A 42034-nucleotide genomic window follows, 5' to 3' on the forward strand; every position below is an offset into this window, starting at 1 on the left:
GGGGATCCCGCCGGGGAAGGAGAACTGCTTGAACAGCTTGCGCATCCCTTCGCCGTCTTGCGAAATGTTCGGATAGATCTCCGAATAGCTGCCTTCGAGCCAGCTGTTGGCCACCAGGCCCGGACCGCCGTGGCCGGGGCCGGTGATGTAGATCATTTCCCGTTCGCGCTGGCTGATCACGCGGTTGAGGTGGACGTAGAGGAAGTTCAGCCCCGGCGTGGTGCCCCAGTGCCCGAGCAGGCGCGGTTTCACGTGTTCGCGCACGAGCGGTTCCCGCAGCAGCGGGTTCGCCATCAGATAGATCTGTCCGACGGACAGGTAGTTGGCCGCACGCCAGTAGGCGTGCATCGAATCCAGAAGTTCAGCAGACAGCATCACAACACCTCGGTAGCACGCGCCGCCCCGCGCCGGGGCGGCGCCATTCGTTACAGGAAAGACGTGAAGGGCAAATCGATTTCACCGTCGAAGCAGTCGTCGAAACCACGCGGATAGTGGTACTCGCGCTTGTCCTTGTCGGCCGGGAACACAAATTTGCCGCCCACCTGCCAGATATAAGGCTTGAATGCGTACTGCAAGCGATCCTTTTTCATCTCGAACAGCACATTGATTTCTTCCGGATCGGCCTGGAAGTTGGACCAGATATCGTGGTGGAAGGGAATCACCACCTGCGTCTTGAGCGACTCCGCCATGCGCAGGATATCGGCCGACGTCATCTTGTCGGTAATGCCGCGCGGATTCTCGCCGTAGGAGCCGAGCGCCACGTCGATCTGATGATCGTTGCCATGCCTGGCATAGTAGTTGGAGTAATGCGAGTCGCCGCTATGATAGAGATTGCCGCCCGTCGTCTTCAGCAGATAGTTGACCGCGCGCTCGTCCATATTGCCCGGCATCGCTCCGGCCAGCGTCACGCCGGCCGGTACCGTGATCAGTGCAGTACGGTCGAACGATTCCAGCGCCAGGATCTCGACATCCTTGATCTTCACCGCATCGCCGGGCTTGACCACGATGCAGCGCTCGCGCGGCACGCCCCACTTGACCCACATGTCGACGCAGGCTTGCGGCCCGATGAAAGGCACGCTCGCAGGGCCATTCTTCAGCACCGCCGCCGCCACATTGACGTCGATATGATCGTTATGATCATGGGTCGCCAGCACCGCATCGATTTCGCGGATAGAGAAGGGGTCGAGCACAAAGGGCGACACGCGCAGATTCGGCTGCAGCTTTTTGCCGCCGGACATGCGGGCCATCTGGTGGTGCGCGTCCATCAGCGGCTTCTTCTTGGTCCGCTTGCCGCTACCGCACCAGAAGTCGATGCAGATATTGGCCCCGCCCTCGCTTTTCAGCCAGATGCCGGTGCAGCCCAGCCACCACATGGCGAAACTGCCTGGCGCGACCCGTTCGGCCTCGATTTCTTCGTTCAGCCAGCTGCCCCATTGCGGGAACGTGCTCAGAACCCAGGATTCTTTGGTGATTTCATCGATTTTGGACATCCGTATTCCTTCCTTGCATATCGGGCATCAAACGATGCCGGCGGCTTTGAGTTTGTCTTCGATTTCCTGCTCGGAGAGCAGGTTTTTCAACCCGACCACACGCGTCTTGGCGGTCGCCCTGAAGTTGTTCATCAGCGATTCCGAGCAGAACACCACGTCATAGTTGCCGGCCTGGCTCTTCGCCTCGCCCACCGACATGTGAGCCACATCGGCCGGCACGCCCAGCCGTTTGAATACGTTTGAAATCTTCATCTTGATGATTTGCGATGTACCCATGCCGTTACCGCAGGCGGCGATGACTTTTAGCATTTCTATGCTCCTCAGTTACTGGCTTCGGCCGTGTCGGTGCTGGCGAAGTATTTGGGTTTGTTGAACAGATACTGCAGCTGCGGGATCAGAAGCATGAGCAGGATGACGGCGCCGATGGCCAGCGAACCGAAGTTCTGAATCATCCAGCCGATGCATGGCCACAAGGTGTCCCAGTCGAAATTGCCGTGCCAACCGCCGTACTGGGCCAGGCCGAAGGCGCCCGCTGCCAGCGCACCGCCCAGCACCTGGATCACACCGGACAAGAAGCACACGATCACGACGGCGCGAAAGCCGCCCTTATGGTTGGCGAACACGCCAACTGTCGCGTTATCGAAGAACATCGGTACAAAACCTGGAATGATCAGGACCGGGGAATGGAAAATGATCAGGCCCATCACGGCGGCGAACTGTCCGAAAGCGCCGAACAGGAAACCGAACAGAATGGAGTTGCCGTTGGCTGCGTCGAAACCGTAAATCGCCGCACAGTCGATCGCCGGCAGCGAACCCTTGAGGATCTTGTCCGAGATGCCCTTGAACGATTCGGTCATCTCGGCCACGAACATGCGCACGCCCGCGGACAGCACGTAGAGATAGACCGCAAACTGGATAGTGGTCTTGAACATATACTTGATGAACCACTCGCCGCCCTGCGGGTTGTAGAACTTGTGCGAGGCCAGATAGTCCGGTCCCAGCACCACCAGGATGGCACCGAAGAAGATCAGCATCAGCGTACTGGTCGCGACCACGTTGTCATTGAAGATCTGCAGAAAACCCGGCAGTTCGAGGTGTTCGACCGAGCGCTTCTTGTTGCCGATGCGCGCGCCGATCTTGTGAGTGATCCAGACACTGAGCATCTGTTGATGGCCGACGGCGAAGCCTGCGTTCTCGGTCAGATCCTGCGTCGCTTCGACGGTCAGGTTCGAGAACACGGCCCAGTAGGTGCCGACCAGGATGCCGCAGGTGATGACGCCCCAGATCGAGTTCTGCATCAGCGGCACGCCGATGAAGATCAGCCACAGTCCGGTCGTCGCCTGTTGCAGCATGACGTGGCCGGTAATGAACAGGGTGCGGACCTTGGTGATGCGGTGAAATGCCACCAGCAGAATGTTCCACAGAAAGGCGACCAGCAAGGCCAGCATGATCAGCGAAGTCGTCCAGCCCATTTTGGCAAAACCGGCGTTGACCGCGTTGAAACCGAAATACGGATCGAGAACCGCGGCCTGCAGATCGAAGCGATCCTTCAGGCCGACAAGAAATGGACGGAAGTTGCTGACCAGGCCACTCGAGCCGACTTGCATGATGAAGAAACCGACCGTCGCCTTGATGAAACCGCTGAAACACTCGTGCAGCGGCTTGTGCATCAGGATGTAGCCGACCAGAACGATCAGGCCGATGAAGATGGCCGGCTCGGCAAGGATGTTGGCAAACAGGCCTTTCCAGATGCCGATGACCACGTCTAAAGATGCATTCATAAAACTCTCCCCGTGATGCAGTGTTGTGGGACGATGGAGCCGCGTAGCCCCGTGCTCCCGTCCGATCGAAGCGAACACAAAAACAATCAAATCGAACACATAAATCGCATGCTACTCTCGGATTTTGTACAAATCAACGGGTTTAACGAGGAATAAGCGAGCCTTTTGTTTGATTTAAGCCAAGTTTTTGCTCGAAAAACGAACATCAATCAAAAAGGAAATAGAAACGATCGAACACGGCGTGGGCATGAGGCGCATGCGCCGTCAACGCGGAAGAGTGGTCAGGACAGAAAACGGAAGACACGGACTCCGCGCGGGCGGGGGCCCGCGCGGACACAAGGAAGAGGGCGGAACGGAAGAGAAGCGGTTTATTCGTAGTGCGGGCGCGCGGCTGGCAATGCCTCGCCATCCACCTGACACACGATGACGCGCAAGCCGGTGGCGCGCAGCGCGTTGAGTTCTTCTTCATCGGCCGTACTATCGGTGATCAGGACATTGACCTGATCCAGCGGCACGCCGGCAAAATTCGACGTCGCCCCGATTTTGGAACCATCGGCCACCACGATGACGTCGCCCTTGCAGCGCTCGACCATCATGCGGTTGATGGCGGTCTCGGCATAGACCGATGTCGTCAGTCCGGTGCGTGCGCTGACGCCGTTGGAGCCGAGGATGCACAGCGAAGCATGGACCTGCGACAGGGCCAGCAAGGCCAGATCGCCATACAGCGAACGCGACTTGTTGCGATATTGCCCGCCGAGCAGAATCAGCTCGGCCACCGACTCGCCCAACTCGGCCGGCGCGGCGGCATTATTGGTCACAATGCGGATGTTTCTATCCTTCAGATGCCGGAGAATCGCCAGCGACGTGGTCCCGCCATTGAGAAGCACCGTCTGGTCATCCTTGACGAAGTCGGCGGCGACGGCACCGATGACGTCCTTTTCCACCGCGTGCAGCCTGGGTTTGTCCTCGAACAGCGTTTCCTGCCCGAGACGCTCGACCAGGCGCGCCCCACCGTGAAAACGCTCGACCAGGCCTTCGCGCGCCAATTCGTCGAGATCGCGGCGCACGGTGATTTCCGAAACATTGAACGCCTGCGCCAGATCCACGACGCGCACCGTGCCCCGCTTTTCAAGCTGGGTCAGATACTTGAGGCGGCGTTGCGCCGTAATTTTTCCTGCGCCGTTCGAGCTATTCATGATCGATTCCGTCATATCAGGTTAACTATAGTGCCAAAAACGATCAAATAAATCAATATGACATGCTGGGCGAACGATCGGGCTCTCGACCGCCCGCCCCTCGCTCAGCGCTGCATCACGGCGTGCATGGCATCGCTGGCCAATGCCAGCGCCTCCTGTGCGGTCCGCGCATCGAGCACCCGGTGCGCCAGGGCGCGGGCTTCGTCCATGCGGCAGCGGCGGATCAGGCGCTTGATGCGCGGCAGAGACTGGGCACTCATGCTGAATTCATCCAGCCCCAGCCCCAGCAAGGGCAGCGCCGCCTCTTCGATGCCGGCCAGTTCGCCACACATGCCAACCGGAATACCATGTTGTTTGCCGGCCTCGATCACCATGGCAATCAAGCGCCAGACGGCGGGGTGAAAGGTCTGGTAGCACCGCGCGATGCGCTCGTTGCCGCGATCTGCCGCCAGGGTGTACTGCGTCAGATCATTGGAACCGATGCTGAAAAAATCGACCATCCCAGCCAGCTTGTCGGCTAGCAACGCCGCACCCGGCGTCTCTATCATGATGCCGGTCTTGATCGCCCCATGCCGGATACCGGCCGCGACCAGCCCCGCGCGAACCTCGTCGCGCAGCGCGAGAACCGCCTCGACTTCTTCGACATTGCTGATCATCGGGTACATGACCCAGATATCGCCATTCGCAGCGGCACGCAATGCCGCGCGCAGCTGTTGCCGCAAAATGTCCTGGTTGCCCTCTTCGCGATACAAGCACATGCGCACGCCGCGCCAGCCGAGAAAGGGATTCTCTTCCGGCGGAAATGGCACGGCGGCGATCGGCTTATCGCCGCCCACGTCCAGTGTGCGCAGAATGACCGGCTTGCCCTGCATCAGCGCGGCGACCCGGGAATACGCCTTGTACTGCTCATCCTCGTCCGGCAGGCCCGGGCGGTCCATGAACAGAAACTCGCTGCGATACAGACCGACGCCATCCGGGTTCCAGGGCAATGCGGCCTCGGCATCGGCCGGCGTCCCGATATTGACCGCCAGCATCACACCTTGGCCATCGAGCGTGACGGCGGGCAGCTTTGCCAGCTCCAGCATGGCGGCGCGTTCGTCGAGAAAAGCTTCGCGCAGCACCTTGAAATCAGTGAGGGTCTGTTCGTCCGGTGCGACGACCACGCTGCCGTCGCGCCCCTCCATGGCCAGCCAGTCGCCATCGCGCACGGTCTCGAGCAAGCCCGCGCAACCGACCACGGCCGGCAGTTCGAGCGTGCGCGCCATGATGGCGGTGTGACTGGTGCGACCGCCGCATTCCACCACAAAACCCGCGATGCGCGCAGGATCGAGCTGCGCCGTATCGGATGGCGCAAGATCGCGCGCCACCAACAACGCTCCGGCGGGAAGATCGGCCAGACTGCTGAAGTTCACCCCCGCGGTGGCATAGGACAGGCGGCGTCCTATGTCGGCCAGATCGTCGGCGCGAGCGCGCAGATAGTCGTCCTCCAGCGCCAGAAATTCCTGACGCTGCATTTCGACCGCTTGTCTGATCGCGGCCAAAGCGCTCAGATGCGAGCCACGGATCAAGGCCTCGATGGGGGCGATAAATTCCTCGTCGCCCAGAATTTCGAGATGCCCTTCGAATACTCCGGCCAGATCGGCCCCGCGTTCGACACGCACCCTCTCGGCCAGCTCGCTCAATCCGCTCGCGGCACGGGCAAGGCCGAGGCGCAGGCTTTCCAGCTGGGCGTCCAGTGCGCTGGCGGGCAGCCGGGCATCGGAAATCTCGAGCGGCGGCAAAGCATAGACAAAAGCGCGTCCGATGGCGACACCGGGCGAGGCGGCGATTCCGTTAAGTCTGTGCATGGCCTACTCCGTCAGCGTGGCGATCAGATGCGCCATCGCATCCGCGGCGGCGGCCTCGTCAGGCCCTTCCGCTTCAATCACGATTTTGTCGCCGAGCGAGATGCCGGCCTTCATCAGCGTCAACAGGCTTTTGCCATTGACCCGCTTATCGTTTTTGACGATGTGAATGTCGGAAGCAAAGCTCTTGGCGTGCTTGACGAACAGATTGCCCGGTCGGGTGTGCAAACCGGTCGGATTGACGATTTCAACGTGGCGGCATTCCATGATCATTCTCTCTGTAAGCGTTGCGGGGCGCATTCGGCGTGCTGGCGCCCCGTCCTGCAAGCGGCGCGCTCATGACGCCGTCTGTCCGTAATAAGCCCCTGCGCCGTTCTTGCGCAGGTAGTGCCGGTCCAGCAGCGGTTGTGAAATCGGCTGCACCGGCCCCGCGCTACGCGCCAGAATCGCGATGCGCGAGACTTCTTCGAGCACCACCGCGTTATGCACGGCGGCCTCGACGCTATCGCCCCAGGTAAAGGGGCCGTGACCATGCACGAGTACGGCTTCGACTTGCGCCGGGTTCAACTGACGCTGGCGAAACGTTTCGACGATCACGTTGCCGGTCTGTGCTTCGTAGGCGCCCCCGATTTCAGCCGGGCTCATCGGACGGGTACACGGCACCTCGCCATAGAAGTGATCGGCATGTGTCGTTCCTTCCGCCGGCAGGTCCAGCCCGGCTTGCGCCCAGGCCGTCGCATGCGCGGAATGGGTATGGACTACCCCGCCCAAGGACGGGAACGCGCGATACAGTGCAAGATGCGTCGCCAGATCGGACGAAGGGCGATAGCGGCCTTCGACGAGCTCCCCCTCCAGGGTGACGACCACCATGTCCTCGACTCGCATCGTCACGTAGTCGACCCCGGACGGCTTGATCACGACCCGTCCGCCGGCGCGGTCGATGGCCGAGGCATTCCCCCAGGTAAACAGGGCCAGGCCATGCGCTGGCAAGGCCAGATTGGCCGCCAGCACCTTCTGTTTCAATGTCTGCAATGTCATGCCAGCACCCCTCCTTCCCGCATGCGGGCCTCGACCCACTCGCGCGCCTTGCGGACTTCCGCGACCGGATCCGGCGCCTTGTCGGTCCACATTTCCACCAAAAAGCACCCCTGATAGCCGATGGCCGCCAGCGCCCGGAACGCCGCGACAAAGTCGACGCAGCCGCTGCCGAACGGCACATCGCGGAACTGGCCGGGAAAATCGTCGCGCACCGCCAGGCTATCCTTCACATGCACCGCCGCGATGCGCCCCTGTGCAAGAGCGAGTTCGACCGGCACGTTATTGCCCCAGGCCGAAAGATTCCCCAGGTCGGGATAGACCTGAAACCAGGGACTTTTGATTCTCTCGGCGTAAGGCAGCCATTTGCTGATCGATCCCATCAGCGGGGTATCCATGATTTCCATCGCCAGCGTCACCTGCGCATTCGCGGCCAGCGAACAGGCCCATGCGAGCCCTTCCTCGAAGCGTTGGCGACTGTCGGCAGTCGATGGTTCATAGAACACGTCGTACCCGGCCAACTGGATGGTGCGGATTCCCGTTTCCGCAGCCAGATCGATCGCACGCACCATCAGGTCCCGCGCGCGGCGCCGGATCTCCTGGTCGGCGCTGCCGAGTGGAAAGCGGCGATGGCCGGATAGACAGATCGAGCGCACCGGCAAGCCGCTCTCTGCCATCGCATGGCGGAAGTCGCTTTTTTCCCGTGCCGACCACTCGACACGCGCAAGCCTGGCATCCGATTCGTCGATCGACATTTCGACATAGTCATACCCCGCATCGCGGGCGACGGCGAGCAGGCGCGCCCACGCCAGCCCGGGCGGCAGGGCCTTTTCGTAAATCCCCAGCATGGGGCGCAGGCGCTCGTCCATGCCGCTTACCCCCAGATCTCGGCGATACGCGCCTTGAAGGCGCGAGCGGCGGCGGCCGGATCCTGCGCATCGCGAATGGCGCGCCCGGCGATGAAGACCTTGACCGGGATGCCTTTGAACAAGGGCAGGTCGTCGACGGTCAGCCCCCCCGTGATGGACAGCTGAAAGCCCATGCCGGCCAGCTTCCGGATTTTGGAGAGATCCTCGTCCGACCAGGACTGTCCCGCCGCCTGGGCATCGCGGCCACGGTGATACACCACCTGCCTGACGCCGGCTTCTTTCCACAGCGTCGCTTCTTCCCAGGTCCAGGTGCCGGTCAATTCGACTTGAACGTCGCGCTCGACGCCGCGCTTCTTCGCTTCGGCCAGCGCGGTCTGTATCGTGGCGATCGGCGCGCAGCAGATCGCCGTCATCCAGTCGGCGCCATTGTCGTAGCACATGGCCCCCAGGATGGAGCCGGCGTCGGCGGCCTTGATGTCGGCCAGCACGATATGATTCGGGTACAGCGACTTCAAACAGCGCACCGCCTGCATGCCTTCGGCGCAGACCAGGATGGTGCCGCACTCCAGTACATCGACCTCGGGGGCCAGAAGTCGGGTCGAGGCCAGCGCATCGGCCAGCGATTTGTTGTCCAGTGCGAGTTGCAGCATCGGTAGAGACATGGCGTTATCCTTGAATTTCGTTGAAGAGGGTCAGTAATTCGTCGCGGGTTCGCACCTGGCGCAGGCGTTCTACCCGTGCCTCGTCGTCCAGCAAGGTGACGACTTCGACAATGGATTGCTCGTTCATGGTTCTGGCATCGGTCGCCGCCAGCGTGATCAAAATGTCGACCGGGTCGTTGTCCGGATCACCGAACACGACCGGCGTTTCCAGCGTCACCAATGCAAACCCGTTTTTCAGCACCCCCTCCTCCGGGCGCGCATGCGGCATCGCCATCCCGGGGGCCAGCAGGTACCAGGGGCCGAGTTCGCCGGTCATGGCAATGATGCTGTCGTAATAGCGTTCCTCGACACAGCCCGCTTCCACCAGCAGGTCGACCCCCAGCCGTACCGCCTGCTGCCAGGTCCCGGCATGTCCTTGCAGCAGGATGGTGTCCCTGGCGAGCAATTGATCGATTAAGTTCATACCCGACTTCCTTGTTCGATATTCATGCTAGTTAATGTTCGAATAGATTGTATTGCGTTTTAACAGACAAATAATTTGCGGAATATCAAACAAAAAGCCGAGTATCAATCAAAATGATCATCAATAAATCGCACAAATCGTCATGGACAGATGCGGCGGGGCCAAACGGCAAGCCGCATGCGGAAAGAAAGAGGGGGAAGGGCGGGAAAACAGGAGGGGACCATCGCCGGGGCGCAGGCACGCCCCGGGCAAAACACGGACAGATCAGTCCTTGAGCGCGGCCTGGGCAGCCTCTTCCGGAGTCAGACCATCAAAAAACTGGTCGGTAAACCACTCCGCCTGTTCTTCGATATGCTGCTGCGCTTCGGCCAGGGTCGCGCCGGCGGCAACCAGAAAACCTTCTACTTCTGCGCACCAGTCCAGCAGTGCCTGGGTATCCGGGTCGAGTTCTTGTTTGGCCATAATGTGATTCCTGATAAAAACATTCGATACGGCGGATTGTACGGGGCTTTCGGAACACGCGAAACGGGGGCGGCAGAACACTCAATCGAGCACCGTCTCCGTCACGGCCAGCCGTACGCCCAGCGCGGCCATTTCAGCGAGAAAGTCCGCCGCCTCGGCCTCGAAGCCGGGCACCGGGCTCGAGGCGTCGCTCAGCAACACCAGCTTGGCCGCAAAATCGGGCCCCAGATGGCGGATCAGGGTACGCACCGAGGCCGCGACACAGTGCGACAGGGCCTCGCCCCCCACGATCACACGCTCGGCCGCCACCAGATGCGCAACCTGACGCGCATCGAATTGCGTATGCGCGTCGTGCAAATCGGGCACTTCGGCTTCAAAAGCCGAAAAATGCTCGGTGTCGGGATTCAAGCCCTTATGCAGCAATACCGGTACCCGGTGCTCGCGACGCTCCCAGGCGGCGAGCGCCGTATGCAAGGGCATATAGATGCCCTGCCCCCAACTGCCGACCAGGCAATGTTCCGGCCAGATAGTCAAAGCGGTCTCGCGCAGATACAGACGCGCATGCACGTGGCGACGCGCATCCACCGGCACCCAGCTTCCGCTTTCGAATGCCGTCAGATCGATCCGGGTGAAAGGGGCCGGCGGCAGGCCGGATGGATCGCGCCAGTAAGAAGGGTGGGCGATATCGTAGGCATGGTGCGAGTCCAGCGTCACGGTCACGCCGGCCAGGTGCTGGCCCCGGCGATCCAGCAAGGCGGCCAGGCGCTCCAGGTCGCGGCTCGCGCCCGCGACGGGGAGCGCAGCGGACGGTATATCGCAAAAATCGTTCTGCGGATCGATGATCAACAACTGGATAGCAGACATCAAGGCTCTCCTGCCATACGGCATGGCGTTCACAACGGTCATCCCCCTCTGCGCAGCAGGCGCGCCATGCGCTCGGCCGCTTCATCCAGGCGCTGCGGCGCCTGGGTATAGGCAAAACGGAGGAAAGACTCGCTCCGGCCACGCCCGAAGTCGAGTCCCGGCGTCACCGCAACGGCTTCTTCTGCCAGCAGACGTGAGGCGAAGCGGCTGGCGTCGGCATCCAGATGACGACAGTCCGCCCACAAGTAAAAGGCCCCCTGCGCGGCAGCCGGCAGCACGAAGCCCATCTGCGCGAGCAAGCCGGACAAATGTCGACGCCGCAGGTCCAGAATCTGCCGGCGCTCTTCCAGCACGGCCAGTGTCTCGGGGGCGAAAGCGGCCAGCGCGGCATGCTGCGCAGGCGTGGGCGCGGCCAGAAACAGATTCTGCGCAAGCTTCTCCAGATCGGGGACGCAGGAGGGCGGAGCGACCAACCACCCCAGCCGCCATCCCGTCATCTGGAAAAACTTGGAAAAGCTATTGACCACGAAGACCGAATCACACGCACTCAGCGCCGTCTCGTGCGGCCGATCATACACCAGCCCCTGATAGATTTCGTCGACAATGAGCGCACCACCGCGTGCTTCGACGGCAGCCGCCAACGCGGCGATCTCGGCCGCTTCCAGCACCGTGCCCGTCGGATTGGCCGGGCTGGCCACCAGCGCGGCGACCGTCCGTTCGTTCCAGTGCGCGGCGACGTGATCCCCGGTCAATTGAAAACGGGTCGCAGCATCGACGGCAACATTGACCGGGCGCCCTTCGAACAGGCTCACCAGATGCCGGTTGCACGGATAACCGGGATCGGTCAGCAAGACTTCGCTGTCACGCCCGACCAGCAGGGCCAGAATCAGCTGCAACGCCCCGGAGGCACCCGGCGTCACGATGATGCGCGCCGGATCGATATCGAGGCCGAACCGGCTCCGATAGAAGCCGGCAATCGCCTCGCGCAACGCAGGCAGGCCGGCTGCCGGCGTGTAGAAGGTCTTGCCGTTCGCCAGCGCGGCCATGCCGGCGGCGACGATGGCAGGAGGCGTCGGAAAGTCCGGCTCGCCGACCTCAAGGTGAATCACATCGCGGCCCATGGCCTCAAGCTCGCGCGCCTGTTCCAGAATGCGCATCACGTGAAAAGGCTCGATCGAGGCAAGGCGGGCGGCAATATGCGGGCTGGGTATCATGGCAGGCAGGGATGACGGGATGCGAACAGTCTATCCCCTGGCGGCGGGACAGGCAAAACCGCTTCCTGTTTACCGTGGCCGCTGCACTTGGACAAGCGGACGCGGCCACGGTTCAGACGCCCGGACAGAATCGAAGCGCATTACATTCGGCAACAACAATTAACGCCGTGCGGCATCCGCGCTCCCTGTCGTCCTGCTATGGTTACAACCGTTCACCGCGGGTAGGGACGCACCTGCCCACGCCATTGTCCGACTGCCGCGTCCGACGCGCGAGCCGGCCTCATCACGGAGAAACAACCATGCGCCGCATTCTTGCCACCCTCGTCATGTGCAGCCTCCTGGCCACCTTGAGCGCTTGCATCATCCTGCCTTTCGGCGACCACGATCATGGCGGCTTCGACCGCGGCGGCCCTCATTGGCACGACCGCTGATCGTTGCGCAGGCAACGCGGCGATCAACGCCGCGCCTGCCTTTTCATCCTCCGCTTGCCTGGGGCGGCACCAGAACGGGCAGGCGGCCCCAGGCAAACCGCGCGCACCAAACAGGAACTTAATCACCACAACGGTGCCGCCGCGCACCACAAACGTGACACATCCCTGCCTGCCGCCTCAAGATGGCGCGTCACGACCCCGATATTGGTGCAACACTTCCTTTCATAGTGCATCGCGCCCCGCTCTGGCACCCGACTTGCTTTACCTATGGCGATCGAAATCGACCACCACGGGAATTCCATGCCTAACGCATCATCGACAGACGTACTGTTCCTGCTCCTGGGCGCCATCATGATTCTGGCCATGCATGCCGGATTCGCCTTCCTCGAACTCGGTACGGTACGCGGCAAGAACCAGGTCAACGCCCTGGTCAAAATCCTTACCGACTTTGCCGTCTCCTCCATTGCCTATTTTTTCATCGGCTACAGCATCGCCTATGGGGTGAGTTTCTTCGGCAGCGCCGACCAGTTAAGTCAGCAGCATGGCTATCAACTGGTCAAATTCTTCTTTCTGCTGACCTTTGCCGCCGCCATTCCGGCCATCGTATCGGGCGGTATCGCCGAGCGCGCCAAATTTCACCCCCAGTCCGCCGCCACGTTTCTATTAGTCGGCCTGGTCTATCCCTTTTTCGAAGGCATGGCCTGGAACAATCATTTTGGAATCCAGAGCGCATTGACGCAGGCTTTCGGGCACCCCTTCCATGACTTCGCCGGATCCGTGGTCGTCCACGCGGTCGGCGGCTGGATCGGCCTGGCCGCCGTACTCAAGCTCGGCGCGCGCCGGGGACGCTACAGCAAGGAAGGGCGCATCGCCGCTCACCCGCCCTCTTCCATCCCCTTTCTCGCCCTGGGCGCCTGGATACTGATCGTCGGTTGGTTCGGCTTCAATGTCATGAGCGCGCAAAAAATCGAAGGCATCTCCGGCCTGGTTGCCATCAATTCCTTGATGGCGATGGCCGGCGGCATCCTGAGCGCCATGTGGCTGGGAAAAAACGACCCCGGCTTTATTCACAACGGGCCACTGGCCGGGCTGGTCGCCGTGTGTGCGGGTTCGGACATCATGCATCCGGTCGGCGCACTGGTGGTGGGGCTGATGGCAGGCGCGCTGTTTGTGTGGATGTTCACGTTGACGCAAAACCGCTGGAAAATAGACGATGTACTCGGCGTCTGGCCGTTGCATGGGCTGTGCGGAAGCTGGGGCGGGATCGCCGCCGGCCTGTTCGGACAGCGCGCACTGGGCGGCAGCGGCGACGTCAGTCTGATCTCGCAACTGATCGGAACGGCGGGCGGCATCGCCATCGGGTTTGGCGGCGGCTATCTGGTGTACTCCTTGCTGAAGTGCACCGTCGGCATCCGCCTCAGCGAAGAAGAAGAATTCAACGGCGCCGACCTGAGCATTCATCAGATCAGCGCCTCACCGGACCGTGAAACCAACTGGTAACGCCCCGCCGCCCGCCGCCACCGCCGCGGGCAGCCCCCTCCTGTTGAAGCCCTCCCCGCTCCGGGGCCGGAAAATCCGGATTCAAGCGAAACGATCTGTGCTTGATCAATGAATGCCGGGCCAGGTTTCGCTACCGTAGCGTGTAGTCCTTGCGCTACAGGCGCGGGACGACATAGCGGCACAGATGGTGTCGCTATGTCCGAGCCAGCCCCGAGAATCGCTCTCGGCCTACGGTCGCCGCATTCCACGAGAGGAAGCGCGCACGGACCGGACCCGATGGAAGCCTGGGCCTGCTCACGCATTCAAACAGGACGACATGACCGGCCTGTGCAAAATCAGGAGCTTGCTGCTCCACAAAAAAATATCTTGCCAACCCGGTGGGGGCTTGCCTGCGCACGCTCCTATTTTCAAGCAAGAAGTTGCACGCAACAGGAGTAGACGTCATGGCACTATGCTATTTCCGGCATTCAATGTAATCGCGCTCATCGCCATCCAGGGATGAGCGGAGTCGCTTGACCTCCCGGCCGACGCCGGGCGCGTCCGCAAGACGCGCTTGGCGAGAACGTGCAAGTGTGCCCGTCACGCGCGCAGGGTGATTCGCGCCTTCCTTCATCCACGATTTTGCCTTTCAAATCTTTGTTGCGCCCCCGGATCCGCTCATTGCCCTTCAGCAAACGGACCACGGCGGTCGCCGTCGCGACGTAGGCGCGGCAGGCCAGCGCATGGAGCCGGTATTGAATACACAGAACACGCAGGAATCGGTCGCGATCGACCGCATTCTCGAAAACCATTGCCAGCAAGCGGGCGCTCTACTGCCCATCCTTCACGCCATCCAGGACGCGTTCGGCCATATACCCGATTCGGCCGTCGCCCGCATCGCCGGTGCACTGAACCAGTCGTGCGCCGAGATTCATGGCGTCATCAGTTTCTACCAGCATTTCCGCAGCGAACCGGCGGCGCGCCACACCGTGCATGTCTGCCAGGCCGAAGCCTGTCAGGCACGGGGCGGGCGCGAATTGACCGCGCACGCCGAGCGCGTACTCGGCTGCAAGCTGCATGAACACAGCCCGGACCGGGCGTTCGGACTGGAGGCCGTTCATTGCCTCGGCCTGTGCGCGAGCGGACCGGCCATCCAGCTCGACGACAGGCAGCATGCGCGCGTCGACCCGGCCCGGCTCGATCAACTGCTGCACCAGGCGCGGGAGGCATGATGCCAATACGGATATTTGTCCCCCTGGATTCGGCGGCACGGGCAGTGGGAGCCGATGAGACCGCGGCAGCCATTCAACAGGAGGCGGCGCGGCGCGGCGAGCCGGTCGAACTGGTGCGCAACGGATCGCGCGGCATGTTCTGGCTGGAACCGCTGGTCGAAGTGCAGACGGGTGCGGCGCGCATCGCCTACGGCCCGGTCGGCGCCGGGGATGTGGCCAGCCTGTTCGATGCCGGTTTTCTGCACGGCGGCGCGCATGAACTTGCTCAGGGGCCGACCGAAGAACTGCCCTATCTGCGCGATCAGCAACGCCTGACGTTCGCGCGCGTCGGCGTGATCGCTCCGCTGTCGCTGGCCGAGTACCAGGCGCAGCACGGCTATGCCGGTCTGCGCCGCGCGCTGACCCTGCCGCCGGAAGCCATCGTGGACGAAGTCAGTGCGGCCGGCTTGCGCGGCCGCGGCGGCGCGGCTTTTCCGACCGGCATCAAATGGCGCACCGTGGCACAGGCCGAAGCCGACCAGAAGTACATCCTGTGCAATGCCGACGAAGGCGATTCGGGAACCTTCTCCGACCGCATGGTGATGGAAGGCGACCCCTTCATGCTGCTCGAGGGCATGACCATCGCCGCCATCGCCGTCGGCGCCACCCGCGGCTATATCTATGTGCGCTCCGAATATCCGCAGGCGCTGGCCATCCTGCGCGAGGCCGCGACACTGGCGGCACGGGCCGGCCTTCTCGGCGACGACATTCTCGGATCCGGCCGCAGCTTCCATCTGGAGGTCCGCCAGGCCGCGGGCTCCTACGTCTGCGGCGAAGAAACGGCCATGATGGAGAGTCTGGAAGGCAAGCGCGGCATTGTCCGCGCCAAGCCGCCGCTGCCGGCGCTGTCCGGTCTGTATGGCAAACCCTCGGTCGTGAACAATGTCATCTCGCTGGCCAGCGTGCCGCGGATACTCGCCAACGGCGCGACGGCCTACGCCGCCCATGGCAGCGGACGCTCGCGCGGCACGCTGCCGATACAGCTCGGCGGCAATATCCGCCGCGGAGGGCTGGTCGAGCGCGCCTTCGGCGTCACCCTGCGCGAGCTGCTGTACGACTACGGCGGCGGATCGGCCTCGGGACGGCCGATCCGGGCAGTCCAGGTCGGCGGCCCCCTCGGCGCCTACCTGACCGAAGCCCAGTTTGATCTGCCGCTGGACTACGAAGCATTTGCTGCCGCCGACGCGGTGCTCGGCCATGGCGGTGTCGTTGTATTCGACGATACCGTCGATATGCTGCAACAGGCCCGCCATGCCATGGCATTCTGTGCCGCCGAATCCTGCGGCAAGTGCACTCCCTGCCGTATCGGCTCGACGCGGGGCGTGGAGCTGATCGACCAGTTGCGCGCCGGCGAAGCGACGGCCGCCCCACGGTTGCGCGAGCTGTGCGCGATCATGCGCAAGGCCTCGATGTGCGCGATGGGCGGCATGACCCCCTACCCGGTCTTGTCGGCACTCGACCATTTCCCGGAAGATTTCGCCACCGGCGCCTGTCCGGCGGTGGCCCAAGGAGAGGCACGATGAACCCGCTGCTCAAGCAAATGGACTACGGAACCCCCGAGAGCGTGTCCGACCGCCACCTCACACTCGAAATCGACGGTCGCCCTGTGACCGTTCCGGAAGGCACATCCGTGCTGCGCGCAGCCGCCCTGCTCGGCATCGACATACCGCGTTTGTGCGCGAGCGACTGCCTGCAGCCAATCGGCTCCTGTCGCTTGTGCGTGGTCGAGATCGAAGGCCGCCGCGGCTATCCGTCCTCCTGCACCACGCCGGCCGAAAACGGCATGCGGGTGCAAACCCGGACCCCTGACCTGCATGCGCTGCGCCGCGGCGTACTCGACCTTTATCTGTCGGATCACCCGCAAGACTGCCGCGCCTGTCCGTCCAGCGGCGATTGCGAGCTGCAGGACATCGCACAACAACTCGGCTTGCGCACCAGCAGCTACGGCATAGCGGGGGCCAACCACCTACAGTGCGCCACAGACGCCTCCAATCCCTACTTCGTGTACGACCCCTCCCGTTGCATCATGTGCAATCGCTGTGTCCGCAGCTGCGAAGAGGTGCAGGGCAGTTTTGCATTGACCGTAAGCGGTCGCGGTTTTGCCGGACGCATGACGCCGGGCGTGAAGCAGTCTTATATGGAGTCGGAATGCGTGTCCTGCGGTGCCTGCGTGGCCGCCTGCCCGACCGGAGCCTTGCTGGAGAAGACCGTGCTCGAATACGGCCTGCCCGAGCGGGCAACCGTGACCACCTGTGCCTATTGCGGCGTCGGCTGCGGCTTTCGCGTCGAAACGCGGGGTCAGGAGGTGGTGCGCATGGTGCCGTGGAAAGAAGGTCGCGCCAACGAGGGCCACGCCTGCGTCAAGGGCCGCTTCGCCTGGGGTTTCGTCACCCACCCCGACCGCATCACCAAGCCGATGATACGGAAAAGCATCCACGAACCATGGCGCGAGGTCAGTTGGGATGAGGCGATCGACTATACCGTCGGCGAATTCAGGCGCATCCAGAACCGCTATGGCCAGAATTCGATAGGCGGCATCGCCTCTTCGCGCTGCAGCAACGAAGAAGCGTATCTGGTACAGAAGCTGATACGCGCCGGTTTCGGCAACAACAACGTCGACACCTGCGCCCGGGTATGCCACTCGCCAACCGGCTATGGCCTCGGACAGACCTACGGTACCTCGGCCGGCACCCAGTCGTTCAAGTCGGTGGACACGGCCGACGTGATCATGCTCATCGGCGTCAATCCGACCGACGGTCATCCGGTATTCGCCTCGCGCTTGAAAAAGCGCTTGCGCGAAGGCGCCCGCCTGATCGTGATCGATCCGCGCCGCATTGATCTGGTGCGCGCGCCGCATGTCGCGGCCGAATTGCACCTGGCGCTCAGGCCCGGCACCAATGTCGCCATGATCACCGCGCTCGCCCATGTGATCGTCACCGAAGGGCTGCTCGATCTGGATTTCATCGACGAGCGCTGCGACGGACGTTCGTTCGCCGACTGGAAGATTTTTGTGGCGCGCGAGGAAAACTCCCCGGAAGCACTCGCGGAAATCACCCAGGTGGCGGCCGATAAAATCCGAGCGGCGGCTCGCCTGTACGCACAAGCCGGCAACGCCGCCATCTACTACGGTCTCGGCGTGACCGAACATAGCCAGGGCTCGACCATGGTCATGGGTATCGCCAACCTGGCGATGGCCACCGGCAATATCGGGCGCGACGGCGTCGGCGTCAACCCGCTGCGCGGACAGAACAATGTCCAGGGCTCCTGCGACATGGGCTCGTTCCCGAACGAATTCCCCGGCTATCGCCATGTCTCCGATGGCGCGACGCGCAGGCTGTTCGAACGCGCATGGGGAGTCGCACTCTCGGCCGAACCCGGACTGCGCATTCCGAACATGTTCGATGCCGCGCTGGCCGGCGAGTTCAAGGCCCTCTACGTCGAAGGCGAAGACATCGTTCAGTCCGACCCGAACACCCAGCATGTGACTGCGGCGATGGCGGCGATGGAATGCGTGGTGGTGCAGGACATATTCCTGAACGAAACCGCCAAGTACGCCCATGTCTTTCTGCCAGGCTCATCCTTTATGGAAAAGGACGGCACATTCACCAATGCCGAACGCCGCATCTCGCGCGTGCGCAAGGTGATGGAGCCGCTGGCCGGCTACGCCGACTGGCAGGTCACGCAGCGGCTGGCCCAGGCTTTCGGCTGCCCGATGAACTATCGGCACCCGTCTGAAATCATGGACGAAATCGCGAGCCTGACGCCCGGCTTCGCCGGAGTCAGCTACGAACTGCTCGACCGGATGGGCAGCGTGCAATGGCCTTGCAATGCGGCCGCCCCCGCGGGGACGGAGACCATGCATGTCGACGCTTTCGTGCGCGGCAAGGGTATGTTCGTGATCACGCAATACCTGGCGACCGATGAAAAAGTGACGCCCAGCTATCCGCTGATCCTGACGACAGGGCGCATCCTGTCGCAGTACAACGTCGGGTCGCTCACGCGCCGCACCGAGAACACACGGTGGCATACCGAAGACCGGCTGGAAATCCATCCCGTCGACGCGGAAGAAAGGCGCATCGAGGATGGCGACTGGGCCTGCATCAAGAGCCGCGCCGGCGAGACCGTACTGCGGGCACGGGTCAGCGAACGCGTCGAACCGGGCGTGGTCTACACCACCTTCCACTATCCCGACTCCGGTGCCAATGTGATCACCACCGACAACTCGGACTGGGCCACGCATTGTCCGGAATTCAAAGTCACTGCGGTACAGGTGATGCCGGCCCTGCGCCAGTCGGCATGGCAACGCGCTTATCAACATCACAACAAACAGCAACTGGCCTTGCTGGAAGAGCGCGAAGGCGAGTCCTGCCCGGTCTTCTTCTCGGCGGAGGCGAAACACGGCTAGCGGTGCCATCGCGGCAACACGAAAGCGCCACGGCATGCCGTGGCGCTTTTTCGGGCACGCGTAACGCCGCGCGCTAGGCCGGGCCTCCGACCTCACCGCCGTTGCGGGCTATTTTCTTTTTCTGTTTACCTGCCGCTTGCAGCTGCTCGAGCACCTTGCCGCGTGCGCTGATGTGCTGTCCGAGCCGCCATTCGCCAAGCAGATCCATCCCCAGCTTGAAGTAAGCCATATCGATCGTGTACAGCGCAGACAAATCGAAAGCGCCCCCCTTCCCCAACGCACAGGCCAGATCGACAAGTATCGCGACCTGCTCCGGATCTTTTCCTTCATCAAGGAGGCGCTGGATTTTCTTGGCTGCATGCATGTGCCGCTCCTTCCTTAATCACGTCACGACGAAAACCGTCCATCGCAGACGCTAAGGCGGGCCAGACCGGATGACAAGTGAACTTTTGCCTACAGCAATCGGGGCCACTTGCCCTTGCTGCACGAGCGCGCCGACCACAATTGCGCTCTATCTTCGATATGGCAGCCCCGGCCAGCGCCACTCGCGCTGCCCGGCGGAGCCACCCAGGCACACAAGGGCGGTGCCGGCGGTCACCTCGTCGCTACCTGTTACTGCCGGCTAGACAATAGATAAGAATATCCTATAGCTATAAGGTGCAACTACAAGCTGCGAATTGGAACTAACGCAACGACAGCCGTTCAGGGCATGCCCCTATCGAAAGCCGGCCTTGCCACACAGTCCCACACCCGATAAGGAGCGGTGAGTCAGTTCCGTCAGAATCATTAGATCCTCCGGGGAATAATAACGATGACCATCACGAAAAGACTTTTCATCACTCTTTCCATCGCCCTCCTGGGAATGCTGGCCGTCGGCGGCTATGGCGTCTGGCAACTGCGTCAGGCTCAGTCACGGCTCGACTACTTTCAAGTCAACACCGTTCCCAGCCTGAAAGTCATGAACGATTCGAAGCAAGCGCTGACCACTATGCGCGTGAACGTCCTGAAGTACATCTTGACGACAGAAGCCACGCAAAAAGCGGCGGAACTTGCCTCGATCGCCGACGCCGACAAAGCGTTCGACGCCGCCATGGCCGACTATCTGGCCAATGACCTCTCGAACGATGCCGACAAACAGCTCCTGGATATCGACAAAGCGGCCGCAAGCCAGTACCGCACGGTTCGCGACAGGGCCATAGCGCTATCGAAGGCAGGGAAAACCCAGGACGCCGTCGAACAACTGCTGGTTCAGGGGCGCCAGGTTGCCGACAACCTGACCAAGGCGCTGGAAGATCACTACAAATTCAACACCGATCTGGCTGATGCGGCAGCAAAAGAAAGTACGCAGCAATACCAGCAGGCGCTGCTGCTGTCGGCCATCATCATCGGCGGGGTGTTCATCGCCTCCGGGCTGCTTGCCGCCCATCTCTACCGCAGCATCCGCGGCGGCCTGGAAGGCATACAGGCCACACTGGAACACGTCAGCGCATCCCGGGATTTCACCACCCGCGCCAAGGTCTCCGGCAACGATGAGATCGGTCGTACCGCCCAGGCATTCAACACGCTTCTGGAGGGGATGCAGAGCAGTCTGAAAAGCCTTCTCGATGGCGCGCATCAGGTCGCCAGCGCATCGCAGGAACTGTCGCAAACCGCGGGCCAAGTTTCATCCGCCTCGGCGGCCCAGAGCGAGTCGGCAGCCAATATGGCCGCAACCGTCGAAGAAATGACGGTCAGCGTGAACCACGTTGCAGATCAGGCACGAGCCACGAATGACGGTGCCGCAGAAGCCGGCAAGCTGGTCGATGAGGGCTCCAGCACCATAGGACAAACGATCAAGGACATTCACGAAATTTCATCCGTCGTCAAGATATCCGCCACCAGCATCCATGAGCTGGAAGCGGATAGTGGAAAGGTCCGTGCCGTGATCGATGTCATTCGCGACATTGCCGACCAGACCAACCTGCTCGCACTCAATGCAGCCATCGAAGCGGCGCGCGCCGGCGAGACCGGGCGCGGGTTCGCCGTGGTAGCCGACGAAGTGCGCAAACTGGCCGAGCGGACCGCCAAATCGACCCAGGAAATTTCCACCACCATCGAAGCCATGGTCGCAAAAGCGCAGCAGGCCACGAACGAGATGAAGACGGCGGAACAACTGGTCGAAACCGGTGTGGCCCGTGCCGACGATGCCGATCAGGCGATCCGGCGCATCGGGGATAACGTCTCGGCAGCGACTCAGAGCATCAGTGCCATTTCAGCCGCCATCCGCGAGCAGGGCGTTGCCAGCAACAGTATTGCCTCTCAGGTCGAACAGACCGCACAGATGTCGGAGCAGTCGAGCGCTGCGGCACAGCATACCGCTCAAAGCGCCACGCGCCTGGATCACCTTGCGCGCAGCCAGATCGAGACGCTTGGACATTATCGAATATGATTCGATCGCGATGAACCCGCGGCCGGCGGATGCCCCGCTTCAAGCACGCGCCCCCTCACGGAGGGGGCGTTTTGCATTCCCCCTGCGCGAAGCCGCCCGGCATTGCCGCGAAGCAGCCGTTCAGCCGACAGGCGGGTAGCGATGCCGGCGATGGCAGCCATGTCAGATGCGCTGTCGCAGACCGGGTCGGCCCGATGCGAACGCGTCGGCGGCCGCCCCGTGTCCTTGCTGCCGCCGACGCGCCAGGAGCGCCGCTCTCTATCGTTGCATGAAACCGGCGAAATGATTCGACTGGCGGCATGAATAAGCAGGGCTCGCGCCCTCAGATCCAAACGTCGTTATCGGCCGTGCGCTCTCCACCTTCATGCCCCGTATTCAGTATCCCGCGGGGTTCGATCATCATGAGTCTGGCCTCACCCTCTGCTGCAGTCCTGTGCTCCACGCCTCGCGGAACGACGTACAACTCGCCCGGGCCGACGTAGACGCAGCCATGGGGCAGGTCGATACGCAGCGTTCCCCCGATCACGAGAAATGCCTCATCGGTCTCGGGGTGGGAGTGCCAGATGAACTCGCCTTCTATGCGCACGACCTTGAACTGGTAGTCGTTCATCTCGGCGACAACCCGCGGGCTCCACGGCTGATCGATGAGTGAGACTTTGTGCGCCAGGTTCACGGCTTGCAAGTTCGGTTCGTTGCGGGAATGGTCCATGTCGAGTCCTCTATTAACGGGAATCGTCAGCATAAGGGAGGAGCTCCAGGGCGTTCTTGTACGATCCTGCACGTTGCCGCTGCACTCGAATGCGCTCCAGCCAACGCGAGGGGGGGACGCCATAGCAACGCGTGAAATGCCTTGTCATATGGCTCTGGTCATGAAAGCCCGCCGCCAGCGCGGCATCCACCAGCGTGAATCCATCCAGGATCAATGCGCGGAAATGATCAAGACGGCGCAAGGTAACGAAGCGATAAGGGCTGGTGCCATACAAGACCCTGAAGTCACGGGAGAGACTCCAGCGTTCGCGCCCGCTAGCGCGCTCCAGCATCTCCAGGGTAATGCCGAGGTGGAGATTTGACATGATGAATTCCCTTGCCCGCTCGGCAGCACGATAATCCAGACGCTTGCGCCCGCGCGGTTTGCCTGCAACCGCCCGTAATGCGGTCGCCAAATCGAACAGGGCGTCCTGTTCTTCCAGCGCGTCGAGCGGATGATCCATTGCCTGTACAAAAGATTCACTGGCCCGATACAGACGAAGATCGTTCGACAGCCCGCCGGCGATGTAGGGCAACGGCTCCCCCCCCAGGACTTGCTGAATCAGGGCCGGATCGACATAGGCCATGCGGTAGCGAAAACCCGCCTCTGTTCCCGCCATGCCGTCATGCAGTTCATCCGGATGCAGTATCAGCGTGTTTCCCGGCATGCCGTGGCGCAGTACGCCCTTATAGTGAAAGCTCTGCACGCCAGAGAGTGTGCGACCGATCGAGTAGGTATCGTGGCGGTGCGGATCGTAGCCATGACCGCCGAACCAGGCCTCGATTCGCTCGACTCGCCCTGCTTGGGCGTCTCGCACGACCCAGTCGGCGGTGGACAGTTCGGTTCGATCCATGAATTCGGCACCCAGGTGGATGGCGGTTTCCCAGCTCGGGGATCGACCACCATAAAAAGCACTATACCCGCGATCAAGCACCGGGTCTGGATTCTCCTCCGGGCCGGAACGCTCCAGCTACACGGGCATCGGCCCACCGGATTGGCTTGTCAGGAGGCCGCGGCACTGACCATGGGCAGGTGGCCCATCGTACGTGTTCTCCTGATGCACTGGTTGACGATCGGATTGCTGTGCGGGCTGCGCCAGCGCCGGCAGAGCGGGGTAAAACGGGTGATCCCGGGCACCCGTGAAGTAAAGTATTCACGCTGAATTTTACAAGCACGGTATAGTGACTGGCATTACTTGTGTGTAAAGTATTTACACCAAGTATTACAAGTATAATGTAGTGACTCGTCACTTCAGACAACAAAAAGGAATGCCATGAAAATATCCTCCAAACTCTACCTGCTCCTGGGCTTCGGCCTATTCGGACTGCTTCTGAATGCCACGATCACCTTTTACCAGTTGACCCGTATCCATCAGTCGGTGGACGACATTGCATTGAATCTGGTCCCATCAGTCACACAAGTAACGGATATTCACTACAAGCTTGCTGATGCCCGCCGCGCAGTTCTGAAACACATGCTGGCAAGCAGCAAAGAAGAAAAAAATAATCAAAGGAAAGCTGTCGAGGTAAGCCAGGAAGCAGTCAGCAAAGGGATAGAAAACTATAGAAAAAACCTGATTACCGACGACCAGGATCGTTCCAACATCGATGCTGCAGCGGCTGGAATAGAAAAATTCTATGCAGCGCTTCCTGCGCTGCTTCAGCTATCCGATCAGGGTAAACTCGATGAAGCGCGTGACTTACTCGATAAAGAGGTCACTCCATTGTCGGCGGTTGCCGTCCAAGCCGTCGACAAAGCGGATAATTACAATCATCTGCTTTCTGATAACGGCCAGAAAGATATCACAGCGATGATGGTGACAAGCCGCACCTTGCTGATGACGGTGTTGATCATCACGGCCATTGTTCTGCTCATCGGCGGTATCTGGCTGGTCAACCAGATTAAAAAACCGCTCGAAACACTGCGCGGGGGCATTACAAATGCGGCCTCCAGCCTCGACTTCACCCAGCGCATCGCAACCAGAGGCAAAGACGAAATCAGCCAGACAGTATCAGCGGTCAACCACCTACTGGGAACCCTGCAAGAGGCCTTCATCCAGGTCCAACAGGTCGGCAATAACATCAGTAGCCATGCACATAGCGTCGCGAATGCTTCTCTTGAAATGTCAAAAGCGACCCAGCAGGTCAGCGAAGCTACATCCAGCATGTCAGCAGCAGTAGAGGAAATGACGGTCAGTGTCACCCACGTCGCTGACCGCGCGGAACAAGCCAACGGCAGTGGTAGTCAAGCAGGCTCCGATGCACGCGACGGAAGCCATGTCATCAGCGGCACCATCGCCGCCATTCGTTCCACGTCGGATACGGTAATGGAAGCCTCGGCCAGGATTGATGAACTCAAAGGCCAGACAGCCCGAATCGATGCCGTCGTCGGCGTGATCCGTGATATTGCTGAGCAGACCAATCTTTTGGCACTGAATGCCGCCATCGAAGCCGCCAGAGCAGGCGACACGGGTAGAGGCTTCGCCGTTGTCGCAGATGAGGTCCGTAAACTTGCGGAGCGCACGGCGGCCTCGACCCAGGAAATCAGCGGCATGATTGGAGCGATCCAGACCGGAGCGGAGCTCACTGTCGCTTCCATGCAGCAGGTCGTGGGCCAGGTCAACGCCGGTGTTACCCAGGCGGAACAAGCCACAGCCGCCATTGAAAAAATTCTTGGCAGCACCAGCACAGTGGTCGATCAGGTCAGCGAGATATCCGGGGCGATGCGCGAGCAATCCCAGGCCAGTAACAATATTGCCCAGCAAATCGAGCGGGTGGCCCAAATGACAGAAGAGACCAGTGCCAGTACCCAGGCTACGTCGACCTCAGCGGAAGACCTCAGAGGCGAAGTCACGACCCTGAACACGATCCTCTCTCGCTTCAAGGTCGCGGCCTGACGGATAGCTGGGCACGTAGGGACTCCCACTCGCCCGATAGCCCCCGGGGGATTATTCGCTGAAGCGACAAACACGGCCTAATGAGATTGAACCGGGACCGTTCAAAGAGCGGGTTCGGACACACCTTTGACCGATGCCGCCTCGCCATCAGCATACTCGCTCCCCCGCGGGGTTATCTTAAAACCACTGAGGCAGCAAAGCGTTTTACCAGCTTACTTTTATTCCCGCCCTTCTCAATCAGAGGAAGCGTTGAGCGTCAGTGAGTACATAGCAAGTACACGACAGCCACAAAAATAAAAAACGGCTTGCAGATTTCTCTGCAAGCCATTGTTTTACTGGTGGCCCCTATCGGACTTGAACCGATGACCAAAACTCTGGAGCTTGCGCACCAGCCAATGAGCGCCGCAGCAGGCTTCCATCACTATGCGGCAGGCCGAGTGATTGGCAAGGAAGCCGAGCAAAAGGGTACGATTAAACTGCTTCTTGAGAATGGGATGGCCGTGCTGGTCGTGTCCGATCAGGTGAAAGCTGTTCTTGCCGATATCCAGGCCGATGAGGGTGACGGTTGCCATGATGCACCTCCGCTAAGATGAAAAAACAGCCTAGTAGGTTTGACGCCTGCTGGGCTGTTTAGGTCAGGCTGACCATCACATTAAATTCAGTACATGCCCGCTTGAGGGTCAAGCCCTTGGCCGCGTGGTATTGGTTAATCGTGGCGAACAGGGCTTCGGTCAGGCGGTGTTTCTCCAGCAGGTGGCGAAAGTGCAGTAGCGTGGTTTCATCAGGAACCGCGTCGATATTGATCAGTGCGAAATGCCGCATGGATGCAATCTCGTACAAGCTCTCTTCCATCGAAGGGGGCGGACAACGAATACCACTGTTGCAGGCAATAAATACGTAGCATGCTCGATAACGGATACGGACGCCGGCCATTACCCGCTTTGGGATAGAACGGTTCGATGGCTGCTTCGAGTTTGTCCCACGGCATGACCTTGCCCATTTCGGCGAGGAAGATTTCTCGACGGGTCTGTTTCTTCTTCGCGGTCTGTTCGAGATCGGTAAAGCTCAGTTGCTTGCTCATCGCCAGTCCTTGATGCGGTGGGATGATTGATTTTAACCGGAAGACCGGGACTTGTTCAGACCTTCCCTAGCAGTTCATTGCCGCGCTGAGACTCGATTAAACAAGAGAGTGAGCAATACTCCAAGCCCAGCCGCGCCAGCGAGCACGCCCCACACCTCGATCCTATTCATATCGCTCATCGCTAGCCAACTACCTACGTAGTTGCCGAGGCCTCCGCCAAGCCCCCATGAGAGGCTGATTGCGCCAAAAAATGTCGCCTGCTTTCCGTCATGAGCCAGATCGGCGGTGATCGACTCGATGGCAGGCAGGATGAGTGTTTCGACCAACGTATAGAGAGCAATAACCATCAGTAGCCAGGTCAAGCCTTTACCAAATCCAGCTACCGAGTACAGACCCATTAGCGCGATATAGCAGCCGAGCAAAACACCGTGCTTTGATACCCACTTGAAGATCACAAGGGACAGACCGACAAACAGCAACCCAGCGATGCCATTCGTAACGAATACCGCACTGGCACCGACTTCTGACCCGGCCAGTTTGGTTGCCATCAGCGGAAATAGCACAAACAACTGGGAAAACAGGAACCACCAAGCGAACGTGGCAAATAAAAACAACAGAAATACTTTGTCTTGGAAAACGGCTTTCCAGCTATCAATGATCGAGGAGCGGCTGACGTACAATCGGTCGAAGTGGCCGAAGCGAATGCACCCAAGAGCCAAACTCGCGAAAAAAACACTACTTGCATAGAAGGGCGCGACCGGATTGAAGAACAGTAGTGCAGCGCCTAGCATGGGGCCAACGACCACCCCCAGATTCAGCAGTAGGTTGTTGAGCACAAAGATTCTTACTACGATCTGTGGTGGTTGACGTCCAAAGATGCCGTAGACTGCAGATTCGTATAAAGCGGTTCCCAGGCCTATAGCCAAGGTAGTCAGCGCGATCAGAGCGGGACCGGAAATAATGGCGAAGTAAAGAAAGCCTAGCGCCCGCAGCGCTAGGCCCAGCACCATCAGTGTTCGAAAACCAAAGCGGTCAGCTAGGGGGCCGGTAACGATAGGTAATACCCGCCCGGCAACGAGGTGAATGGTGAGAACCGTTCCGATCTCGGCAGAGGAAAACTTGAGATGCTGCGCCATGTACACGGCCATGAGGGGGAAAGCCGTGAACGTGGAGACGTTCATGAAAAATTGTCCGAGCAGTAGAATTCGAACCTCCCGCGATACCGTTAGGATATCGGCCAGAAGATTACGTAGAATGCCCTTTTGTTCTGAGACTGTTTGGTTTTGATCGTGCCCTTCAGGCAGGTCATTCGTCATGAATTCTCCTATGGAACCCCTTCCCTTACTCTATTGATTCTGGGTTATCCAGAGAGGGAGATAAATGTTCAATTTTTGCACAGACGTCGGCCTCACCTAGCGTCTTTCACTCCGCCCGAACACGAAGATCACTGGGGTTTTGAGTCTGCTTACGACCAACAGCCGTCGGTAACGATATGACCGCTTCAGCCGAGAGTAGACCTTGGATCCGTCTATGGTCAATGTCCGTTCGCCATGTACGCCCGGGGTATGACCGTCCGTGAAATTCAGGGCTTTCTGCAGGAGCAGTATGGCACCACCGTGTCGCCGGACTTCATCAGTTCGGTTACCGAAGAGGTGATGGCCGAAGTCGTTGCCTGGTAGTCGCGTCCGCTCGACATTCTTTACCCCGTCGTGTTCTTCGATGCGCTGCGGGTCAAAATCCGCGAGGATGCCGTTGTGCGCAACAAAGCCGTTTATTTGGCGCTGGGCGTGCGGACCGATGGTTCCCGCGACATTCTCGGTCTCTGGATCGAAGGCACTGAGGGCGCCAAATTCTGGATGAAGGTCTTCAACGACCTCAAGACGCGCGGCGTCAACGACATCCTGATTGCCGTCACCAACGGTCTCAAGGGCATGCCGGAGGCGCTGGCCGCCGTCTTCCCTGCGACCACGTTGCAGACATGCATCGTCCATCTGATCCGCAACAGCCTCGACTACGCGAGCTGGAAAGACCGGAAAGCGTTGGCCGTCGCCATTCGCCCGATCTAAACCGCCCCGAGCGCGGAAGCGGCCGAGGCGGAACTGGAGGCCTTCAGTGAAGGCGAGTGGGGACAGAAATTCGGACAGGCCCCCCTGGCGTAGCGCCTGGGATCGCGTCATCCCGTTCTTCGCGTTCCCGCCGACGGTGCGCAAGGTGATTTACACGACCAATGCGATCGAGAACGTCAACACGCAATTACGCAAGATCATCAGAACCCGGGGGCACTTCCCGAACGATGAAGCGGCCACGAAGCTGATCTGGCTGGCCCTGCGCAACATCACCGCCAACTGGAGCCGTGCGGCGCATGACTGGAAGACAGCCATGAACCAATTCGCTATCCTTTACGGTGATCGTTTCATTCAGCATCACGTGTGAAATTCAATTCGCCCTAAACACGGAAATGCTGACACCCCCTGAGGGATGTCGTTCTCAAAACACTCGTTTCGAGCGGCGTGATCGTGACTGTCGATGAAAGCAGCATTCACGATTCCGAGGAAGAGAGGTTCGTCCGGCTCAACCTCAGCAACGTGAACACCGTTGCTAGACAACGCCATCGTACGGCGACCTCACAACCCCTTGATCGTAAGTCATTGACGCCGAAACCAATTATTCCATAGCCAATCGTCTTGTCATTCGTCTCTTCGAGCGTAATGGCTGATGCCACAGATCGAATGCAGCTTGATGGTAAATTTACCGTGGGTCGTCTGAGGGGCATCAACCTGGTATCCGTCAATCACGACCTGACACAGGTTGATGGAGATCACGCGGCCTGTCGTGAAAAGCATAGACCCAACCTCTGTCTGGGTGCCGATGGTAAATGTCATTGGCTGTGCCGTTTTGAGGTCATGGTAGAACTTCAGGGGCTTGTAGATTTTTTTGAGAAAGGGTCCAACTACCTTTACGACTGCGATCAAATCAGCCATCCCACCCTCCATCTCCGAAGGCACTCGGACTTTATTTCTATCACGAAATTAAACAGCAAAGATGAGCACGTGACCTGAACAAACCATTCGAAATACCACCCATCGCCTACCAGATGCCTACCAGCTAAAAAAACGCAATGAAAAACGGCCTGCAATCGCTTGCAAGCCGTTGTTTTACTGGTGGGCCCTATCGGACTTGAACCGATGACCAAAGGATTATGAGTCCTCTGCTCTAACCAACTGAGCTAAAGGCCCTGAGCTGCGCATTATATCAAATTATTGGCCGCCGGGCTCATTATCGAGAAAGCTGCGCAGACGCTCCGAACGGGTCGGATGGCGCAGCTTGCGCAAGGCCTTGGCTTCGATCTGACGAATCCGTTCGCGCGTGACATCGAACTGCTTGCCGACTTCCTCGAGGGTGTGGTCGGTGTTCATGTCGATGCCGAAACGCATGCGCAGCACCTTGGCTTCGCGCGGCGTCAGCGTGTCGAGCACTTCCTTGGTCGCGTCTTTCAGGCTCGAGTACATGGCCGCGTCCGACGGTGCCAGCGTGACCGCGTCTTCGATGAAGTCGCCGAGATGGCTGTCATCGTCGTCGCCGATCGGCGTTTCCATCGAGATCGGTTCCTTGGAGATCTTCATGATCTTGCGGATCTTCTCCTCGGGCATTTCCATGCGCTCGGCCAGCTCGGCCGGGTCCGGCTCGCGCCCCGATTCCTGCAGGATCTGGCGACTGATACGATTCATCTTGTTGATGGTTTCGATCATGTGCACCGGAATGCGGATGGTGCGTGCCTGGTCGGCGATGGAGCGCGTGATCGCCTGGCGGATCCACCACGTCGCATAGGTCGAGAACTTGTAGCCGCGACGGTATTCGAACTTGTCCACCGCCTTCATCAGGCCGATATTGCCTTCCTGGATCAGATCGAGGAACTGCAGACCGCGGTTGGTGTACTTCTTGGCGATGGAAATCACCAGGCGCAGGTTGGCCTCGATCATTTCCTTCTTCGCGCGGCGGGCCTTGGATTCGCCCGACGACATCTGCCGGTTGATTTCCTTCAGCTCCTTGATCGTCAGCATCGCCTTTTCCTGCAGCGAAGCCAGCTTGCTCTGCTTCTCGATGATCGCGTACTGGAAGCGGGTCAGCGCCTCCGACCACGACTTGCCGGACGCTATCTCGCGCTCGACCCATTCGAGATTGGTCTCGTTGCCAGGAAAGCCCTTGATGAAATGAGAGCGATCCATGCGTACGCGGGTCACACAGATATCCTGGATATCGCGTTCGATCGCGCGGATTTCGTTGACGCGGCTACGCAGCGATTCGCACAGACTTTCGATCTGCCGGGTCGAGAAACGGACGCGCATGAACTCTTCGGTGATCGCAGCCTGCAGCTCCTGGTAGATCTTGCTCTGCGAACCGTTCTTGGTGAGCTCCTTGACCATCTTGTCGAACAGCATGCGCACGCCGGCGAAATGTTCGAGCGCCTGCTGCTTGAGTTCTTCCAGATTGGCCAGCGTCAGCGCAGCGGCTTCGGCATCGGCGTCGGTCTCGTCGTCGCTCTCTTCTTCTTCGGCCGCCAGTTCTTCCTCGACCACCGGTTCGACGAAGGGAGGGGGAACCTCTTCCGCCGCCTCGCCATCGGGATTGATGAAGCCATCGACGACTTCATCCACCCGGATTTCTTCCTTGGCCACGCGCTCGATCAACTCGAGCACTTCGGAGATGGTCCCCGGGCAGGCGGAGATCGCCTGGATCATGAACTTCAAACCGTCTTCGATGCGCTTGGCGATTTCGATTTCGCCTTCGCGCGTCAGCAGTTCGACCGAGCCCATCTCGCGCATATACATGCGCACCGGATCGGTCGTGCGGCCGAATTCGGAGTCGACCGAAGACAGCGCTGCTTCCGCCTCTTCCACGGCATCTTCGTCCGCGACCGCCGGTGCGGCGTCGGACATGAGCAGGGTGTCGGCATCCGGAGCTTCGTCATAAACCTGGATGCCCAGGCCACTGATCATGGTGACGATGTTTTCGATCTGCTCGGCGTCGGACACGTCTTCCGGCAAGTGATCGTTGATTTCCGCATAGGTCAGGTAACCACGTTCCTTGCCCAGGGCAATCAACTGGCGCAACCGTTTGCGCTGTTCTTCCAGGCTCATCGAACCTTGTTCGTTGTCCTGTACATCCTTTTGATTTTCGGGAGAGGCCGCCATTTCGCTTCCTGCTTGAAAAAATGCCGAAAAAAACAGTTAAGTATATCACCAAGGCGCGAGTCCTGTCTGGCCGGTAGTCAACCCGGCCTGACCAGCAGCTCGCGCATGAGATGCGATTCCTCCGGACTCAGCCGCTCGCTGCGTGACTTCTGGATCAACCGCCCCAATTCGGCCGCGCGAATGAGTTGCAGCAAACGCTGGTTTCCGTCGCGAAACTGATTGCGGTCGTCCTCGTCGGGCGAGGCGAACTCCTCCGGGTCCTGCATGGCCTGCTGCAGCACACTATCGACCAACCCCTCGTACGGGGTTCCGCGAATGCACTCGACCAGTTGGGCCGTTGTCGGCGCTTCGCTCTGCTGGGCGCGTTCCGCCAGCATGGCAAAGCAGGCCAGTTCATCCGACAAAGTCAGACTATCCGGCATTTCGACATCGTTGGCCCACGTGGGGTTCATCAGCAACCACTTCACTTGCTTGCGGATGATCGACGTATTGACCTGCCGGTTGGACTCCTCCGGCAGACGGTACTCGCGCCGCCCCTTGCGCTCCGGTTTCTTCAGGCCCACCAGTCTGTCGAAGTCATCGACATCCACGCCGGCCAGTTCGGCCAGCCTTTTTTTGATGATGAAGCCCAGCGCCGGAGCGCCTATTTGCGCCAGCAGGGGGGCCGACTGACGAATCAGATCGGCCTTCCCCTCCGGCGTGTCCAGCTCCACGCGCCGCGTCAGCTCGCGTGTGAAATACGACGACAGCGGCAGGCTCTGCTGCTCGAGAAGTGTCTCGAACGCTTCGCTGCCGCTGGCGCGGATATAACTGTCCGGATCGTGTTCTTCCGGGAGAAACAAAAAATGCAATGACTTGCCGTCGACCAGCTGCGGCAGGCTGTTTTCCAGCGCCCGCCACGCGGCTTTCTGCCCGGCGCTATCGCCGTCGAAACAAAAATAGACATGATCGGCGTGACGCATCAGCTTGCGCACGTGCTCGCCGCTGGTCGAGGTTCCGAGCGTGGCCACGGCGTACTCGATACCGAACTGGGCCAATGCCACCACGTCCATATACCCTTCGACCACCAGCACGCGATTCTTGGCCCGAATCGCCTGGCGCGCCTCGTACAGCCCGTACAACTCGCGGCCCTTCTCGAACAGCGGCGTCTCCGGAGAGTTCAGGTACTTCGGTTCGCCCTTGCCCAGCACGCGACCACCGAAGCCGATGATGGCCCCGCGCTGGTTGCGGATAGGGAACATCACCCGCTCGCGAAAGCGGTCGTAGCGGCGGCCTTCTTCGTTGACGATGACCAGCCCGCCTTCGACCAGCAAGGCATCGTCATAGTTGTCGAAAGCCGCCTCCAGGTTCTGCCACTGCCCGGGCGCAAAACCCAGTCCAAAGCGTGCGGCGATTTCGCCACTCAGCCCGCGCCCCTTGAGGTAGCCGATCGCATCGACCGCGCTCTTCAGCTGCTGCTTGTAATAGTCCGCCGCCCGCTGCATCGCCTGTTCCAGCGACATCTTGCGCTCGCGCGCCTGGCGCTCTTCGGCCGGTTGCCGACCGACCGATTCGGGCACCTGCATGCCAATGCCTTCGGCCAGCAGCTTGACGGCTTCGACGAAGCCCAGCCCCTGATATTCCATGACGAAGCCGATGGCCGAGCCGTGGGCGCCGCAGCCGAAGCAGTGATAGAACTGCTTGCTCGGACTGACGGTGAACGAAGGCGACTTTTCTTTGTGAAACGGGCAACAAGCCAGATAGTTCTGCCCGCCGCGCTTGAGCGGGACGTAACGGTCCACCACGTCGACGATATCGACGCGGGTCAGCAGTTGATCGACGAAATCCTGGGGAATCATCGCTTGCCGACGGCGAACAAACGCTCAGGCTGCAAAATGCGCCTTGATGCGGGCGCTGACCACCGTCATATCGGCGCGGCCGGCCATTTGCGGCTTGAGCAGTCCCATCACCTTGCCCATGTCGCGGGCCGAGGCGGCACCGGTGGCGGCACCGGTGGCGGCAACGGCGGCGGCGATGAGGTCGTCGATTTCGCTCTCGGTCAGTTGCTGCGGCAAATAGGCCATCAGCACATCCATTTCGAACGATTCCTTGTCGGCCAGATCCTGGCGCTTGGCTGCCAGATACTGCGACACCGAATCGCGGCGCTGCTTGAGCATTTTGTCGATGACGGCGACGACGCCCGCGTCGTCCAGTTCGATCCGCTCGTCGACTTCGCGCTGCTTGATGGCGGCGAGAAGGAGGCGAATGGCGGACAGGCGAGCGCTATCGCGCGCCTTCATGGCGACTTTCATGTCGTCGGAGATTCGAATTTTCAGGCTCATGTCGGACTCGCAACGGTAATTCGGAACGTACAAACGGCAAAACCGCAGGGTTAACCTGCGGTCATGCTCGATTGCCGGAGTGACGAAGCGTTTAGTAGAGCTTCGGCGGCAGCATTTGGCTGCGGATGCGCTTGTAGTGGCGCTTCACGGCGGCAGCGTGCTTGCGCTTGCGTTCGGTAGTCGGCTTTTCGTAGAACTCGCGGGCACGCAGTTCAGTCAGCAGGCCGGTCTTTTCGACGGCGCGCTTGAAACGACGCATTGCGACTTCGAACGGTTCATTCTCTTTAACGCGAATATGAGGCATTTACGTGTATATCCTTAACCTTGAAAGCTGATCGCTTGGTAAACGTTTATTTTAACAATACTACGAGCTTTTAAAAAGCTGATACGACTCACCGTTCCGGGCTTGCGCCACGGTACCGGCTACGGAATCACCCCCTCGGTGTCGGATAACGGACTGCGAAATAAGCGCCTGGCACAAGCCAAGCGAGGCGACACTGTACAACGAAGCCGGGCCGCTGTCGAGAGAAACGACGCACCCCCTGCCATCGCCGTGGCGCAAAGGCCGCACTTTTGCAGCCATTTTACAACAGCGCTTAGCGCCGCTCGGCCTGTTGCACGACGTTGACTTGCTCCACGCCCGCCAACACCTTCTCCAGATGCGACAGATTGTCGACTTGAAGACGGAAGTGAATATGAATGAAACCGTCGCCGACATGGGTGTCCTGCGTGTCGACGCTTTCAATATTGGCGGCCGCCTGCGAGATGGCGGTCGCGATCTCGGCCAGCGCCCCCCGTTCGTTTCGCGCGAGCACGCTGATGGTCACGCCGAACATGCGCCCCTTCTGGTTATCCCAGGCAACCGGCAACAATTTGTCCTGGTCGACGCGGCGGCTGTTGGCACAACTGGCGCGGTGCACGACCAGCCCCTGGCCCTTGGTCAGCACGCCGACGATATCGTCGCCCGGAATCGGATTGCAACAGCTGGACAGTTGCACCGAGCCGCCTTCGTTGCCACGGATCGCAACCGGCGCGATATGCAGATCTTCGCCGAGACGGGCGCCGGCGAGTTCGATCAGACGACGCGCCACCACCACCGGCAGCATCTTGCCGACGCCGATTTCCACCAGCACATCGCCGAAGCTCTGGTGTTTTTCGCTCCACGCGGCCAGATAGGCGCTGCGCAGGACGTCATCGATGGCCACCGGTGCGGCGGCAAGCGCCCCGACCGCCTGCTTGAGCAGTTTCTCGCCCAGCTGTGCGGCCTCGGTTCGCTGCAGGCTCTTGAGGTAGTTGCGGATGCAGGAACGAGCACGGCCGCTCTGCACGAAGCTCAGCCACGACGGATTAGGCTTGGCCTGGGTCGAGGTAATGATTTCGACGGTGTCGCCATTGCGCAGCTCGGTGCGCAAGGGCACCAGCGCGTGATTGACGCGCGAGGCGATGCAGCGATGACCGACGTCGGTATGCACCGCGTAGGCGAAGTCGACCGGCGTCGCCCCCTGCGGCAGCACCATGATGCGGCCCTTGGGCGTGAACACATAGACTTCGTCAGGAAACAGGTCGATCTTGATATGTTCGAGAAACTCGACGGCGTCGTCGCTTTCCGCCTGAATGTCGAGAATGCTCTGCAGCCACTGGTGCGTGCGCTGCTGGGCCGTGTCCAGCCCGCTGTCGCCGCTCTTGTACATCCAGTGCGATGCCACCCCCGCTTCGGCCACGCGGTTCATCTCGCGCGTGCGGATCTGCATTTCCACCGGCGTGCCATAGGGACCGAACAGGGTGGTATGCAAGCTCTGGTAGCCGTTGCCCTTGGGAATGGCGATGTAATCCTTGAATTTGCCCGGAATGGGCTTGTACAGACTGTGCAGGGCCCCCAGCGCCAGGTAGCAGCTGGGAATGTCGTTGACCACGACGCGGAAACCGTAGATATCCAGCACCTCGGAAAACGACAGGTGCTTTTCCTGCATTTTCTTGTAGATGCTGTAGAGGTTTTTTTCGCGGCCCTTGATGACCGCCTCGATATTACCGCCGACCAGTTTCTGGCTGACGGCCTGCAGGATCTTGTTGACCACTTCTCGGCGGTTGCCGCGCGCTGCGCGCACCGCCTTGGCCAGAACGTTGTAACGATGGTGGTGCAGATGACGAAAGGCCAGATCCTGCAACTCGCGATACACCTTGTTCAACCCGATGCGGTTGGCGATAGGGGCGTAGATTTCCAGCGTTTCCAGGGCGATCCGTCGTCGCTTGTCCTCGCGCATCGAATCCAGCGTACGCATATTGTGCAGCCGGTCGGCCAGCTTGACGATGATGACGCGGATATCGCGCGCCATCGCCAGGACCATCTTGCGGAAATTCTCCGCCTGCGCCGTTTCCCGGGTCTGGTATTCCAGCCGTTCCAGCTTGGACAAGCCGTCGACCAGATCCGCGATCGTGCGACCGAATTTCTCGGCCAGCGTCGATTTGCTGACCCCGGTATCTTCAAGTACGTCATGCAGCAAGGCCGCGGCGAGCCCCTGCACGTCGATCCGCCATTCGGTGAGCATGGTTGCCACCGCCAGCGGATGCGTGATGTAAGGTTCGCCGCTCTTGCGCGTCTGCCCTTCGTGCGCTTCCCGGCTGAGTTCAAACGCCTGATGCAGCAACTGCACGTCTTCAGGCTTGAGAAAGCGCGCCGCCGCCGCGAAAAAAGTTTCCGCATCGGCATCTACAATGGCGCGATAGTCTATCGTCGCTACAATATCTGAACACATGGGGCTGCGCCTAAGGTCGGTTTCAGGCCTTGCCGCGGTTGAGCAGTTCCTTGCCGACGTGGCCGGCAGCGATTTCGCGCAATGCCACCACGGTCGGTTTGTGACGGCCGCCGTCCACGAAGGTCGTGGCACCGGACGCCACCTGGCGCGCGCGATAGGCGGCGGCCAGGGTCAGATCGAAGCGGTTGGAAATGCGATCCAGGCAATCGTCAACGGTAATACGGGCCATGGTGTCCTCTCAATATTTCAGGTCAATCGGAAACAAACTCAAAAACCGCCGCGCGAGCCAGGGCTCAGTCGCGGCTTCTCATATGCGACAACTTCAGGGCATGGCGGGCGATCTGTACCGCGCACTTCAACCGCTGCGAGCGTACGATGCTGATCAAATCCGACTTCGCTCGTTCGAAGTTATCATTAATCACAATGTAATCATACTCCGTCACCTTGGCGATCTCGGAGCGTGCCGCCGCCAGACGCCGGGCAATCACCTCTTCGCTGTCGCTCGCGCGACCGCGAAGACGGCGCTCCAGCTCCTCGATCGAAGGCGGCATGATGAAAATGCTGACCGCTTCGGGGAAGCACTTGCGTACCTGACGCGCGCCCTGCCAGTCGATCTCGAGCAGAACATCGCGGCCATCCGCCAAACGGGAACGAATCCAGCTGGCGCTCGTCCCATAATAATTGCCATATACCTCGGCGTACTCCAGAAAATCGTTGCGAGCGATCATCGTCTCGAACATTTCCCGGTCGACGAAGTGATAGTGCGTACCGTGCACCTCCCCTTCACGCGCCTCCCGCGTCGTGAAGGACACGGACAACTCCACGGTGGGCTCCGCGGCCAGCAAGGCCTCCACCAGCGATGTTTTACCCGCCCCCGAGGGCGCTACGACGATATAGATCGAGCCAGTCGGCTGAGTCACGGTCAGACTCCGGAAACTAGAGATTAATATTCCAGTATACCACAGTTGGCCCGCGCTCGGCTCACGACAACTATTTTCACGTCAAGATTTAGGTGTTTGGCTCTTCATGGTCGTAGAATCCTGCGCTTTTCGCGAAGTCTCCACATCGAAGGAGTTGTCTGCAATGCCGCTACTCGAGAGCCTGTTCAGGTTGAAGGCACACGGGACGACCGTCAGGACCGAAGTCCTGGCCGGTTTCACCACCTTCCTGACAATGGCCTACGTCGTTCTTGTCAACCCCCTGATCCTGTCCAACACCGGCATGGATCTCAATGCCGTTTTCGTCGCCACCTGCCTCGCCGCCGCCCTGGGCACGGCCATCATGGGGCTGGTCGCCAATTATCCGATCGCCCTGGCGCCCGGCATGGGGTTAAACGCCTATTTCACCTTCACCGTAGTCAAGGGCATGCACGTACCGTGGCAAGCCGCCATGGGGGCCGTATTCATTTCCGGTCTGGTTTTCCTTGCCGTCAGCCTGTTCAAGGTGCGCGAAGCCATCGTCAATGCCATCCCGCGTTCGCTCAAGTTCGCGATCTCGGCTGGCGTCGGCATGTTCCTCGCCATCATTGCGCTCAAGAATGCCGGGGTCATCGCCGCTGACCCGGCCACCTACCTGACGCTCGGCAATATGCACAACCCGACCACGCTGCTGGCCATCCTCGGCTTCTTCCTGATCGTGGCGCTCGAATATCGCCGCATCCACGGTTCCATCATCATCGGCATTCTGGTCGTCACCGCGCTGTCGATCGTGCTGGGCCTGTCGAAGTTCCAGGGTATCGTCGCCCCCGTGCCAAGCATGGCCCCGACCCTGATGAAGATGGACCTGCACGGTGCGCTCAATGTCGGCTTGCTAGGCGTGGTCTTCGTGTTCTTCTTCGTCGACCTGTTCGACACCACCGGCACCCTGATCGGCGTGTCCCACCGCGCCGGCCTGCTCGATCGCGACGGCAAGCTGCCGCGCCTGAAGCGTGCGCTGCTGGCCGACTCCATCGCCATCACCGCCGGCGCCATGATGGGCACGTCCTCCACCACGGCGTATATCGAATCGGCGGCCGGAACGGCTGTCGGCGGTCGCACCGGGCTGACCGCCGTCGTGGTCGCCGTGCTGTTTCTGGCCTGCCTGTGGCTGTCGCCGCTGGCAATGACGGTTCCCGCCTATGCCACCGCTCCGGCGCTGTGCTACGTCGCGGTACTGATGGCGCGCGGCCTGGCCGAGATCGAGTGGAACGACCTGACCGAATCCGCACCGGCCGTGATGACCGCGCTAGCGATGCCATTCACATATTCGATAGCGGATGGCATTGCCTTCGGCTTCATCAGCTATGCGATGATCAAGATCCTGGCCGGGCGCTTCGCCGACCTGAAGCCCGCCGTGCTGATCATTGCCGCACTGTGGGTCGTCAAGCTGGCCATGTTCTGATTCACTACGGACACTATTGCGGTGTCCGGATAGCAACACCTTTGACGCCCCGCTAGTCGGGGCGTCTTCACGTCGGCTAAAATGGCGGAATGGAAAATCTAAGCAATCTCGACTACGCCAGTTATCTGAAAGAATGGATCCGCACCGTTCCGGACTGGCCTCATGCCGGCGTGATGTTTCGCGACATCACACCGTTGTTGCAGAACCCGAAATCCTTTCGTGTCCTGATCGATCTCTTCGTCCATCGCTACATGAACGAACGCGTCGACATGATCGCAGGGCTGGATGCCAGAGGCTTCATCATCGGCTCGGTCGTAGCTTACGAACTCAACGTCGGCTTTACCCCCATCCGCAAGAAGGGCAAGCTGCCTTTCACCACGATGGCAGAAGAGTACGAGCTTGAATACGGCAACGCCTGCGTTGAAATCCACACCGACGCCTGCAAGGCGGGCGACCGCATCGTACTTATCGACGACCTGGTCGCAACCGGCGGCACCATGATGGCCGGCGCCAAATTGCTGCAGCGCCTAGGCGCCGACGTGATCGAAGCGGCGGCGATCATCGAGTTGCCGGAACTGGGGGGCGGCAAGCTGGTTCGCGACTCAGGCATCGATCTGTTCACAGTCTGCAGCTACGAAGGCCTCTGAGCCCCCCCTCCCATAGCGGGCGTCGGACGACGATCCTCCTTCCTGTTTTGTGCATAGCAATATAGAGTGATTAATGTCAACGTCACTGGAGTGGGGCAATGGCACGATCACTGGCACTGGTACTCGGAGGGGGAGCGCCCAACGCCACCCTCATGGCGGGCGCCCTGGTGGCGTTTATCGAACGCGAGGTCTCGTTCGATATCATCTCGACCGCGGGCGCCGGCGCGCTGATCGGCTTGCTCTATTGCGCGCCCAAATCCGGCAACCCGGTGGAGGCGCTGCGCAGCGTCGTCGACATGGGCGTCGACGACCTCATCTACCAACAGCTTCCAGTCAACTTCAAGGTCTTCTGCAAGCCAGGTTCGTTGGCCGAAGGCTGGCGCGATCTGATTGCACAAAACCCCATCCTGCAGCAGATCCAGCAACAGGCGGCCGACGGTCCGGCGCAGCGCCTGTTTGCCGACTGGACCCGCCTGCTGCTGGCAACGCTCTCGCCGAGCGATCTGAACGCATCCAGCACCGGTCTGTGCGCGCATGTTCCCTTCATCGATAGCGTCGTCGACTTCGCCGCACTCGCCCGCATTGAGCCTGCGTTCTATATGAATGCCTACAATCTCAGCCGCCACGAGATGCAGGTATGGGACAAGCAGGCGATCGGCAAGGATCAGTTTCTCGCCGCCCTGTCGTTTCCGTTCCTCTACCCCCCGTACGAAATCGATGGCGAGTTCTTTATCGAAGGCGCCGCGATCGACACTCTGAATTTCAAAGGGCTGTTCCAGCGCCACCGCCACATCGATACGGTGGTCGTCTTCGACGTACTCGGTTGCGATCGCTTGCTGCACCCGCCGACCGATCTGTACGACGCCTGGGGCCAGTCCATCATTACCCCGCTCACCGAGATCGCGCGTGACGATCTCAAGTTGTTCGAATCGCGCCACCTGATCGATCCCGACACAGGCAAACCGCGCTGCGAGTTGCTGCGCATCAATTATGAGCACTACCTTGACGCCCGCGATTACGCCCAGGAGCTGGACTGGTCGCACTCCAATCTGGCTCGCCTGTTCGATGTCGGTTATGAAGCCGGCCACCATTTCTGCGATGAACATGCACTGAGCTCCTGATGGTCGCGGGGGAAGCTCGCTCCCCTCCCCCAGGCAATGGCTTGCCCCCCTTCTCGCGATTAGTCGCGCCAGCTGAACGCTGTGTTCATTCAAATCCACTTCAATATGTAACTGTATCTAAGTAAGATTCACTTCATGAGCGCTGCACGTCACGCCGCCGACTGAACGGGAAGCGCCGGCTGCGCTCCATTCGGGTACGGCCAACAGCAACAACGGCTGGCAGCAGAAAAAACGTCAGCACTAAGCCCTGGCTAAGTCACCCCCCGCATGATGGCAGCGCTGGAGCAAGCCGAGAGCTTATTTTTTCGATATCGAACATATATGGTCAATATCGAACAGATGCTCGCTCTCACCAGTCGCCCCGGATTGACTCGAAAACTCGGCCGACAAGCCAGATCGAGCGTAATCCGACATCGATGGCGGCGTAAAAATCCGTTCCATCAATAGCACTAATAAGTGACGGCACAATACCGGCCCTATTTGCAAGCAAGGTTGCCGCACTGAAGCAACAACCCGTAGGAAAGAGAAAATAATACAGAAATACATGGCACTAACTAAAACAGGGTCATGTGAAAGTCGCTGTATCCTTCTCTGAGTCGTTGGCCTATGCTGGATGTTCCTCCTGTCATTGGCCTTGACACAGGCAAGATTAGATCCATTTCAGAAACAATCTGTTCAAGAATGGAACCTTCTCCTTCGAACTGTTACCGAGTAAGATGCAGTTCATGGGATGCAGAAAACGACGCGAGTCTTAATGTTTGATAACGAACTTAGGCGCGTCGACATAGAACTTCGGTCCAGCCCGACACGTCTCACCCGGGTAGATATTTTTTTACACAGCCGACGCGAGAACCCGAGTGGTTCCCGTCGATACGAAAGAGAGAACACCATGAAAACCTTGACCTTCCTCGCCGTCGCCGCCCTCGGCCTCTCCTCGCTGACCATGGCCGCCGGCAAACAGGACCAGTTCGAGAGCAATAACAACTGGCATATCCAGAACCA

At 60.2% G+C, this 42034-nt stretch carries 37 protein-coding genes, 2 tRNA genes and 3 pseudogenes; 12 read left to right on the forward strand and 30 right to left on the reverse strand.

What is annotated here, in order from left to right; genetic code table 11:
* The 14 genes from G520_RS23530 to G520_RS0119390 all read right to left on the reverse strand — a co-directional run.
* Positions 1-375: phosphoketolase family protein (locus G520_RS23530; RefSeq protein WP_036666630.1), on the reverse strand; the 375-nt coding region annotated here is incomplete at its 3' end.
* A gap of 50 nt (positions 376-425) precedes the next feature.
* Complete coding sequence (ulaG, locus tag G520_RS0119330; RefSeq protein WP_028537090.1) at positions 426-1490, reverse strand: L-ascorbate 6-phosphate lactonase; 1065 nt, start codon at positions 1488-1490, stop codon at positions 426-428.
* A gap of 27 nt (positions 1491-1517) precedes the next feature.
* The gene (locus tag G520_RS0119335) at positions 1518-1799 is read right to left on the reverse strand and encodes a PTS sugar transporter subunit IIB (RefSeq protein WP_028537091.1); all 282 of its coding nucleotides are present in this window, start codon (positions 1797-1799) and stop codon (positions 1518-1520) included.
* Positions 1800-1810: 11 nt separating this feature from the next.
* Positions 1811-3271, reverse strand: a complete 1461-nt coding sequence (gene ulaA, locus G520_RS0119340) for a PTS ascorbate transporter subunit IIC (RefSeq protein WP_036666632.1) — start codon at positions 3269-3271, stop codon at positions 1811-1813.
* A gap of 368 nt (positions 3272-3639) precedes the next feature.
* Entirely contained in the window at positions 3640-4467 is an 828-nt protein-coding gene (locus G520_RS23535; protein WP_051229534.1) for a DeoR/GlpR family DNA-binding transcription regulator, read from the reverse strand.
* A 104-nt stretch (positions 4468-4571) separates the two neighbouring features.
* Entirely contained in the window at positions 4572-6314 is a 1743-nt protein-coding gene (gene ptsP / locus G520_RS0119350; RefSeq protein ID WP_028537093.1) for a phosphoenolpyruvate--protein phosphotransferase, read from the reverse strand.
* 3 nt (positions 6315-6317) lie between these two features.
* A complete protein-coding gene (locus tag G520_RS0119355) occupies positions 6318-6578 on the reverse strand; it encodes an HPr family phosphocarrier protein (RefSeq protein WP_028537094.1) in 261 nt (86 codons plus the stop codon).
* 69 nt (positions 6579-6647) lie between these two features.
* Positions 6648-7349, reverse strand: a complete 702-nt coding sequence (locus tag G520_RS0119360; RefSeq protein WP_036666634.1) for an L-ribulose-5-phosphate 4-epimerase — start codon at positions 7347-7349, stop codon at positions 6648-6650.
* Positions 7346-8215: an L-ribulose-5-phosphate 3-epimerase gene (locus G520_RS0119365; RefSeq protein ID WP_028537096.1), complete on the reverse strand. Its 870-nt coding sequence runs from the start codon at positions 8213-8215 to the stop codon at positions 7346-7348. Before G520_RS0119365 ends, G520_RS0119360 begins: the two co-directional genes overlap by 4 nt.
* A gap of 5 nt (positions 8216-8220) precedes the next feature.
* A complete protein-coding gene (locus G520_RS0119370; protein WP_028537097.1) occupies positions 8221-8877 on the reverse strand; it encodes a 3-keto-L-gulonate-6-phosphate decarboxylase UlaD in 657 nt (218 codons plus the stop codon).
* 4 nt (positions 8878-8881) lie between these two features.
* Complete coding sequence (locus G520_RS0119375) at positions 8882-9340, reverse strand: PTS sugar transporter subunit IIA (RefSeq protein ID WP_028537098.1); 459 nt, start codon at positions 9338-9340, stop codon at positions 8882-8884.
* Positions 9341-9604: 264 nt separating this feature from the next.
* The gene (locus G520_RS0119380; RefSeq protein WP_028537099.1) at positions 9605-9802 is read right to left on the reverse strand and encodes a hypothetical protein; all 198 of its coding nucleotides are present in this window, start codon (positions 9800-9802) and stop codon (positions 9605-9607) included.
* 81 nt (positions 9803-9883) lie between these two features.
* Complete coding sequence (locus tag G520_RS0119385) at positions 9884-10666, reverse strand: cysteine hydrolase family protein (RefSeq protein ID WP_036666637.1); 783 nt, start codon at positions 10664-10666, stop codon at positions 9884-9886.
* A gap of 38 nt (positions 10667-10704) precedes the next feature.
* Positions 10705-11880, reverse strand: a complete 1176-nt coding sequence (locus G520_RS0119390) for a pyridoxal phosphate-dependent aminotransferase (RefSeq protein WP_028537101.1) — start codon at positions 11878-11880, stop codon at positions 10705-10707.
* 299 nt (positions 11881-12179) lie between these two features.
* Here G520_RS0119390 and G520_RS25750 point away from each other — a divergent pair, with 299 nt between their 5' ends.
* The 5 genes from G520_RS25750 to fdhF all read left to right on the forward strand — a co-directional run bounded on the left by G520_RS25750 (position 12180) and on the right by fdhF (position 19466).
* The gene (locus G520_RS25750; protein WP_281424616.1) at positions 12180-12311 is read left to right on the forward strand and encodes a lipoprotein; all 132 of its coding nucleotides are present in this window, start codon (positions 12180-12182) and stop codon (positions 12309-12311) included.
* Positions 12312-12611: 300 nt separating this feature from the next.
* Positions 12612-13811 carry an ammonium transporter gene (locus tag G520_RS0119400; protein ID WP_028537102.1) on the forward strand — a complete coding sequence of 400 codons (1200 nt, stop codon included), beginning with the start codon at positions 12612-12614 and terminating at the stop codon, positions 13809-13811.
* A gap of 734 nt (positions 13812-14545) precedes the next feature.
* Positions 14546-15022, forward strand: coding sequence for a formate dehydrogenase subunit gamma (locus tag G520_RS0119405; RefSeq protein WP_028537103.1), 477 nt, complete (start codon positions 14546-14548; stop codon positions 15020-15022).
* Entirely contained in the window at positions 15019-16584 is a 1566-nt protein-coding gene (locus G520_RS0119410; protein WP_028537104.1) for a formate dehydrogenase beta subunit, read from the forward strand. Before G520_RS0119405 ends, G520_RS0119410 begins: the two co-directional genes overlap by 4 nt.
* Positions 16581-19466: a formate dehydrogenase subunit alpha gene (fdhF, locus tag G520_RS23540; protein WP_051229536.1), complete on the forward strand. Its 2886-nt coding sequence runs from the start codon at positions 16581-16583 to the stop codon at positions 19464-19466. The genes G520_RS0119410 and fdhF overlap by 4 nt, the downstream gene beginning before the upstream one ends.
* A 73-nt stretch (positions 19467-19539) precedes the next feature.
* Here fdhF and G520_RS23545 read toward each other — a convergent pair whose 3' ends face one another.
* Positions 19540-19830: a hypothetical protein gene (locus tag G520_RS23545; RefSeq protein WP_051229537.1), complete on the reverse strand. Its 291-nt coding sequence runs from the start codon at positions 19828-19830 to the stop codon at positions 19540-19542.
* Positions 19831-20277: 447 nt separating this feature from the next.
* Here G520_RS23545 and G520_RS0119425 point away from each other — a divergent pair, with 447 nt between their 5' ends.
* Both G520_RS0119425 and G520_RS25125 read left to right on the forward strand, forming a co-directional pair.
* Positions 20278-21894 carry a methyl-accepting chemotaxis protein gene (locus G520_RS0119425; RefSeq protein ID WP_028537105.1) on the forward strand — a complete coding sequence of 539 codons (1617 nt, stop codon included), beginning with the start codon at positions 20278-20280 and terminating at the stop codon, positions 21892-21894.
* Between the two features lie 150 nt (positions 21895-22044).
* Positions 22045-22197 carry a hypothetical protein gene (locus G520_RS25125; protein ID WP_156877021.1) on the forward strand — a complete coding sequence of 51 codons (153 nt, stop codon included), beginning with the start codon at positions 22045-22047 and terminating at the stop codon, positions 22195-22197.
* A gap of 19 nt (positions 22198-22216) precedes the next feature.
* Here the strand turns inward: G520_RS25125 and G520_RS0119435 are convergent, their stop codons facing one another.
* Both G520_RS0119435 and G520_RS0119440 read right to left on the reverse strand, forming a co-directional pair.
* Positions 22217-22603 carry a cupin domain-containing protein gene (locus G520_RS0119435; protein ID WP_028537106.1) on the reverse strand — a complete coding sequence of 129 codons (387 nt, stop codon included), beginning with the start codon at positions 22601-22603 and terminating at the stop codon, positions 22217-22219.
* Positions 22604-22616: 13 nt separating this feature from the next.
* Complete coding sequence (locus tag G520_RS0119440; protein ID WP_028537107.1) at positions 22617-23495, reverse strand: AraC family transcriptional regulator; 879 nt, start codon at positions 23493-23495, stop codon at positions 22617-22619.
* 420 nt (positions 23496-23915) lie between these two features.
* Here G520_RS0119440 and G520_RS0119445 point away from each other — a divergent pair, with 420 nt between their 5' ends.
* Complete coding sequence (locus G520_RS0119445) at positions 23916-25538, forward strand: methyl-accepting chemotaxis protein (protein ID WP_028537108.1); 1623 nt, start codon at positions 23916-23918, stop codon at positions 25536-25538.
* Between the two features lie 336 nt (positions 25539-25874).
* Here G520_RS0119445 and G520_RS25130 read toward each other — a convergent pair.
* From G520_RS25130 to G520_RS0119460, 4 genes and pseudogenes are all read right to left on the reverse strand, one after another.
* Positions 25875-25942 (reverse strand) — tRNA-OTHER (locus G520_RS25130).
* Positions 25898-26110: pseudogene (locus tag G520_RS25600) on the reverse strand (IS110 family transposase); the annotation flags it as partial. The gene G520_RS25130 and the pseudogene G520_RS25600, both read right to left, overlap by 45 nt.
* A 100-nt stretch (positions 26111-26210) precedes the next feature.
* Positions 26211-26619, reverse strand: a pseudogene (locus G520_RS25275) (transposase); the annotation flags it as partial.
* Positions 26620-26693: 74 nt separating this feature from the next.
* The gene (locus G520_RS0119460) at positions 26694-27935 is read right to left on the reverse strand and encodes an MFS transporter (protein WP_028537111.1); all 1242 of its coding nucleotides are present in this window, start codon (positions 27933-27935) and stop codon (positions 26694-26696) included.
* Between the two features lie 231 nt (positions 27936-28166).
* Here G520_RS0119460 and G520_RS23555 point away from each other — a divergent pair.
* Positions 28167-29052: pseudogene (locus G520_RS23555) on the forward strand (IS256 family transposase); the annotation flags it as partial.
* Between the two features lie 254 nt (positions 29053-29306).
* Here the strand turns inward: G520_RS23555 and G520_RS0119480 are convergent.
* The 9 genes from G520_RS0119480 to gmk form a co-directional block, all read right to left on the reverse strand.
* A complete protein-coding gene (locus tag G520_RS0119480; RefSeq protein WP_028537114.1) occupies positions 29307-29600 on the reverse strand; it encodes a hypothetical protein in 294 nt (97 codons plus the stop codon).
* A 178-nt stretch (positions 29601-29778) separates the two neighbouring features.
* A tRNA-Ile gene (locus G520_RS0119485) sits at positions 29779-29855 on the reverse strand.
* A gap of 21 nt (positions 29856-29876) precedes the next feature.
* Entirely contained in the window at positions 29877-31811 is a 1935-nt protein-coding gene (rpoD, locus tag G520_RS0119490; RefSeq protein ID WP_028537115.1) for an RNA polymerase sigma factor RpoD, read from the reverse strand.
* Positions 31812-31888: 77 nt separating this feature from the next.
* On the reverse strand, positions 31889-33649 hold the full coding sequence (gene dnaG, locus G520_RS0119495; protein WP_028537116.1) for a DNA primase: 1761 nt from the start codon (positions 33647-33649) through the stop codon (positions 31889-31891).
* A 24-nt stretch (positions 33650-33673) separates the two neighbouring features.
* Positions 33674-34132 carry a GatB/YqeY domain-containing protein gene (locus G520_RS0119500; RefSeq protein WP_028537117.1) on the reverse strand — a complete coding sequence of 153 codons (459 nt, stop codon included), beginning with the start codon at positions 34130-34132 and terminating at the stop codon, positions 33674-33676.
* A 91-nt stretch (positions 34133-34223) separates the two neighbouring features.
* Complete coding sequence (rpsU, locus tag G520_RS0119505) at positions 34224-34436, reverse strand: 30S ribosomal protein S21 (RefSeq protein ID WP_028537118.1); 213 nt, start codon at positions 34434-34436, stop codon at positions 34224-34226.
* Between the two features lie 292 nt (positions 34437-34728).
* Positions 34729-36885: a RelA/SpoT family protein gene (locus tag G520_RS0119510; protein ID WP_028537119.1), complete on the reverse strand. Its 2157-nt coding sequence runs from the start codon at positions 36883-36885 to the stop codon at positions 34729-34731.
* A 22-nt stretch (positions 36886-36907) separates the two neighbouring features.
* On the reverse strand, positions 36908-37114 hold the full coding sequence (gene rpoZ, locus G520_RS0119515; RefSeq protein ID WP_028537120.1) for a DNA-directed RNA polymerase subunit omega: 207 nt from the start codon (positions 37112-37114) through the stop codon (positions 36908-36910).
* A 64-nt stretch (positions 37115-37178) separates the two neighbouring features.
* Positions 37179-37805: a guanylate kinase gene (gene gmk, locus G520_RS0119520; RefSeq protein WP_028537121.1), complete on the reverse strand. Its 627-nt coding sequence runs from the start codon at positions 37803-37805 to the stop codon at positions 37179-37181.
* Positions 37806-37968: 163 nt separating this feature from the next.
* On the opposite strand from gmk, the gene G520_RS0119525 reads away from it, so the two are divergent.
* The 3 genes from G520_RS0119525 to G520_RS0119535 all read left to right on the forward strand — a co-directional run bounded on the left by G520_RS0119525 (position 37969) and on the right by G520_RS0119535 (position 41032).
* The gene (locus G520_RS0119525; protein WP_028537122.1) at positions 37969-39264 is read left to right on the forward strand and encodes an NCS2 family permease; all 1296 of its coding nucleotides are present in this window, start codon (positions 37969-37971) and stop codon (positions 39262-39264) included.
* Between the two features lie 89 nt (positions 39265-39353).
* Positions 39354-39911, forward strand: a complete 558-nt coding sequence (locus G520_RS0119530; protein WP_028537123.1) for an adenine phosphoribosyltransferase — start codon at positions 39354-39356, stop codon at positions 39909-39911.
* Between the two features lie 98 nt (positions 39912-40009).
* Entirely contained in the window at positions 40010-41032 is a 1023-nt protein-coding gene (locus tag G520_RS0119535; protein ID WP_028537124.1) for a patatin-like phospholipase family protein, read from the forward strand.
* Positions 41033-42034: the final 1002 nt, after the last annotated feature.

The sequence above is a fragment of the Paludibacterium yongneupense DSM 18731 genome, assembly GCF_000422925.1.
GTDB lineage: Bacteria > Pseudomonadota > Gammaproteobacteria > Burkholderiales > Chromobacteriaceae > Paludibacterium > Paludibacterium yongneupense.

What these genes read in the sequence shown, in the direction of transcription:
- G520_RS0119365 (WP_028537096.1), bottom strand. Translation starts at nt 8,215, where the DNA reads ATGGACGAGCGCCTGCGCCCCATGCTGGGGATTTACGAAAAGGCCCTG.
- rpsU (WP_028537118.1), bottom strand. Translation starts at nt 34,436, where the DNA reads ATGCCTCATATTCGCGTTAAAGAGAATGAACCGTTCGAAGTCGCAATG.
- G520_RS0119385 (WP_036666637.1), bottom strand. Translation starts at nt 10,666, where the DNA reads ATGTCTGCTATCCAGTTGTTGATCATCGATCCGCAGAACGATTTTTGC.
- G520_RS0119355 (WP_028537094.1), bottom strand. Translation starts at nt 6,578, where the DNA reads ATGGAATGCCGCCACGTTGAAATCGTCAATCCGACCGGTTTGCACACC.
- rpoZ (WP_028537120.1), bottom strand. Translation starts at nt 37,114, where the DNA reads ATGGCCCGTATTACCGTTGACGATTGCCTGGATCGCATTTCCAACCGC.
- rpoD (WP_028537115.1), bottom strand. Translation starts at nt 31,811, where the DNA reads ATGGCGGCCTCTCCCGAAAATCAAAAGGATGTACAGGACAACGAACAA.
- G520_RS0119440 (WP_028537107.1), bottom strand. Translation starts at nt 23,495, where the DNA reads ATGGATCGAACCGAACTGTCCACCGCCGACTGGGTCGTGCGAGACGCC.
- G520_RS0119435 (WP_028537106.1), bottom strand. Translation starts at nt 22,603, where the DNA reads ATGGACCATTCCCGCAACGAACCGAACTTGCAAGCCGTGAACCTGGCG.
- ulaA (WP_036666632.1), bottom strand. Translation starts at nt 3,271, where the DNA reads ATGAATGCATCTTTAGACGTGGTCATCGGCATCTGGAAAGGCCTGTTT.
- G520_RS0119510 (WP_028537119.1), bottom strand. Translation starts at nt 36,885, where the DNA reads ATGTGTTCAGATATTGTAGCGACGATAGACTATCGCGCCATTGTAGAT.
- G520_RS0119335 (WP_028537091.1), bottom strand. Translation starts at nt 1,799, where the DNA reads ATGCTAAAAGTCATCGCCGCCTGCGGTAACGGCATGGGTACATCGCAA.
- G520_RS25125 (WP_156877021.1), top strand. Translation starts at nt 22,045, where the DNA reads ATGGCAGCCATGTCAGATGCGCTGTCGCAGACCGGGTCGGCCCGATGC.
- G520_RS0119525 (WP_028537122.1), top strand. Translation starts at nt 37,969, where the DNA reads ATGCCGCTACTCGAGAGCCTGTTCAGGTTGAAGGCACACGGGACGACC.
- G520_RS0119480 (WP_028537114.1), bottom strand. Translation starts at nt 29,600, where the DNA reads ATGGCTGATTTGATCGCAGTCGTAAAGGTAGTTGGACCCTTTCTCAAA.
- G520_RS0119425 (WP_028537105.1), top strand. Translation starts at nt 20,278, where the DNA reads ATGACCATCACGAAAAGACTTTTCATCACTCTTTCCATCGCCCTCCTG.
- G520_RS25750 (WP_281424616.1), top strand. Translation starts at nt 12,180, where the DNA reads ATGCGCCGCATTCTTGCCACCCTCGTCATGTGCAGCCTCCTGGCCACC.
- ulaG (WP_028537090.1), bottom strand. Translation starts at nt 1,490, where the DNA reads ATGTCCAAAATCGATGAAATCACCAAAGAATCCTGGGTTCTGAGCACG.
- G520_RS23535 (WP_051229534.1), bottom strand. Translation starts at nt 4,467, where the DNA reads ATGAATAGCTCGAACGGCGCAGGAAAAATTACGGCGCAACGCCGCCTC.
- G520_RS0119535 (WP_028537124.1), top strand. Translation starts at nt 40,010, where the DNA reads ATGGCACGATCACTGGCACTGGTACTCGGAGGGGGAGCGCCCAACGCC.
- dnaG (WP_028537116.1), bottom strand. Translation starts at nt 33,649, where the DNA reads ATGATTCCCCAGGATTTCGTCGATCAACTGCTGACCCGCGTCGATATC.
- G520_RS0119460 (WP_028537111.1), bottom strand. Translation starts at nt 27,935, where the DNA reads ATGACGAATGACCTGCCTGAAGGGCACGATCAAAACCAAACAGTCTCA.
- G520_RS0119530 (WP_028537123.1), top strand. Translation starts at nt 39,354, where the DNA reads ATGGAAAATCTAAGCAATCTCGACTACGCCAGTTATCTGAAAGAATGG.
- ptsP (WP_028537093.1), bottom strand. Translation starts at nt 6,314, where the DNA reads ATGCACAGACTTAACGGAATCGCCGCCTCGCCCGGTGTCGCCATCGGA.
- G520_RS0119390 (WP_028537101.1), bottom strand. Translation starts at nt 11,880, where the DNA reads ATGATACCCAGCCCGCATATTGCCGCCCGCCTTGCCTCGATCGAGCCT.
- G520_RS0119375 (WP_028537098.1), bottom strand. Translation starts at nt 9,340, where the DNA reads ATGAACTTAATCGATCAATTGCTCGCCAGGGACACCATCCTGCTGCAA.
- G520_RS0119360 (WP_036666634.1), bottom strand. Translation starts at nt 7,349, where the DNA reads ATGACATTGCAGACATTGAAACAGAAGGTGCTGGCGGCCAATCTGGCC.
- G520_RS0119400 (WP_028537102.1), top strand. Translation starts at nt 12,612, where the DNA reads ATGCCTAACGCATCATCGACAGACGTACTGTTCCTGCTCCTGGGCGCC.
- G520_RS23545 (WP_051229537.1), bottom strand. Translation starts at nt 19,830, where the DNA reads ATGCATGCAGCCAAGAAAATCCAGCGCCTCCTTGATGAAGGAAAAGAT.
- G520_RS0119445 (WP_028537108.1), top strand. Translation starts at nt 23,916, where the DNA reads ATGAAAATATCCTCCAAACTCTACCTGCTCCTGGGCTTCGGCCTATTC.
- G520_RS0119380 (WP_028537099.1), bottom strand. Translation starts at nt 9,802, where the DNA reads ATGGCCAAACAAGAACTCGACCCGGATACCCAGGCACTGCTGGACTGG.
- fdhF (WP_051229536.1), top strand. Translation starts at nt 16,581, where the DNA reads ATGAACCCGCTGCTCAAGCAAATGGACTACGGAACCCCCGAGAGCGTG.
- G520_RS0119500 (WP_028537117.1), bottom strand. Translation starts at nt 34,132, where the DNA reads ATGAGCCTGAAAATTCGAATCTCCGACGACATGAAAGTCGCCATGAAG.
- G520_RS0119410 (WP_028537104.1), top strand. Translation starts at nt 15,019, where the DNA reads ATGATGCCAATACGGATATTTGTCCCCCTGGATTCGGCGGCACGGGCA.
- G520_RS0119370 (WP_028537097.1), bottom strand. Translation starts at nt 8,877, where the DNA reads ATGTCTCTACCGATGCTGCAACTCGCACTGGACAACAAATCGCTGGCC.